The sequence below is a fragment of the Meiothermus sp. genome, from assembly GCF_025056915.1.
Classification (GTDB): domain Bacteria; phylum Deinococcota; class Deinococci; order Deinococcales; family Thermaceae; genus Meiothermus.
The window spans coordinates 56143-113012 of sequence record NZ_JANWVH010000001.1; the positions used below are offsets into that span (position 1 = coordinate 56143).

At 63.6% G+C, this 56870-nt stretch carries 49 protein-coding genes and 1 other RNA gene (2 of these 50 only partly in view); 29 read left to right on the forward strand and 21 right to left on the reverse strand.

Translation table 11 applies throughout. The features are described from left to right. From NZN28_RS00270 to NZN28_RS00285, 4 genes are all read left to right on the forward strand, one after another. A protein-coding gene (locus NZN28_RS00270) for a hypothetical protein (protein ID WP_295394404.1) crosses the window boundary here: on the forward strand, positions 1–391 show its 3' portion. Its footprint begins 41 nt before the window's first position; 391 of the gene's 432 nt are visible here — the last part of the coding sequence; its start codon lies off the left edge, out of view; it ends in the stop codon at positions 389–391. A gap of 132 nt (positions 392–523) precedes the next feature. Then, positions 524–910 carry a hypothetical protein gene (locus NZN28_RS00275; protein WP_295394405.1) on the forward strand — a complete coding sequence of 129 codons (387 nt, stop codon included), beginning with the start codon at positions 524–526 and terminating at the stop codon, positions 908–910. Between the two features lie 328 nt (positions 911–1238). Continuing rightward, complete coding sequence (locus NZN28_RS00280) at positions 1239–1688, forward strand: hypothetical protein (protein ID WP_295394406.1); 450 nt, start codon at positions 1239–1241, stop codon at positions 1686–1688. A 78-nt stretch (positions 1689–1766) separates the two neighbouring features. Further along, on the forward strand, positions 1767–2864 hold the full coding sequence (locus tag NZN28_RS00285; protein ID WP_295394407.1) for a glycosyltransferase: 1098 nt from the start codon (positions 1767–1769) through the stop codon (positions 2862–2864). A 453-nt stretch (positions 2865–3317) separates the two neighbouring features. Here NZN28_RS00285 and NZN28_RS00290 read toward each other — a convergent pair whose 3' ends face one another. Then, on the reverse strand, positions 3318–4268 hold the full coding sequence (locus tag NZN28_RS00290) for an aldo/keto reductase family protein (protein ID WP_295394561.1): 951 nt from the start codon (positions 4266–4268) through the stop codon (positions 3318–3320). Positions 4269–4357: 89 nt separating this feature from the next. Next, entirely contained in the window at positions 4358–4573 is a 216-nt protein-coding gene (locus tag NZN28_RS00295; RefSeq protein WP_295394409.1) for a CDGSH iron-sulfur domain-containing protein, read from the reverse strand. A 238-nt stretch (positions 4574–4811) separates the two neighbouring features. On the opposite strand from NZN28_RS00295, the gene NZN28_RS00300 reads away from it, so the two are divergent. From NZN28_RS00300 to NZN28_RS00325, 6 genes are all read left to right on the forward strand, one after another. Then, entirely contained in the window at positions 4812–5210 is a 399-nt protein-coding gene (locus NZN28_RS00300; protein ID WP_295394410.1) for a VOC family protein, read from the forward strand. Positions 5211–5261: 51 nt separating this feature from the next. Then, complete coding sequence (locus tag NZN28_RS00305) at positions 5262–7598, forward strand: penicillin acylase family protein (protein ID WP_295394411.1); 2337 nt, start codon at positions 5262–5264, stop codon at positions 7596–7598. 101 nt (positions 7599–7699) lie between these two features. Then, positions 7700–8314: a YIP1 family protein gene (locus NZN28_RS00310; protein WP_295394412.1), complete on the forward strand. Its 615-nt coding sequence runs from the start codon at positions 7700–7702 to the stop codon at positions 8312–8314. A 51-nt stretch (positions 8315–8365) separates the two neighbouring features. Then, complete coding sequence (locus NZN28_RS00315; protein WP_295394413.1) at positions 8366–9574, forward strand: HlyD family efflux transporter periplasmic adaptor subunit; 1209 nt, start codon at positions 8366–8368, stop codon at positions 9572–9574. Continuing rightward, on the forward strand, positions 9571–10266 hold the full coding sequence (locus tag NZN28_RS00320) for an ABC transporter ATP-binding protein (RefSeq protein WP_295394414.1): 696 nt from the start codon (positions 9571–9573) through the stop codon (positions 10264–10266). Before NZN28_RS00315 ends, NZN28_RS00320 begins: the two co-directional genes overlap by 4 nt. Beyond that, a complete protein-coding gene (locus NZN28_RS00325; protein WP_295394417.1) occupies positions 10263–11516 on the forward strand; it encodes an ABC transporter permease in 1254 nt (417 codons plus the stop codon). Before NZN28_RS00320 ends, NZN28_RS00325 begins: the two co-directional genes overlap by 4 nt. 309 nt (positions 11517–11825) lie before the next feature. Here NZN28_RS00325 and NZN28_RS00330 read toward each other — a convergent pair whose 3' ends face one another. Beyond that, positions 11826–12284: a hypothetical protein gene (locus tag NZN28_RS00330; RefSeq protein ID WP_295394420.1), complete on the reverse strand. Its 459-nt coding sequence runs from the start codon at positions 12282–12284 to the stop codon at positions 11826–11828. A gap of 277 nt (positions 12285–12561) precedes the next feature. On the opposite strand from NZN28_RS00330, the gene NZN28_RS00335 reads away from it, so the two are divergent. Next, on the forward strand, positions 12562–13593 hold the full coding sequence (locus NZN28_RS00335) for a pectin acetylesterase-family hydrolase (protein WP_295394423.1): 1032 nt from the start codon (positions 12562–12564) through the stop codon (positions 13591–13593). 257 nt (positions 13594–13850) lie between these two features. Here NZN28_RS00335 and NZN28_RS00340 read toward each other — a convergent pair whose 3' ends face one another. Both NZN28_RS00340 and NZN28_RS00345 read right to left on the reverse strand, forming a co-directional pair. Next, entirely contained in the window at positions 13851–14669 is an 819-nt protein-coding gene (locus tag NZN28_RS00340; protein ID WP_295394427.1) for a hypothetical protein, read from the reverse strand. Between the two features lie 173 nt (positions 14670–14842). Then, on the reverse strand, positions 14843–17140 hold the full coding sequence (locus tag NZN28_RS00345) for a GNAT family N-acetyltransferase (RefSeq protein ID WP_295394430.1): 2298 nt from the start codon (positions 17138–17140) through the stop codon (positions 14843–14845). A gap of 569 nt (positions 17141–17709) precedes the next feature. Here NZN28_RS00345 and NZN28_RS00350 point away from each other — a divergent pair. Then, positions 17710–18096 carry a winged helix-turn-helix domain-containing protein gene (locus tag NZN28_RS00350; protein WP_295394433.1) on the forward strand — a complete coding sequence of 129 codons (387 nt, stop codon included), beginning with the start codon at positions 17710–17712 and terminating at the stop codon, positions 18094–18096. A gap of 308 nt (positions 18097–18404) precedes the next feature. Here NZN28_RS00350 and ftsH read toward each other — a convergent pair whose 3' ends face one another. Further along, positions 18405–20270 carry an ATP-dependent zinc metalloprotease FtsH gene (ftsH, locus tag NZN28_RS00355; RefSeq protein WP_295394435.1) on the reverse strand — a complete coding sequence of 622 codons (1866 nt, stop codon included), beginning with the start codon at positions 20268–20270 and terminating at the stop codon, positions 18405–18407. A gap of 447 nt (positions 20271–20717) precedes the next feature. On the opposite strand from ftsH, the gene NZN28_RS00360 reads away from it, so the two are divergent. After that, complete coding sequence (locus NZN28_RS00360; protein ID WP_295394439.1) at positions 20718–22082, forward strand: tetratricopeptide repeat protein; 1365 nt, start codon at positions 20718–20720, stop codon at positions 22080–22082. Between the two features lie 188 nt (positions 22083–22270). Here the strand turns inward: NZN28_RS00360 and NZN28_RS00365 are convergent, their stop codons facing one another. Next, positions 22271–22990 carry a ThuA domain-containing protein gene (locus tag NZN28_RS00365; RefSeq protein WP_295394442.1) on the reverse strand — a complete coding sequence of 240 codons (720 nt, stop codon included), beginning with the start codon at positions 22988–22990 and terminating at the stop codon, positions 22271–22273. A 79-nt stretch (positions 22991–23069) separates the two neighbouring features. On the opposite strand from NZN28_RS00365, the gene mgsA reads away from it, so the two are divergent. The 4 genes from mgsA (at position 23070) to NZN28_RS00385 (ending at position 27257) form a co-directional block, all read left to right on the forward strand. Continuing rightward, positions 23070–23483, forward strand: a complete 414-nt coding sequence (gene mgsA, locus NZN28_RS00370) for a methylglyoxal synthase (protein WP_295394446.1) — start codon at positions 23070–23072, stop codon at positions 23481–23483. A gap of 51 nt (positions 23484–23534) precedes the next feature. Next, positions 23535–23759 (forward strand): hypothetical protein, encoded by a 225-nt coding sequence (locus tag NZN28_RS00375; RefSeq protein ID WP_295394449.1) that lies wholly within the window; start codon positions 23535–23537, stop codon positions 23757–23759. Between the two features lie 463 nt (positions 23760–24222). Beyond that, entirely contained in the window at positions 24223–25140 is a 918-nt protein-coding gene (locus NZN28_RS00380; RefSeq protein WP_295394451.1) for a hypothetical protein, read from the forward strand. A gap of 254 nt (positions 25141–25394) precedes the next feature. Then, positions 25395–27257: a hypothetical protein gene (locus NZN28_RS00385; protein WP_295394454.1), complete on the forward strand. Its 1863-nt coding sequence runs from the start codon at positions 25395–25397 to the stop codon at positions 27255–27257. Between the two features lie 297 nt (positions 27258–27554). Here NZN28_RS00385 and NZN28_RS00390 read toward each other — a convergent pair whose 3' ends face one another. Next, complete coding sequence (locus tag NZN28_RS00390; protein WP_295394457.1) at positions 27555–28217, reverse strand: hypothetical protein; 663 nt, start codon at positions 28215–28217, stop codon at positions 27555–27557. 186 nt (positions 28218–28403) lie between these two features. Next, on the reverse strand, positions 28404–29273 hold the full coding sequence (locus NZN28_RS00395; RefSeq protein ID WP_295394459.1) for an aminotransferase class IV: 870 nt from the start codon (positions 29271–29273) through the stop codon (positions 28404–28406). 642 nt (positions 29274–29915) lie between these two features. Between NZN28_RS00395 and NZN28_RS00400 the strand changes: the two genes are divergently transcribed. Continuing rightward, a complete protein-coding gene (locus NZN28_RS00400; protein ID WP_295394462.1) occupies positions 29916–32687 on the forward strand; it encodes an exodeoxyribonuclease V subunit beta in 2772 nt (923 codons plus the stop codon). Positions 32688–32924: 237 nt separating this feature from the next. On the opposite strand, the gene NZN28_RS00405 is transcribed toward NZN28_RS00400, so the two are convergent. Next, on the reverse strand, positions 32925–33698 hold the full coding sequence (locus NZN28_RS00405) for a hypothetical protein (protein WP_295394465.1): 774 nt from the start codon (positions 33696–33698) through the stop codon (positions 32925–32927). A gap of 57 nt (positions 33699–33755) precedes the next feature. Continuing rightward, complete coding sequence (locus tag NZN28_RS00410; protein ID WP_295394467.1) at positions 33756–34193, reverse strand: OsmC family protein; 438 nt, start codon at positions 34191–34193, stop codon at positions 33756–33758. A gap of 128 nt (positions 34194–34321) precedes the next feature. Between NZN28_RS00410 and NZN28_RS00415 the strand changes: the two genes are divergently transcribed. The 3 genes from NZN28_RS00415 (at position 34322) to NZN28_RS00425 (ending at position 36559) form a co-directional block, all read left to right on the forward strand. Beyond that, entirely contained in the window at positions 34322–34828 is a 507-nt protein-coding gene (locus NZN28_RS00415) for a hypothetical protein (protein WP_295394469.1), read from the forward strand. Between the two features lie 66 nt (positions 34829–34894). Beyond that, complete coding sequence (locus NZN28_RS00420; RefSeq protein WP_295394472.1) at positions 34895–35596, forward strand: SDR family oxidoreductase; 702 nt, start codon at positions 34895–34897, stop codon at positions 35594–35596. 363 nt (positions 35597–35959) lie between these two features. After that, positions 35960–36559 (forward strand): DedA family protein, encoded by a 600-nt coding sequence (locus NZN28_RS00425; protein WP_295394474.1) that lies wholly within the window; start codon positions 35960–35962, stop codon positions 36557–36559. A 1-nt stretch (position 36560) separates the two neighbouring features. On the opposite strand, the gene mce is transcribed toward NZN28_RS00425, so the two are convergent. The 6 genes from mce to ffs all read right to left on the reverse strand — a co-directional run bounded on the left by mce (position 36561) and on the right by ffs (position 43566). After that, on the reverse strand, positions 36561–36956 hold the full coding sequence (gene mce / locus NZN28_RS00430) for a methylmalonyl-CoA epimerase (RefSeq protein ID WP_295394476.1): 396 nt from the start codon (positions 36954–36956) through the stop codon (positions 36561–36563). Positions 36957–37011: 55 nt separating this feature from the next. After that, complete coding sequence (locus NZN28_RS00435) at positions 37012–38226, reverse strand: hypothetical protein (RefSeq protein ID WP_295394478.1); 1215 nt, start codon at positions 38224–38226, stop codon at positions 37012–37014. 4 nt (positions 38227–38230) lie between these two features. Continuing rightward, complete coding sequence (locus tag NZN28_RS00440; protein ID WP_295394482.1) at positions 38231–41179, reverse strand: LPS-assembly protein LptD; 2949 nt, start codon at positions 41177–41179, stop codon at positions 38231–38233. After that, positions 41176–42216, reverse strand: coding sequence for an LptF/LptG family permease (locus tag NZN28_RS00445; protein ID WP_295394485.1), 1041 nt, complete (start codon positions 42214–42216; stop codon positions 41176–41178). Before NZN28_RS00445 ends, NZN28_RS00440 begins: the two co-directional genes overlap by 4 nt. 66 nt (positions 42217–42282) lie before the next feature. Continuing rightward, positions 42283–43299 carry an LptF/LptG family permease gene (locus NZN28_RS00450; protein ID WP_295394488.1) on the reverse strand — a complete coding sequence of 339 codons (1017 nt, stop codon included), beginning with the start codon at positions 43297–43299 and terminating at the stop codon, positions 42283–42285. 173 nt (positions 43300–43472) lie between these two features. Further along, an RNA gene (ffs, locus tag NZN28_RS00455) (signal recognition particle sRNA small type) lies at positions 43473–43566 on the reverse strand. A 322-nt stretch (positions 43567–43888) separates the two neighbouring features. Here ffs and NZN28_RS00460 point away from each other — a divergent pair. The 4 genes from NZN28_RS00460 to NZN28_RS00475 all read left to right on the forward strand — a co-directional run bounded on the left by NZN28_RS00460 (position 43889) and on the right by NZN28_RS00475 (position 46800). Beyond that, on the forward strand, positions 43889–44806 hold the full coding sequence (locus tag NZN28_RS00460) for an ABC transporter ATP-binding protein (protein ID WP_295394490.1): 918 nt from the start codon (positions 43889–43891) through the stop codon (positions 44804–44806). Positions 44807–44920: 114 nt separating this feature from the next. Next, a complete protein-coding gene (locus NZN28_RS00465; RefSeq protein WP_295394493.1) occupies positions 44921–45691 on the forward strand; it encodes an ABC transporter permease in 771 nt (256 codons plus the stop codon). Positions 45692–45733: 42 nt separating this feature from the next. Continuing rightward, complete coding sequence (gene moaC / locus NZN28_RS00470) at positions 45734–46210, forward strand: cyclic pyranopterin monophosphate synthase MoaC (RefSeq protein ID WP_295394496.1); 477 nt, start codon at positions 45734–45736, stop codon at positions 46208–46210. Positions 46211–46263: 53 nt separating this feature from the next. Then, positions 46264–46800: a DNA-3-methyladenine glycosylase 2 family protein gene (locus NZN28_RS00475; RefSeq protein ID WP_295394564.1), complete on the forward strand. Its 537-nt coding sequence runs from the start codon at positions 46264–46266 to the stop codon at positions 46798–46800. A gap of 137 nt (positions 46801–46937) precedes the next feature. On the opposite strand, the gene NZN28_RS00480 is transcribed toward NZN28_RS00475, so the two are convergent. Then, entirely contained in the window at positions 46938–47210 is a 273-nt protein-coding gene (locus tag NZN28_RS00480) for a stage V sporulation protein S (protein ID WP_013014065.1), read from the reverse strand. A gap of 289 nt (positions 47211–47499) precedes the next feature. Between NZN28_RS00480 and NZN28_RS00485 the strand changes: the two genes are divergently transcribed. The 4 genes from NZN28_RS00485 (at position 47500) to NZN28_RS00500 (ending at position 54495) form a co-directional block, all read left to right on the forward strand. Next, complete coding sequence (locus tag NZN28_RS00485; protein WP_295394503.1) at positions 47500–51996, forward strand: glutamate synthase-related protein; 4497 nt, start codon at positions 47500–47502, stop codon at positions 51994–51996. 447 nt (positions 51997–52443) lie between these two features. Beyond that, entirely contained in the window at positions 52444–53001 is a 558-nt protein-coding gene (locus NZN28_RS00490; protein ID WP_295394566.1) for a protoglobin domain-containing protein, read from the forward strand. Positions 53002–53110: 109 nt separating this feature from the next. Continuing rightward, positions 53111–53662: a protoglobin domain-containing protein gene (locus tag NZN28_RS00495; protein ID WP_295394505.1), complete on the forward strand. Its 552-nt coding sequence runs from the start codon at positions 53111–53113 to the stop codon at positions 53660–53662. 53 nt (positions 53663–53715) lie between these two features. Next, entirely contained in the window at positions 53716–54495 is a 780-nt protein-coding gene (locus NZN28_RS00500) for an HAD family hydrolase (protein ID WP_295394507.1), read from the forward strand. A 227-nt stretch (positions 54496–54722) separates the two neighbouring features. On the opposite strand, the gene ruvA is transcribed toward NZN28_RS00500, so the two are convergent. The 3 genes in view from ruvA to NZN28_RS00515 are tightly spaced (at most 16 nt apart) and all read right to left on the reverse strand, a layout consistent with a single transcriptional unit that may run on beyond the window. Continuing rightward, positions 54723–55304: a Holliday junction branch migration protein RuvA gene (ruvA, locus tag NZN28_RS00505; protein ID WP_295394509.1), complete on the reverse strand. Its 582-nt coding sequence runs from the start codon at positions 55302–55304 to the stop codon at positions 54723–54725. Positions 55305–55313: 9 nt separating this feature from the next. Continuing rightward, the gene (locus NZN28_RS00510) at positions 55314–56084 is read right to left on the reverse strand and encodes an enoyl-CoA hydratase-related protein (RefSeq protein WP_295394511.1); all 771 of its coding nucleotides are present in this window, start codon (positions 56082–56084) and stop codon (positions 55314–55316) included. Between the two features lie 16 nt (positions 56085–56100). Continuing rightward, positions 56101–56870 carry the 3' portion of an enoyl-CoA hydratase-related protein gene (locus NZN28_RS00515; protein ID WP_295394512.1) on the reverse strand. The gene runs 1 nt beyond the window's last position, so only the last 770 of its 771 coding nucleotides appear in the window; the start codon is cut by the window's right edge — 2 of its three bases fall inside, at positions 56869–56870; the stop codon is at positions 56101–56103.

Sequence of the window (56870 nt, forward strand, 5' to 3'; positions counted from 1 at the left end):
AAACCTGCATCAACTCCTCAAAGATGCCTGGATAAAACTTGAACAGCAACCCCTGGAAGCAGCGGTTCTGGCGCGAAGGGTAGAACATCTGGCACGGCGCTACGGGAACAATCGGGCCTGGGCCCAGAGCCTTTTTATCTGGGGGGTGGGCAGCCTGTACGGCGGGGATGCCCAGGAAGCCATTGGACTTTTGTCGAGGGCGCTGGCCGTCTATCGTTTTTTGGACGACGAGCAGGGGCAGTGGTCGTGCTTGAAGGCCATTGCCCTGGCCTGGAGCAGTCTTGGCGATGCGGCTCAGGCCCTCGAGACCCATTGCCACGCCAATGCCTTCAAGCGCCGCGCCGAGTTTGCGGCTAAGGCAGGTTGGTTGCGCTGGTTTGCCCACAACTGAGATTTTTTCCAAATCCTGACACTTTTGATGCCCGAGTGTCAGCATAAGAAGTGGCGTATAGTTCGTCTGGCACGGGTTATTTTCGCTTGACCGTTGGCTTGCCTTGTTGCAAGCTGAAGTATGGCGAGTGCTGTGAAACGTGAAGTTTGGCAGGACGTAGAGGTGAATCTGGAGCTTTCGCTCGAGTTCGACCCCGAGGAGTTTTTGCGGCGCTACCCAGGGCTCTCGCTGGTTCTGGCAGAGCTGCTGATCGGGCCACCCCGGCGCTGGCGCGACCCGGCTGAGCTGCTGCCCTATGCCGGTTGCAAGAGCCTCGAGGCCCGGCTGCCCCGCCTGCGCTTCAGCCCCCTGGAAACCCGCCCGTTGGGTCAGGCCCTCGACCGCCTGTTTACAGCCCTGGAGTTTAGCATCGTCGGGCACAAGGTGATGGCGGTTCCACCCCCGAGCAAAGCCCTCGAGTTGCCCGAAGGGTGGCGGGCACAAACTGGGGTGTGGCTGTGCCACCAGCCGCTCCGATAGAGGGCCCGCCTCACCCGGCGGTGTCCCATTGGAAGCGTAATCTCCCGAAACGCGCTCGCGGTATCGGCCCCGTGTATCCACCCCAAATTCCAGACCCGAAGGCTTGTTTGGGCCCCTTGCAGTTATGCAAAAGGCCTGTATACCTGACTAATCTTGCTCTCAGTTCCTGAGGCTTGCCGCAGGACGAACAGCCCGGAAAGCATACCCAGTATGGGTATCCTGCTTTTTTTGCGGATATTAAAGGCGAATGCCTGCTGCAGCTGCTATACTCAATAGGTTGCTGTGGAAACGCTTTTATGGCGTTTCTTGCAGTAATAAGGAGTTTGAAGTGGGTCGCTCGTTTTTAGTTGAAAGTAAGGCCACCACCGAGCAGGTGGAAGCGCTGGTGGCTCAAGCCTGGCAACTCCTGGTCAACCCTGTGGAGGGCCTCGAGTACAAAAACACCGTTCGGGAACAAGGGCTGGAAATCGAAAAACAAGCCCGTAGCCTGGGCTCTGAAAGCATCTTCGCCATGTCGCAGCTGATCCTTGGAGTTAATGCCCTGGATCGCAACCAACCGGATGAGGCCCTTCAGCGCCTGACCACAGCCTTGACCCGCTTTCGCTGGCAGTCCGATGTAGCAAACCAATGGTATTGCCTGGCTGCCATTGCCCAGGCCTGGTATCTGCTGGACGATTACGAACAGATGCACGAAACCCTGGTCGGGGCCAAAAACCTGAGCCAACCCAGCACCCAGGACAAAATCCGCTGGCTGGATCGGGTCGGCATGATTTGCTGAAGGGAAGCGCCCCTGGCCATTCGTCAATAAACCAGAAATGCCCTAATCTGGAAAGGCGCAGCATCGGCTGCGCCTGATATGCCGCAACGAATACTGCTGGTTTACACCAAGGCAGGGGGGGGGCACTTTGCCCTGGCCCAGAACCTCTACAACCTGCTGACAGAACTCGAGCCTGAATCCGAGGTGCGCCTGTTCAACTTTTTTGATGTGGGGCCGCGCTGGATTGGCCAGGCCATTCAAGATGGCTACAATTTTGCCGTCAACAAGCAGCGCTGGCTTTTTACGGTGTTCCAGGCCTTTTACCAGACCCGCCCGGCCATTCAGTCCTTTGCCCGGGTGCTGGGGATGCGGCTGGCCCCGGCCATCAACGAATACCTGGAGTCGTTTCGTCCCGACAAAATTATCTACTGCTATCCGGTGAACCACGGGTTTCGCCGGCTGCCCTACGTGCGAAAGCACAAGCCCAAAACCCTCACAGTGGTGAGCGATATTTTCAGCCCGCACCTGTACTGGTTCATTGACACCAAAGACCAGTATGTGGTGGCCAGCCCCGAAGCCTACAGCATTGCCCGCCGCTACCGGGTGCCCCCTGAAAACCTGCACTACTTCCAGACCCTCATTGACCCTAAATACAACCAACCCCTAGACGCTGCCGAGGTAGCACGTTTACGTGAGGAATGGGGTCTCGCTCATCCTTACACGGTTCTGGTTACAGGGGGTGGAGCGGGTCTCAAGATTAGCTTCAAGCTGGTGCGCGAGCTGGTCAGAATTGAGGGCATCAACGTGGTGGTGGTGTGTGGCTACAACCAGAAGCTCTACCGCCAGCTCGAGGCCTTCAAGCAAAAGAACCACCTTTCCAACCTGATTCTGTTTGGCTTTACCAGGCAGATGTACGAACTGATCAACGTCTCCAATGTGGTGGTTTCCAAGGCCGGCCCCGCGACCATCGCCGAGGTGCTCTCGCAGCACAAAGATCTGATTGTGTGCGACTTCGTGTGGCCGCAGGAGTACGGCAACGTCGAGCTCATTCGACACGAGAAACTGGGATACTATATTCGCCAGCCCCGCAAAATTGCCGAGAAGATAAAGGAACTCAAGGCCCGCCCCTTCGAGCGCAAAACCCTTAACCTGCAAAACGACATCGTTCGGCTGGCCAAGTACATCCTTGCCTTGTGAAGCTGAGGCCCGGAGCCAAAGGCCAAAAGCAAAACATCGTCCGGCAAATACCACCAGGTTTCCGCACCAGCACGCCGCAAAGGGGTTTGTAAGCCTTCTTTGCACGCCAGTTTCAAGGATGCACAAGGTGAGCGTGGGGGGTCGGAGGTGGCTCTGTGACCCCTGCACCCCGCCTCACCGCTCCAGTTGGGTGCAGGCGTTTGCAGCAAAGGTGGAGAGGTGGCAGGCACGGAAGCTTGAGGAGAGACGCCGGATTCAAAAAATATCGCACTCTTCTAGAGACGGGGTCGCCCGCCAAAACTAGAATGCGTCCCCTACCAGACGCACGCGACGCACTCAGCGTGGCCGGGCCCGGCCCAGGGGGAGCTTGGGTTTCAGGTTTCCAGGCAGCCACAGTTCTTTAGAGAACTAGGCTTTCTGGAGGTCGAACGGCTCAGAATACTAAAGAGGGCTCTATTCTTTACCCAGAATCTTCTCGATGCGCTCGAGAGCTTCCTGCGGCAAATCGACTCCCGCCGCTCCCAGGCTTTCCTTGAGCTGTTCGGGCTTGGTGGCCCCGGTAATGGCACTGCTCACGCCTTTTTGCCGCAAGACCCAGGCCAGGGCCAGTTGGGTGCGGGAGAGGCCCAGCTCGGCGGCCACTTTCTTGAGCGCCTTGACCCTTTTCACGTTTTCATCGGTCAGGAACCGGCTGCCAAACTGCGGGTAGCGCTCGAAGCGGCTGTCTTTGGGGATGCCCTTGTCGTAGCGTCCGGTGAGCATGCCCATTGCCAGCGGGCTCCACACCACCATACCCAGCCCGAAGCGTTCGGTTTCGGGCAGGATTTCCTGTTCGACGCGCTCCCGGTAGAGCATGGAGTACTGCGGCTGCTCCACGGCTGGCGGGTGCAGTCCGTTGGTTCGGGCAAACTGCACCGCCTCCGCAATGCGGGCTGCCGGCCACTCCGAAGTGCCCCAGTAGAGCACCAGACCCCGGTCAATCAGGTTGCTCATGGTGGTTACGATCTCTTCCATGGGCACCTCGGGGTCGTAGCGGTGGCAGAAGTAGAGGTCGAGGTAGTCGGTGCCCATGCGCTTCAGGCTGCGCTCCAGGCTTTCCCGCACGTGCTTGCGCGAAAGGCCCCGCCCGTTGGCGTCGTCGCTGGTTGGCCAGAAGACCTTGCTGGAGAGAACCAGCTCGTGCCGGGGGAACTGTTCCAGCAAGGCCTTGCTCATCAGCTCTTCGGCCAGCCCTTTGGCGTACACATCGGCGTTGTCGAAAAAGTTGATGCCCCCCTCGTAGGCGATGCGGGTGATGTGTTTGATGCGCTCGAGGTCGCTTACGGCATCACCGTAGGTGACCCAGGCTCCGAGCGAGATTTCTGAGACCTTCAAGCCCCACTGACCAAGTTTGCGATAGCGCATGGGCATGCTAACCTCCGCCCGCTATCTTATGGCTTGTTGGGGGGCCCAGTGTGTTTTTGCTCTCTTTGGGCTTGAGCGAGCCAGATGGTCTAGGCGTCGGTCTTGAGTTCGATAACCGCGGCAGGAGCCACAAAACCGGCGGTCTTATGGCTTCCGTCACAAAAGGGCTTGTTGGCCGAGTGACCGCAGCGGCACAGCGAGACTTTGGGCTTTTCGATGAGAACCTCCTGCTCGCCCTGCCGAAGCACCAGCGTGCCGCCGGTTTCGATGCCGATGGAGCCATTTTCCCTGAACTCAATCTTCATAACCTGAATTGTAGCGCCCAGCCAGGTGTGGGAAAAGAGCACCTGCTGATACTCGCTTGTGGCGTTCAAGCCACACTGGAGGTGAGGGTGGGTGGTTGGAGGCAGGCCGTGCGACCGTGCGACTCCAGCACCGACCCCCAAACCCCTGCTCCCTGCAAGTGTGCAAGCAAACAAGCAAAGATGGTATGTGGCCCATCCGGGTTTGACCGCTGGCCCTGCCCCGCTCAGAATACGCTTGATGTACACGACCCGGCTGGTCTACGTTCACCTGACCGTGCGGCATCTGGAATCTGCCGTGACCTTTTACACCCGGTTTCTGGACTTGCAGCTAGCGGAGCGTTTTGGCCCGACCGCGCTGCTGGTTTCCTCTGAAAACCAGGCGCACTACGAGCTGGCCCTGACCGAAGGCGAGCCTGCCGGAAGCGTCCGGCTGGGTTTTGAGCTAGCCTCCGAGGCCGATTTCGAGGCAGCCAGAGCGTTTGTGAGGCTCGAGGAGGTGCCCTGGAAGCTGGAAGATCGGGGCATCGCGTACGTGCTGAGCCTGCACGACCCCGACGGCAATACGGTGGAGCTTTTTTTGGACCGGCGCCGGCGGGGAGGACGGGCCTTCTGGCGGGGAGAAAGCGAGCCGGTTTGAGCCGTGCTCCAGCGGCCCGGCCTTATACTGAGGCGCAAAGAGGGAGGAAGCATGCGCTGGCTGTGGTGGATGGGACGGCTGCTACTGGCTTTGGTGGGATTGGTGCTGCTTTTGGGGGTGGGCGGCTGGTTCTGGCTGCGCGGGGCAACCCTTCCGCAACACGCAGGACGGCTGGCCCTCAAAGGGCTTTCGGCCCCGGTGGAGCTGAACCGCACCGCCGAAGGGGTGCTCCACATCAAAGCCCAGACCGATGCCGATGCCTTTTTTGCGCTGGGGGTGGCCCATGCCCAGGATCGGCTGTGGCAGATGGAGTTCCAGCGACGGGTCGGGGCGGGGCGGCTTTCGGAGGTGCTCGGAAAAGCCACCCTTGCACAAGACCGCTTTTTGCGCACCTGGGGCTTCTACCGGGCAGCCGAGCAGGCCTACGGGGGTCTGGGTTCCGAGGCCAGGGCGGTGGTGGACGCCTACGTGGCGGGCATCAACGCCTACCTGACCACCAACCCACCCCTGCCCCTGGAGTTCCGCTTGCTGGGCTTTAGGCCCGAGCCCTGGAAGCCCGCCGATGTGCTGGTCTGGGCCAAGATGATGTCCTACGACCTCTCGGGCAACTGGCGCAGCGAGTTACAGCGGCTGCAATGGGCGGCCCAGGGCATGAGCCCGGAGCGCATGGCCCGGCTCAAGCCACCCTACCCTTCGGATGCCCCTACTGTGCTCCAGGCCGAAGACTTCCAGCAGCCCCCGCCCCCCCGGCCCGATGGGGAGTCGGCCCGCACGCTGCTGAGCCTGGCCCAGCACCTGCCCAGAGCACTTCACCTGCCCGCCGAGCCGATGGCCCGGGCCTCCAACAACTGGGTGATTGGGGGAGGCCGCACCGTGAGCGGCAAGCCCCTGCTGGCCAACGACCCCCACTTAGGCCTGGGCGCGCCCTCGGTCTGGTACCTGGTGCACATGGAGGCCCCCGGCTACAAGGCCATCGGCAGCAGCTTTCCCGGGCTGCCTGCGGTGGTGATTGGCCGCAACGAGCGCATCGGATGGGGGGTGACCACGGTGGGCGCCGATGTGCAGGATCTCTACATCATGGAAGAAGCTCCAGGCGGCTACCGCTACAAGGGCAGGGTGGAGCCCTGGCGCATCCGTACCGAGGTGATTAGGGTCAAGGGAGAACCTGACGTGACCCTGCGGGTGCGGGAGAGCCGCTATGGCCCGGTTATCAACGATGTGGTCAGCAACCCCGGGGCAAGGCCGCTCTCGCTGCGCTGGACCAGCCTGGACGCCACCGACCGCACAATTGAGGCCTTCCTGGGCATCGCCCGCGCCCAGAACTGGGCACAGTTCAAGGCTGCCCTGGCCCTCTACAATGCCCCCAGCCAGAACTTTGTCTATGCCGATGTGGACGGCAACATCGGCTATATGGCCCCGGCCCGCTTTCCCATTCGCAGGCCGGGCCATTCGGGCCTGATGCCCGTACCGGGCGATGGCAACTGGGACTGGCAGGGCTACCTGCCGCAAGACCAGTGGCCCCAGGTGTATAACCCCAAGGAAGGATTCATCGTCACCGCCAACAATAAGGTGACCCCGCCCAACTACCCCCACCCCATCTCCCTCGAGTGGGAGGAACCCTACCGGGCCGAGCGCATCCGGCAGCTGATTCTTTCGAAGGAAAAGCTCTCGCCAGAGGACATGGTGGCCATGCAGCAAGACCTCACCAGCCTGCTTTTTCGGGAGTTCAAACCGGTGCTCGAGGCCCTCAACCCCCTCTCGGAGAACGCTCGAGGGTGGAAGGCCCGCCTGCTGGCCTGGGACGGGGTGATGCGGGCCGAGCAGACCGAGCCCACGGTTTTTCAGGCCTGGTACACCGAGCTTACCCGCCTGCCCAGCAAGGAGGTGGGCCAGGAGTTCTGGGAACAGCCCCGCTACCTGCTCGAGGCCATGCGCCAGGGCGACCCGGCCTGCCGCACCAGCGATACCCAGACCTGCCTGGACTTTGCGGCGCTGGCGCTGGATCGGGCCCTCGACCGCCTGGGCAACCCCCCGCGTTGGGGTGAAATCCACCGGGCCACCTTTCCCCATGCCATTTTGACCAATGTCGCCCCCCTCAACCGCCTGGCCGACCGCGCGGTGCCCCACGGTGGCGACCGCTACACCCTGAACCGCGCCTCGTACGACCCCAGCAGCTTCAAGATGACCGTGGGCAGCAGCTACCGCCACATCCTGGATTTCGCCGACCTCGAGCGCTCCCTTTTCATTCACCCCATGGGCCAGTCGGGGGCTTTGCTCTCCGGCGACTACGACAGCCTCCTAAAGAAGTGGGCCACAGGTCAGTACCTACCCATGCGGATGGGCGAGACCCGCTTCAAAACCCGGCAGACCTTAGAGCCGCTGCGATAGGGCTTTGCCCCGAGGTGGCGGGGGTGAACCAGGCCCCACCCCCGCGCTCACAATGCGTCTGACACTTTTGACTCAAACTTTCCTGGAGTGAGGTAGGAGCCATGTGGGATGTTCTGTTCCAGACCCAACGCTTTTTTGAGGCCCTGGCCGAGCGCAAACCCGATCTGGCGGCTCCATTTTTCATTGTGATCGCCAGCACGACGGCCTCGTCGTTGGGGCAGGTTTTGCTGACACGCCTGTTGCCGAGTGGGGTGCCGGGGGGCTTGCCGGTGCAACTGGTCTTGGCGCTGGTAGGGGGAGTTATTTTTGGCATCCTTTTGTGGGGTCTTGGCGGCCTGCTGGTGCGCCTCCTGGCCGGGCCGGACAGCCGGGCCTGGGAAGTCTATGGCTGGGCCTGGGTACCGGCCTTGCTGGTGGGGCTGGTGCTGGTTCCGGTGGGAGCCCTGTTCCCTGTCACCGGAGACCTACCGCCCCTGCCGCCGACAACCGACCCGGATGCGCTGCGGGCCTGGCAGCGCGAGTACCAGCAGCTGGTGGGGGCCGCGCCCGCAACCCGGCTGCTGTACGGGCTGGGCCTGCTGGGCACCTTCTGGTCGTTCTGGATTATCTGGTCGGGGCTCAGGGTGCTCGCGCCCAGCCGGGCCCTTCAGGCCACCCTGGGGGTGGCGGGGGTTACGCTGGCCATTATGCTGTGGAGCATTCTGGCCCAGCCTTAGGGGTGGCCGGGCTTGATGGGGCATCGTACGGACTCGCTGGAGGCATGGCCGATGAAACGCTGGGTGTGGATTCTTCTGGTGGCCCTCTCGCTGGGCCTGACCCTTTTTGGATTGCTGCGCCCCAGGGCCGAGCAGGGTTTGTCGGTCACGGTGGTGCGGGCCGAGCGGGGCGAGTTTGTGCGGGAGGTACGGGCAACCGGCACGGTGGAGGCGCGGGTTTATGCCCTCACCTTCCCCAGGCCGGGCCGGGTGGCCGAGGTGCGGGTGAAGGAGGGGCAGCGGGTGCAGGCTGGCCAGGTGCTGGCCGTGCTCGAGACCACGGGCGAACAGGCCCAGCTGCGCTCGGCCCAGGCCGCGCTCCAGGCCTTGCAGACCCGCGCCCAGGCTGCCGAGGCCGACTACCAGAGCAACCGCACCCGCTTGCACAACCAGCTCCTCGAGGTCAGGCGCAACCTTGACCTGGCCAGGGAACTGCTGCAAGCGGGCGGGGCGGCTCGAAGCGAGGTGGAGCGCCTGATGCGGCAGGAGGCCGACCTGCTGGCCCAGCTCGCCAGCCTGGGCCAGGCCCGGGCCAGCACCCAGCGCGACCTGGCGGCCCAGCTGCAAGCCCGCCGGGCGGAGGTGGCTGCGCTCGAGCGCACCATCGCCCAGGCCAGCCTGCGGGCGCCCGTGGCGGGCACCGTCTCGAGCGTGGGCTATCTGGTGGGGGTCGAGAGCGCCGGGGCGGCCTCTTCGATTCGCCTGGTGGAAGCCGGGAGCCTGCGGGTCCAGGCCCGCCTGCCGGAGGCCGAGGTGTCCTGGGTGCGCCCCGGCCAGCCGGTTCGCCTCGAGCTCGACGCCGCGCCCGGCCAGCCCCTGCTGGGCAAGGTGGAACGCCTGGGGGTGCAGGCCGAGGTGGCCGGAACCGGGGGAAGTGCGGTGCTGCCGGTGTTCATTCGTTTTCTGGACGAGAAGGCCGAGGCGCTGGCCCGGCCCGGTCTGACCGTCACCGCCCGCATCACCACCCTGCGCCTCGCCAGCGCCCTCAAGGTGCCCCTCGAGGCCCTGGTGGAAGAAGGCGGCCAGGCCCAGGTCTGGCGGGTGGATGAAACCACCCGCACCGTGCGAAAGCAGCCTGTGAAGGTTCTGGCCCGCAACCTCACCCAGGCCGCGGTGGAGGGCCTGCCCGAGCCGAGCCTCCTGGTCTCGCTGCCGCCCGAGGCCCTCAGGGAAGGGGCCCGGGTCAGCTACCGCCCAGTAGCGCCGGAGGCCCGTCCATGACCCCGGTGGTGCAGATGGAGGGCGTGACCAAGGTCTACCGTTCGGGCTCGGGGAGCCGCACGGTGGAGGTGCACGCCCTGCGGGGCATTGACCTGAGCATCGAGGCTGGGGAGTACGTGGCGCTGATGGGGCCTTCGGGCTCGGGCAAGTCCACCCTGATGCACATCATTGGCCTGCTCGACTCGCCCACCGAGGGCCAGTACCGCCTGGGGGGCGAGCCGGTGCGGGGCCTGAGTGAGGCCGCGCTGGCCCGCATCCGCAACCGGCGGGTGGGCTTCGTGTTTCAGGCTTTTTTCCTGTTGCCGCGCCTCACCGCCTTGCACAACGTGGCCCTGCCCCTGGTCTACCGCGGGGTGCCGCCCGCCGAGCGGCTTAGGCGGGCCAAAGCAGCGCTCGAGGCGGTTGGCCTGGGCGACCGCCTCGACCACCTGCCCTCCGAGCTTTCGGGCGGGCAGAAGCAGCGGGTGGCCATCGCTCGAGCCCTGGTGCAGGAGCCCGACCTGCTCCTGGCCGACGAGCCAACCGGCAACCTAGACTCGAAATCGGCAGAGGAAATTCTGGAACTCTTCGATGTGCTGCACCGCCAGGGCAAGACCCTGGTGGTGGTCACGCACGAGCCCGAGGTGGGGGAGAGGGCCCAGCGCATCGTGCGCCTGCGCGACGGACGGCTGGCCGAGGGGGGTGGGGCATGAACCCGGCTCGAGACCCTCCGCGGGCCGACGCAACGGCCATGAACCCGCTGGAGAACTTCCGCATGGCCTTCGAGTCGCTGTGGGGCAACAAGCTCCGCAGTTTTCTGGCCCTGCTGGGCATTGTGATTGGGGTGTTTGCGGTAACGGCCATGATCTCGCTGGGCCAGATGGCCAGCGCCGGCATCACCCAGGACCTGGAAGCCATCGCGGGCCGCTCCATCTTTGTCCAGCCCAACTTCAACGAGGGCCAGGACTTCAGCACCGCCCCCATCCGCGAGGAAGACCTGCAAGCCCTGGAGGCCCTGCCGGTCACGGTGATTCCCCAGCTTTTCACCAGCATCCAGTACGAGAGCAAGCCCGGCCAGCGGCGCTCCATGCAGTTGCAAGGCACCCCAGGGGATCTGCCCCGGCTCGACCCCACCAACAAACTGGCCCGGGGGCGCTACTTCAGCGAAGCGGAAGCCCGCGGCGGCCTGGCGGTGGCGGTGCTCTCCGACCGGGCTGCCAAAGACCTGTTCCCAGGCCGCGAGGCGGTGGGGCAGGTGGCCCGCCTGTACTACCCCGGCGGGGCCCGCCTCGACCTCACGGTGGTGGGGGTGTTGGAGCCGCCCAGCGGCATTTTTGGTGGGTTTGGCTCGAGCGCAACGGTTTACGCGCCCATCCAGCTCATCTGGAACACCTCGCCCACCGCACGCCGGGGCGAGTACGCCTTTGTGGTGCTACCCCTCAAGAAAGGTGCCGATGCCCGGCAGGTCACCCGCCAGGTGCAGCGCATCTTCGAGAGCCGCTACGGCCAGGGCCGCTACCAGGTGCAATCCACCGAGAGCTTCCAGGGTACGCTGCAATCGGTCACCCTGATTCTGCAAGCCCTGCTGGGGGCCATTGCGGGCCTGTCGCTTCTGGTGGGGGGCATTGGCATCATGAACATCATGCTGGTCTCGGTGACCGAGCGCACCCGCGAAATCGGCCTGCGGAAAGCCCTGGGGGCCACCTCCGGGCAGATTCGCCAGCAGTTTCTGATCGAGGCGGTGGTGCTCACCCTGGTGGGGGGGGTGCTGGGCGTGGCGCTGGCAGCGGGCCTGCTCCTGCTGATTACGGCCACGGTGCCTTTTTTCAAGGTTTATATCCTGAGCCCCACAACAGTACTGCTGGCCCTGGCCGTGAGTGCGCTGGTGGGCTTGTTTTTCGGGGTCTGGCCGGCGGCCCGAGCAGCGGCCCTTGACCCAATCGAGGCGCTTCGCTACGAATGAAAAGCTGGCTGGAGTGCTGCGTCCGGCTCCGCTCAAGAACGAGAATGCGCCTGGGCCGGGGTACATCGAGTTTCCCGGCGGCGGTTCTGCGGGGCTTTCTGCAGGTCTGGTGGCCTATCGCGCCCTTCACACACGTACCCGCCCACGAAAACTAAAAGGGACAAAGAGACGTGCCTCACCGAGGTGAGGCACGCTTGTCTGCGTTCTGTCTGGGCCGAGACGCATGTGTTCGAGTTTCCCGGTGGCCACTGTTCTATTCAGAACCAGGCTTTCTCGAACTCGAGTGGCTCATATTTTGGCAAGAGCGCTCTAGCGGAAGTAGAGGCGCGGCCCGAACTCAATCCCGAGCACGAAATTGCTGCTCCCACCGGCAAACTGCAGGGCAGGTTGCAGCTCGAGGAAAAAGTTGAAGTCGCGGGTTACGGGAACCTCGAGTCCGACATTGCCATTGATGCCAAAGAGGGTACCTCCCGACGAAACCAGGCCGAGGCCCCCACCGAAGTAGAAGTCGGGGCTGCCGCTCGAGCGCAGGAAGTAGATTACGTCTGCCCCGATTCCAAAGGCGGTTCCCGTGCCGGTAAACAGGGAGAATCCGCCCCGCAGGGCCAGAGGGCCCAGGACATTTTCAGCACCCATGCGGGCCTGCACGCCCAGGCTAAACCCCGGAACCAGACTGATATTCCCCCCGGCCACCTCACCAAACAACCGGCCCTGGGCGAAGGCCCCGCTCAAGACAGCGACCAGCACCAACACAACGATTTTTCGCATGCTTCACCTCCTCGAGGCAGTATATCAGAGCCTTTTTGAAGGAGCCCTTTAATTTGGGTGAGTGTGGGCGCTTTTCTCGTGCCGCCGAACCCGGCTGACAGGCACTTACGCCCGGGCTTTTCCCACAACCGTTGAAACTCACCTTTTTTGAACCGGCACCTTTTACGACCGTCCTTTCAGGAGCGGCTGCTCAATGACAGGGAGTCAGAGAATCGAGCAGAAACAATGCTTGGGGGACAATCGCTTGGGGTAAACTTTGGGCATCAAAGGAGGCCACATGCAGCGTTGGTGGATTAGTTTTCTTTTCCTCTTGGGTTTTGTGCTGGGGCAGAATGCGACCCAGGCTCCCGCAGGCTGGCAGGAGATTCGTCCGGGAGGGGCTACGACCTGCTCCGATGGTTCCCCATGGCGTTTCTATGTTTCGAAGGGGGCTTCCGACAAGGTAATCGTCAACTTTCAGGGGGGCGGGGCCTGCTGGGATGCGGCAACCTGCAACCCCCAGGCACGTCTCTATGTCCCCCGTTTGCAGATTCAGGACTTGCAAGCCGGGCAGGGGGTGTTCAACCGCAACAACCCCGAGAACCCCTTCCGCGACTGGACCCATGTGTTCGTGCCCTACTGCACCGCCGACCTGCACTGGGGCAACAACACCGTCCGCTATGGCGATCTGACCATACAGCACAAAGGGGCAGTCAATGCCCGGCAGGCAGTGCTCTGGGTGTTCAACAACATTCCAAACCCACAAAACGTAATGGTCACGGGCTGTAGTGCGGGAGGGTATGGTTCCATTATGTGGGCGCCCTACTTTATGCGCCGCTATCCCAACGCCAGGGTGGTGCAGCTCGGGGACGCCGGTCTTGGCGTAGCCCCCGCGTCGTTTTTCCCGATTGCCTCGGCAGCCTGGGGCATCCAGGGGGCGCTGCCGGGCTGGATTGGGGGCCTCGAGCCCACCAAGCTGGGTTCCAACGACCTGTACCAGGCCTTCGCCAAAGCCTACCCCAACCGCAGCTTTGCCCAGTACAGCACCGTGCTGGATGAGGTGCAGGTGTTCTTCTACAGCCTGATAGTGGGCCAGCCGCGCCCCACCCCCGAAATTGCCCAGCAGTGGGCACAGGGGGCTCTGGCCAACCTTGCGGCCATCAAGCAGGCCGCCCCCAACTTCTATAGCTACCTGGCCCCCGGCACCCAGCACTGCATCATCGGGCGGCCCGAGTTTTACAGCACCAAGGTAGGGGACGTAACCTTTGCCGATTGGGTGCGCAAGCTGGTCTTGGACGGAAAACCTGGCGATGTGGCCCCACCCCGCTAGACCCTGGGCCTGAAGCAACAGAATCCAGGTTTTTTGGAGGAAGGGCCGTTGCTTGTCGCGCCCTTAACACACGTGCCCGTCTGGATCGGGGGCCACAGCTCTGGCCAGGACGAAGCTTTCTCGAAGTTGAATGGCGCATAACCTACGAAGAGCGCTCTATTGTGCTGTTCACAGATGTGGCCGCCCAACCCCGCGGCCCCGGTTTTGTTCAGAACCAGGCTTTCTCGAACTCAGATGGCTAAGATGTGAAGAGCGCTCTAGGGTGACTTCTCGCCCAATTCTTCCCAGCTCAGCCCGTCCCCAAGCGCTTCGGGGGCGGGCTTTTTTCTTGGGGCGAAGCTGGCAAACCAGTCGCGCAGGTTGGGCTCCAAACCGACCAGAAGTTTGTGCACGGTTTTTCTGGAAAGGGGCGCTGCGTGCAGCAGACCCTTGAGCAGTGCATCTCCGCTTTTCTCCACCTGCCGGGCGGCCTCGAGGGTGAACTGTCCCTGAAACCAGAGCTGGTCGGAAAGCCCCTTGGGCTTGCTTTCGTAACTGCCCAGGCTGGGCTCGCTGGGGGTCAGGTGGGCGAGTAGAACGCCCCACTGCCGGGTCTTTGGATACAGCTCGGGCAGGGCTTCGTAAAGCGCCAGCAGGTAGAGGTAGTTGGCCAGAAACTCGTCAACCCAGCGAACGCGGGTGCGCAGTTTCCAGGCTACCGCCACCGCGTGGGCGTACTCGTGCCCCAGATTCAGGTCCAGAAAATCGCTGGGCTGGCCGGGGGGCTTTCCGGCTTTCTTGATGGCCGGAACCAGGGCCTCGCGCAGCCGCCAGATAAAGCGCTCGGGGTAGCGGGCCGGCAAAAACAAATAAAGCCCCTCCTTCAGGCTGGTGCGCTGAAAGGGAAAGCCGTAGGGGTGTTGGACACGGGCCTTCCAGTCGGCCTCGTTCAGCACCATTAGCTGCACGGGCGGCACCTCGGCATGGCGTGTGAGGGCCTGCCGCAAGGCCAGCAAGTAGGTCTGCATGGCCCTGGCCCGAAGCACCGAGCCCTCGGAGGCTTGCAGCGGGATGTGGGGATGGGGGAGGGCCTGCACAAACTGATTGTATGCAGCTCGACGAAAAGAAAGGTTCAGGTCGCACCTTGTGGGTTGCCGGTTGTTCGAGGGCCAGTGGCACAGGCCCCGAAGCGGTTGAACCGATGGCAAGGCAAACCGGGGCACAGCGCCAGGGCCAGATGACCCAGGACATCAGGAGGCCCGATCACCCCTCAGGTTCGAGCCCGAACCTGAGCCTGGCAGATGGCGGTGCCTTGGGGTGTGGCCCTCAGATCCAGCTCCAGGCCCTCCACCTCGGGTAACTCCTCGAGCAGCCTCGAGACCCGCAGCAGAATGTCTTGCAAACTTTCCAGATGGGCCTTGCCTGCCAGGGGCGCCAGCATTTCCAGGGCTTCGCCGTCGGTGAGCGGGGTGATGCGGATGCCGAGCTGTTGCTCCCCGAGTGGCAGGCCCGTCAGGGCCAGGGTCAGCACCGGGCCAAAGAGGGGGTCGCTCCTGACCCGCAAGGCCAGGGCAATGCCATCGCCGGACCCCGAGGTCTTGAGGCCGAAGTATCCGAGCAGTTGCTGGGTCTGCTTTGCGCTCAAGAGACCTTTGGCACCGGCCACAAGCGCCCGCGCCTCGTCTTCTTGCACCCCGTGGTCGGGAATCTCTCCCGGCGGCTTCCTGCGCCACTGGGCGTAGGCGTAGGCCGCAGCCAGGGCCTTGCCCGCCGATTCGGGGAAGCGATACGAGGGCAAAAGCTCCTCGCCCAGCCGCACCCGGGGTCGCCCGGCGGTCATGAAACAGGTCAGAACGGGAATGTTCACCCCCTGTTGCCGGGCCTCGTGGAGCGCGGTTCGCAGCGCTTCGGCCACCTCGTCTAAGGCGGCGTAGCCCAGCGGAACGAACAGGACGATGACCGCGTTGAAGCCACCAAGAAGCAGCTCTCGGGCAGCTTTGAGGTAGTCCTGGGCGGCGGCCCTCGAGCCCAGGTCGCGCACCTCGGCGCTCAGCCCCTCGGCCTCGAGGGCATCCTTGGCCAGGTAAGCCGGGCCTGAAGCGTTGCTCAGCAGGGCCACCCGCGGGCCCTCCGGCAGGGGCTGGTAGGCCAGCATGGCGGCAATGTCGAACATTTCCTCGAGGTTCTCGGCCCGCACCACCCCGGTCTGTTTGAAGAGGGCTTCCACCACCGGGTCGCGCCCAGGCCGCACCGCCAGAATGGGCTTTTTTCGCCCCACCCGGCGGGCCAGGCGGGCAAAGCGCCGGGGGTTGCCAAACGACTCCACATACAGAAGAATCAGCCCGGTGTCGGGGTCTTCCTCCCAGTACTGAATCAGGTCGTTGGAGGAGATGTCCACCTTGGCCCCCAGCGAGACGAAGTTCGAAAACCCCAGCCCCATCTCGCGCGCATACTCCAGCACCGCCAGGCCCACCGCCCCGCTCTGGCTCGACATGGCGATGCGCCCCCGGGGGGGCAGCCGGGGGGCCAGACCGGCGCAGAGCTGAACGTCCGGGCTGGTGCTCATCAGGGCCAAGGAGCCCGGCCCCAGCAGGCGCATCCCGTAGTGACGGCAGGTCTGCACCAGGGCTTTGACCTGGGGAGGCTCCATGTCGGTGGTCACCACCATCAAGGCCCGCACCCCCCGCTGCCCGCAGGCCTCGGCGGCCTCGAGCACCTTGTCCCGGGGGGTGGTCAGCACGGCCAGGTCAATCGGCCCAGGCACCGCTTTTATGGAGGTGTAGGCCAGCATCGAGCCCACCACCGGCACATCGCCTGCCGCCGGGGTGGCGGCGGTGTTCACCGGATAGACCGGGCCTTGAAAGCGGTTCAGCACCAGGTGCTCCAGCACCTGGTAGCCCACGCTCCCGGGGTCGCGGGAGGCCCCCACCACTGCCACCCCCTTGGGGCGCAAGACCGGCAGGAGCGAGGCCACCGTGGCCACCCGCTCGCGCAGCTCGAAGCGGGCCAGCATCTCCGGGTTGGGTTCGATGTCAAAACTGACCTCAACCTCGCCCGATTCGTTGTGGGCCTCGACCTTGAAGCCGCTGGCCTTGAACACGTCCAGCATTTGCTTGTTCTCGGCCAGGGTGAAGGCATGAAACCGCCGGATGCCCCGCTGCACCCCGATCAGGGCCAGCCGCTCGAGCAGCAGCGAACCCAGGCCCCGCCCCTGAAACCAGTCGTCCACCAGAAAGGCCACCTCCGCCGAGGTGGAGCCCGGCCCTTCCTGCACGTACTCGCCGGTGGCAATGATGCGCTCGGGGTCGCCCGAGAGCACCACCAGGGTCACTTTGTCCTCGTCTGGGGGCTTGCGAAGGAGCAGGTCGGCAGCGGCCTCGGGCCGCACTTCGGAGAAGAACCGGAAGGTGCGGGCCTGGGGCGAAAGACGCTCCAGAAATTCCACAAATAGGGGCCGGTCTTCGGGCCGGGCCGGTCTCAGGGTGGCGGTGCGGCCATCCTTGAGCAGGATGGGGCCGGACTCGAGGGCGTACTGAGGGGTTGGGGGGGGAATGTAGCGCTGGGGCATAAAACCGTCCTGTATATCAGAATAGCCGCATTTGTTCGGGAAGACTGTCCTGCGGCCCAAATGGACGGTTCGCCTGGCGCAGGGCCCACAAAAACCCAAAGACGCTTCGTGGCTGGGCCTGTCATCGGCTTCCAGCCAGCGGCTGACCGACCCGCACAGACGCCGGTTGAGTCAAAGCGGCGTCCCTGGGAAACGGCCCTCCGACCAGGAATCGAGGGCGAGGATGACCTTGCTGCTTGGCGTTGACGAGTGAGCCATAAGGGCTTCTTCGCTGCCGGAACCCTACCTGGATTGAATCTCCGGACTCTGGCTTTGCCCAGCAGGGCCGAACAGTGATACCCAGGTCAGGCGTTTGAGCAACTTTCAAAGGGTACACGGCAAGGTGGCAGGGGGTGGGCAGTGGCTCTCCACCTCCATCCTCACCCCTGCTTCGCGCCGCACCGCTCCTCCATCTGCAAAGCCACCAGGCAAAGATGGTACGAACCAGGAACCCCTGTAAAGCAAAAGCACCGTGCGCCCCGCGGAAAGCTCCTTTGATGGGCCATGAAGCGAGGCTGTACCCTGGATATATGCGACTGAAGGTGAAGTTTTGGCTCGAGTCCGACGCGGGCAACTTTTTGTTGGGGCCGGGCACCTTGCATTTACTGGTGGCGGTGGCCAGGCAGGGTAGCCTCAAAGCAGGGGCCAGGGCCGCGGGGCTGAGCTACCGAGGGGCCTGGAACAGGCTCAAAAAAGCCGAGGAAGGGCTGGGCTTCCCACTGCTCCAACGCTTCTCTGGGGGTGAAGGGGGAGGGGGCAGCACCCTCACCGCCGAAGCCGAGGAACTCGTGGAGCGATACCAGCGCTTTGTGCAGGGAGCCGAAGAGGTTCTCGAGGCCCGCTTTGCCGAGGCTTTCGCCGGCTGGCCGAGCGCACGCTTGAATAAGCAAGATGTTAGTAAAAAAAGAGACATCTAGCCATATTTGTTGGAACAGTCTGCACGTAAAGCGGCATTTTGTGAAAAGCGTTGACAAAAAATACGCCATATGTTACCTTACATATGCCAGACGCTTCATGTACCGCTCCCCGGTTGCCCGACCGGGGGGCCCTCCTCTTTATTGCGCTCTTCACAGACGTGGCCGCCCGGATGGGCGGCCACTGTTCTGTTCAGAACCCGACCTTCTCGAACTCGAATGGCTCATCATATGTGAAGAGCGCTCTAGGGCGTACAAATACCAATCCCAGGCCGGGGCGCCTGGGATGAAAAAAAAACAGCCTCGAGGGTTCAGACTTCCGGATTGAAAGCGGTTGGGGCTACGGCTTCGGGTTGCTTGGCCTGGGCGATGATTTCCCGCACCCGTTCGCCCTGTACAATCTCCGACTCCAGCAGCTCCTCGGCCAGGCGGTGCATGGCCTCGGCGTTGCTTGACAACACCTGCTTGGCCTTTTCGTAGGCCCGATCCAGGATGGCCTGGATATCGGCATCAATCAGGCGGCTGGTCTCCTCGGAGTGGTCTTGCTTTTTGGCGATTTCCTCGCCCAGGAAGATGGGGCCCTGGTTGGAGCCCCAGGCCACGTTTCTGAAGTGGTCGCCCATGCCCCAGTCGAGCACCATCTGCTTGGCCAGGCTGGTGGCCTGCTTGAAGTCGTTGGCGGCCCCGGTGGTCACGGTGCCCACGAATAGCTCCTCGGCGGCCCGGCCTGCCAGGGTCATGGCCAGGGTGTCCTCGAGGTGCTCCTTGCTCATCAGGATGCGCTCCTCGGGCTTGCTCCAGCGCACCCCCAGGGCCATCCCCCGGGGCACAATCGAGACCTTCTCGGTCTTGTCGGCATACGGCAGCACCTCGCCGGCAATGGCGTGGCCGGCCTCGTGGTAGGCCACGGCCCGCTTTTCCTGCTCGCTCAACTTCAAGGTGCCCCGCTCCAGCCCCAGCATGATTTTGTCGAGCGCGGTCTGGAAGTGGGCGTTGGTAATCTCGCTGGCGTTCTCGCGGGCGGCCTGCAAGGCGGCCTCGTTGACCAGGTTCTTGAGGTCGGCGCCGCTAAACTGCGGGGTCAGCCGGGCCAGGTTGTTCACGTCCACATCGGGGGCAAACTTCTTGCCCCGCATGTGCACCTGCAAGATTTCCTTGCGCTCTTCCAGGGTGGGCAGGCCGATCACCACCTGGCGGTCGAAGCGCCCCGGGCGCAACAGGGCCGGGTCCAGAATGTCCGGGCGGTTGGTAGCAGCCAGCACGATTACGCTGGTGTCTTTCTCGAAGCCGTCCATCTCGGAGAGAATCTGGTTCAAAGTCTGCTCCCGCTCGTCGTGGCCGCCGCCGATGCCGGCCCCGCGTTTGCGCCCGATGGAGTCCAGTTCGTCAATGAAGATGATGGCCGGGGCGTTGCGGCGGGCCTCCTCGAAAAGGGTGCGCACCCGGCTGGCCCCCACCCCCACGAACATCTCCATAAACTCCGAAGCCGAGACCGAGAAGAAGGGCACCCCGGCCTCGCCCGCCACCGCGCGGGTCAGGAGGGTTTTGCCGGTGCCCGGCGGCCCCACCAGCAGCACGCCTTTGGGTATCTCGGCCCCGATGGCGATGTACTTCTGCGGGTTTTTGAGGAAGTCCACCACCTCCATCAGCTCGCGCTTGGCCTCGGTGTGGCCGGCCACGTCCTTGAAGGTGGTGTTGACCCGCTTCTCCTTGCCATACAGCCGGGCCCGGCTCTGCCCGAACTGCATGACCTGACCGGCCCCGCCCTGTGAGCGCATGAAGAAGAACCACCAGAAGCCAATCAGGAGCAGAATGGGCAGGAGCGTGTACAGCAACTGAGGCCAGATGCTCGGGGGGCGGTTGGTAATTTCGACCCCATTCTGACGCAGCAGGTTGGTGAACTGGGGGTCGCTGAAGCCCGCAGGGAGGGCGATGACCGTAAAACGGTCGGTGGTTTCGGTTGCATTGCCCACCTCTATGCGCTCCGGGGCCTTGAAGAAGCCGTTGATGCGGCCTTCTTGCAAAATCACCCGTGCTACCTTGCCCTGCTCCACATAAGCGATGAAATCGCTGTAGGACACAGTGGCGCGGGTGTTGCTGCTGCCAAATAAGGTAAAGAGCCAGTAGGCCAGAATGACGACGATGACCAAGCTCCAGGGGTTGATACGAGTAGGCAAACCATGACCTCCGTTGGGTGCCCGTCGGGCGGGCGATGCTCGCTTCACCGACTCCGCGGCGAACTGACGCACCGTACCTGAGTATATGGTACTCAATCCTGGACTGAGGAATGGGTTCTGGGGTGTAAAACCGCTTGGGGCGAGGTTTATGCGCTGCCTGATTCCGAACAACAACCTGGGTGCCCACCAGTCAAATCACGTGGTTATCTGCTTAATCCGTCTTCGCTGGAACGCTTCGCAAACTTCAGAAACGCAGCCGGGGTTGGGGGTAGGTGGGGGAGGTCTCTTTGCGGGAGAGGTGACCACGACGGTTGGTAGGCTATTCACCTAATCCAATCCGGTCTGGTGCAAGGAGGGATAGGGCTGGATTGGCCACAAACAACCAAAGCCCGCTGTTCATCCCTGGACATTCATTGCTTTCAGCTTTCCGCCTTAGAATAGGTTGGAATGCAGGCGGTTCTCGAGGCCCTCCACCAAGGTGACTACGACACGGCGTTTGAGGCGCTGGTGCGCACGCTGGCGCTGGCCCAGGGGCAGGATGCTGCCGAGGCGGCCTTGCTGTTGGCCGAAGCTTACTCGTTGTACGGGGAAGGGGGTATCGAGGGGGCCAACCGAGCCCTGGAGGAGGGTGTGGGCAGCGTGCCTGCCCTCGAGGCCCACCCCCGTTACCGGGCCATCCTGGGGGAGATGCGGGCTTTGGAGGGCGCCTCGGAGGAGGATGTGCGGCAAATCCTGCCCCAGACCGACGACCCCCGCGCCCTTTATCACCGGGCCCAGGCCCTGATGTACCTGGGCCTGCCCGAAGAGGCCCTGGAAATTCTGAACCGGCCCCTCGAGCTGCCCGCTTTTTTGGCCTGGCGGGCCCACACCCTGCGCGGCAAGGCCCTGGAACGCCTGGGAGAAGCCGCCGAAGCCGCAACCGCCTACAAGGAGGCCGCGCGGTTGGCGGTGGGGCTGGAACGCTACTGGAACCTGATTGATGCAGCGGCGATGTTCGTGGAGGCCGGAATGGGCCACGAAGCCCTACAGACCCTTCAGGAGGCCGCGCCCGATACCCCCGAGCTCGAGGACCCCGAGGACGCGGCCACCCGGTATTACCTCGAGGCCCGCAGCCAGCTTTTGCTGGGCAACCCCAGCCTGGCCCTGGATGCCATCCAGCGGGCTTTGGCAAGGGAGCGGGAGGGGGCCGAGCCGGCCCACGGCACCCCCCTGGTTCAAGGACAGGCCCTCATGCAACTGGGGCACCCCCGCGAGGCCATCGAGGCTTTCCGTGAGGCTGTGCGACGGGCCGAAGACCCCGACAAAAGCTACGCCCTGCACGAGCTGGCGGTGGCCTACCTGGAAGCGGGCGAGCTGGCCGAGGCCGAGGCTACCTTGCGCGAGGTCATGCGCGACCCCGAGTATGGCTATCAGGGGGAAGCCTATGGCGACCTGGCCGAGATTTTCTACCGCCTGGGCCGCTACGAAGAAGCCTCTCGGGCCGCCCGCCAGGCCATCCGGCTGGGCAGCCTGAGCGCTGGTTATCTGATTCTGGGCAACCTGGCCTACGACCTGCTGCACCTGGAGGAGGCCCTCGAGCACTACACCAAAGCCAGCGAAGAAGCCCCCGAAGGGAGCCGCGACTGGGTTACGGCGCAGCAGATGGTGGTGGATACCCTGGCCCAGCTGGGTTTTCGTCGCCCGGACGAGATTGTTTCGCGGAGCGAGGCCGTGTTGCCCTACCTGCACCCGGCGGACGAATGGCACCAGACCCTTAGCAGTTACCTCGAGCGGGCCCGCACGCTGATGGGTGGGAGTCGAACCCTAAACTGAAGCGACCCGCTCGGTATTCTGCCAGTAGGTCGCGCTAATCGGCAAACACCTGAGGAACCTTCCACGCGCGCTGGCGGGCCTCGAAGGCCAAGGGGTGGATGTCGGCCAGCGCCACGACCTCGGCGCCATTGGCCACATAGCCCTTGTAGTGCACTGCGCAATGCCGCCCGCCCCGATAATACCGACCTTCATAAGGGCTCCAGGGGGGCCTGATGGGGGGCCTGGGTTACGTCCAGGCTAACCCGCTGCCGGGCCCAGATGCAGGCGTTGGCCAGGATGCGCAGGATCTGGGGGTGGTGGTAGGTGGGAAAGGTTTCGTGGCCGGGGCGGAAGTAGAAGATGCGTCCGTGGCCCCGCGTCCAGGTACAGGCACTGCGGAAGACCTCGCCCCCTTGAAACCAGGAGATCATCAGCAGCTCATCGGGCTCGGGGATGTCGAAGCGCTCACCGTACATCTCTTCCTGGGCAAGCTCCACATACTCCGGCAGGCCTTGCAGGATGGGATGGTCGGGGCGCAGGTTCCAAAGCCGTTCGCGCTCTCCGGCCTCGCGCCACTTGAGGCTGCAAAAAGTGCCCATCAGGCGCTTGAATATCTTGGCGTAGTGGCCCGAGTGCAGCACGATCAGGCCCATGCCCGACAGCACCCGCAACTGCACCCGCTCGACCACGGCCTCGCTCACCTGTTCGTGGGCCAGATGCCCCCACCACATCAGCACCTCGGTATCCTCGAGAACCGCTTCGCTCAGCCCATGTTCGGGCTCCTCGAGGGTGGCCGTGCGCACCTTGAAGTCGCCCAGGCCCTGCAATCCCTGCGCCAGGGCGACGTGAATGCCCTCTGGGTAGATGCGGCGAACGGCTTCGTTGCGGCGCTCGTGCAGGTACTCGTTCCAGATGGTGACTTTGGTCATAGGGCTTTGGGTTCCCGACTACTTCCAGGGTCACTATATCGCAATGGTTCTGGAAGGGTAGGGCCATACAATAATGCCCATGAAGGTACTGGCCCTCATCGCCCACGATGGCAAGAAAACCGACATGGTGTCTTTCGCCAAAGACCACAAAGACCTGCTCTCGAGCTTTCCCCTGGTCGCTACCGGTACAACCGGACGACTGTTGCAAGAAAAAGCCGGTCTGAGTGTGACCCGGATGCTTTCGGGGCCGCTGGGTGGCGACCAGCAGATTGGGGCCATGATTGCGGAGGACAAGGTGCTGGCGGTCATTTTTTTGCGCGACCCCCTTCAAGCCCAGCCCCACGAACCCGATGTGCAGGCCCTGATGCGGGTCTGTGATGTTCACAACGTTCCCCTTGCAACCAACCTGGCCGCCGCCGAGGCCGTGCTGGCCTGGTTGCAAAGCGAGCTATCGGCCAACGAGCGGCACACAGAGCCACAAGACTTGCGATAGTGGCAAAAACCCGAATGTTAGAAAAGTTGAGTGCTATATTAGCAAGTAGGTATGACACCGGTTGAGTGGATTCAAAAAATGGTGGAGGCCAACCGCGAAGCCTTGCAGCAGATGCCCTTTCCACCGGGTCTGGCAGAGTATGTGGACGAGCTGGTCAAGTCGGGTCAGACGGAGCAGATCATCGCCCTGATGAAGATGGGCTTCCTGATCGGCATCCAGCAAGGTGCACGAAGCGAGGAGATTCCGGCTCCGCCTGTCCACCGCATCCAGGCCTAACAGAACAACGGACAAAGCGGCGGGCTGTGCGAGTAGCCATCCAGGACAGTTGTAAAAAACTGCCTGACGTCCGGTCGTGCAAGGTTTCGTGGCAAAAGACCACCATGACCGGGCCGGATGCCCAAACTCGAGCGACTTACTCCAATCGGCGAAGCGAACGGCCCGTTCGCGGTTGAGTCGTCCCTCAACCTCCCGTATTCCCTGCTCCTTGGCCAACTGGAAAGCCGGCCTTGCTGGCTCCACAGACCAGGCGAGACAGGCTCGACCTCTACGAAAAGCAGTGGGGTATAGTTGAATACACCGGCTTGTTGGGGTTGTTTGGCTATCGGGTCTGGCGCTTGTGTGGCCAGAAGGTTGCGCACCAAACAGGCATGGGGTTCTGCGCCTGGCCGGTTGGACACCACCCTGCACTGAGATGCTGGTGAGACGCAGGGGGCCAATACTCAGGCCCAGGAGGCCAGCAATGAAGCATTTCAAACAGGCGTTGTGGGCTGCGTGGGTGGTTTGTGGAATGGCGGCGGGGCAGGTCGAGCTGAGGCCCAATCAGCAATATCAAGGCGGTGCCCAGGTTATCTCCTCTACGCTCGGAATTCGTTTTACCCTGCCCAAAGGCTGGTTAGGTGCCTTCAGAGAAGAGGGTGGGCAGGCTGTGCTGGTGCTGGGTTCCAACAGTGTGGAGGGCGTTGGCCTGGTGATTTTTATAAAAGACCAGACCCCCGCCCAGGTGGTGGCCGCCCTGAACGAAGCGCAAGACCTGGGGGCCGGAGTGGTGCTGGAACTGGTGGGCTCGGTCAGGACGCAAGGCTCGAGGGTGACGGCCCGCTACCTCAACAGCCAGTATGTGGGGCGGGCGCTGGCTTTGCTGGGCTCGAGAAACCACGTGGTCTATTTCTACGCCGGCCCCCAAAAGAACGAGGCCCTCTACGGGCAACTGTTGGAGGGGCTTGCAGGCTCCACCAAGTTTCAGGCTCCCGTGGCGGCACGGCCCCAGCCCGCACCTCCGGCCCCTACCGGAGTGACGCGACAGTGGACGCAGCTCTTGGCCGGCAAGATGCTCAAGTATTTCTCCAGCTACAACTCGGGCGGTGGGGGCGGGGGTATTTCCGAACAGCGCACCCTGCACCTGTGCTCCGACGGTAGCTTCGCCTACCTCGACGAAAGCCTCACCACCATCAACGTACCCGGCGCGTCGGCCTCGAGCGGGGGCAATGGTCGGGTTCTGGGACGCTGGCGCATCGAGTCGGCCACCCCAAACAGCGCGGTATTGCTGCTCAATGTGGACGGGGGTGGGGTCGAGCGATTGCGGGTCGAATACGAGGGCGATAAGACTTTTCTCAACGGACAGCGCTGGTTTCGTGTCGAGAGCGATGTCTGCCGCTGAAAGGCTCTGCTTTTCGCACATACCCCACCCAGAGGTGGAAAATCTGGCTTCAGAGCTGCTGGGTGGCTTGCCGTCGGCCAGGGTGGGGCCTGCTCGTTATCTCCGGACGTTATGCCATCGTTTCGCAGCCGAGTGGGTTCAGGAGGAGTGGTAACGATTTGAAGGATTAATTCCCGATGGTTGCGGCTCCTTCCTCTTCACGCCGCGGTTATGAGCGCTTGCATAAAGTGTTACAAAAGCGATGTGACCGCCGCATGAGACCCCCCAAGACCGCCCCTGCCGAAATCCTGGATCGCTTCACGCAGGAAGTGCTGTATGGCGATGTGATTGGCAGCGCCAGTGACTGTGGAGCGGTGCGCCTGGGGATAGATGTAGAGGCCAAAATCTCGGTGGAGGACGGGGTTTTGCGCTTTGCCCCCCTGGACACGCCCGGTTGGGGCCGCCAAGGAATCGCCTATGGCCCCTTTGCCCGCAGGGCCGGACTGGCCTTTGGGGTTCTGATGCTGAATGGGCACAACAACTCCCAAACCGTACCCCCCGGCGCCCTGCCGCCACCCCTGGTCGGCGGCCAGGCGGGTGAAACCCTCCGGATTCCCTTCAAGGCGCATTTTTTCCCCCAGACCCTGCGGGAAAATCTGGCGGTGGGCTGGTTTGACCAGCCGGTGCCAACCAACCCCCTCGAGTCCGGGCAGGCCCTGGTGATGCAGGGGCACCCCTGCCAGAATGGCCGGCTGTGTGCAGCGAAGGTGCGGGGTTTGCAGCACCTGCTCCTGGGCGTGCAAAACAACCCGATTTACCTGCTTTCGGTGCTGCGCGAGAAGGGGGTGGCTTTTTATGCGGGCTCGCTCGAGGGCAGCCGCCACCTGCCCGCCCTGCCCAGACTGCGGCCCCTGACCATAGACCCTTACAGCCTGACGGCAGGGGATTTGTACGCAGGGGTTCACCAGTCCATCCTGGGGGAGCGGGGGCACCGGGTTGACACCCGCGTCTATGGGGTGCGGGTCTTGCACATTCCGGCCTGGCACGCGCACGGCACGGCCTTGCTGGCCGACCCCCAGCCCCAACTGGGGCGCAAAGCGGCTCATGGCGGGGTATGGCAGTTGCACGGCCCCGGCCTGATGTTGCGTCCACAAGAAGCCGGTGGGCTGTTTCATGTGCGCCTGACCGCGCCCGCCAGCCTGATCTGGCGTTACCGCGACCCAGGGCATTTCCTGGCTCTGGAACTGAAAAATCAGGAAGTCCGCCTGCGCTTGCAGTATGGCCTTCAGCAGTATGTGCTGGCCGCAGAACCCTACCGCGGGGAGGCCCAGCAACCCCACTGGGTGCAGGTTCTGGACGATGGAAAAGCCCTCATCGTTACCCTGGATGGACGGCCCCTCTTTTCCGAACACCCCATCTATGAGCATCGCCTGGCCGACGAAGTCGGCGTAGGGCTGGTCGGGCAGGCTGCCGACCTCGAGGTGCATCCGCGTGAAGTGGTGTTGCCGCCCGAGCTGGACCTGGGTCAGCCCTGGCAGGCCAGGGGTCAGACAACGGTGTTTGCCCCCTACCTGAACCGTGCTGCGGAAGATCTGCTGATTTCCTGGGAACCCACCCTGGGACGTGGAAATCTAATGCCGGCGGAGGGGGGGGTTTGCATCGAAGCCGCTGGGGGAGAGCACTCCCTGTATACCATGCCCTGGGACAGCCCCAATCTGGCCGACCTGGAGGTCGAAATTCTTCCTCCTGGCCAGGCCAGAGGGCAAAACCAGCAAAGCCGGGCCGGGGTCTGTTTCTGGCAGGATGCCCGGCATCATCTGCTGGTAACCCTGTGCCTCGACGATAACGAAAGCTCGGTGACCGCTGTCCTGCGCTTTGCCGGCTACGAAGACCCCTTCGACCGGGTCTTTAGTCGAGTTCCCGATCTGCTTTACCACGGCGTACCGGTGCGTTTGCGGGTGGTTTGCGATGGAAGCCGGTTTCAAGCCTACCTCGACGACGAACCCGTCCTGTACCGGGCTCTAAACGACATCTACCCCGGTGCCGACCGCCTGCACATCCGGCGGGTGGGGCTTGCCCTGAGCGGTTACGGGAAAGATACCGGGAGCATTTTTCGCGCCTGGATTGCCCGAAAATAGAGCGCTCTTTCCATATCAGGCGCCAATTGAGCTCGAGGAAGCTTTGTCCTGAACAAAACCTTGTTGGCCTGGAAACTCGAAACCCAAGCACCCGTGGGCCAGGCCCGGCCCTGGCGCATTCTCGCTTTCGTAGGCGGCTGCATCTGTGCCGAGCGCGATGGCTTGGCCTGCCCTCGAGTTTCGCCGGGGTATGGCCTGCCCGCAGGGCCCCTCGATTGAACAACCTGTTCCTGGGCTTTCCACCCAAACGGACGGTTTTTCTGGACCAGGCGCCACCGACGGGGAACCCTCCATCAATCAGAACCTGAACGAGAGCGAGAAGCTAAACGGCGTGGCCAGGCGGGGGACGGCCACATACTCGTCGGGGGGCAGCAGGAAGAGCGAAATCTCCGGTGCGAACACAAACCGCCCTACCGGGATGCTGACCCCAATGCCAAAGCCAGGGTTCAGCCGCAAACCGCTGCACCGCAGGGGGGCGTTGCCCTGGCTCTGGCACTGCACATAGCTGTACACGCGGGGCCCCAGATAGCCCCGACCGGTTTCCAGGGGGATGGGCCAGAAATACCCTGCATCGAGGCCCACCCCGCCGCCACTCACGACTTCGGTGGTGTAGTTCATGCCGTCGTAGCGATAGGAGGTATAGGTTTCCCAGGCCACGCTAAAGGCGGCAGCCAGGCCCTCCTGAAGGTAGGAAGCCCGCGCAAAAGCCGAAGCACTCCCTCGAGGCGCCACAATCAGGTCGGCGCCCCAGGGCCCCTGGGTGTACTGGAACCCAAAACCCTCGGGGCCGCTGCGCAGGCCCAGGGCCGCTGCGCCCTCGGCGGCCTGAACCCGCGCGGCCAGAGGGGTGGATACAAACGGCACGAAACCGCTGCCGTAGCCAATCGCCCCCGGCGGGGCTACGTTGGAGGGGGCGCAGGCACAAAGCAGGAGGAGTGCCGCGGGAATGAGGTTTTTCATACCCTTCCATCCTACCTGACCCGTGCGGTGCCAAATGCTCAAGTGGTCAGATCGCGCCTCCCGACCAGCCTTTCGCGTTGGGGCGTGATGTACCCTACCAACATGGGCGGCTGTACCGGATCTGCGTGGAAGGGCACTGGATGCCCACAGGCGCTTGTCTGATGCCGCCAAATCCAAGAAGCATCCTCAAGGATGTTGTCCCAGACGCTGTTGATACGCCAAATCCTGCTGGTTCAGGTAGGCGTCCAGGTGCTTCTGGAATGCCTCCATCAGCGCTTTGGCATAGGGCCCCACCCGACCGCTGCCCACCGGCCTGTCCTCGATTTGGGTGATGGGCATGACCTGCCGGGTGGCCCCGGTCAGGAGCACCTCGTCGGCGGAAAAAAGCTCCTCTAGGCTCAGGTTTCGTTCCTCAATGGGCAGCAGGGGCCTGGCGACCTGCAGCAGGTGCTTGCGGGTGATGCCCGGCAGGACGCCCTCCCGGGCGGTGAGGAGCACCCCGTTTTTGATGATGCAGAGGCTGCTGCGGCCCCCTTCCGAGACCTGCTGCCCGTCGTGGTAGACCACCTCGGTGGCCCCCTCGGCCCGAACCCGCTTGGCGAGGCGCACCGCTACCAGGTAGTCGGTGGTTTTGGCCTCGGGCAGCTCGCGTTGGTTCTGGTGCAGGATGACCTTGCCTCCGCGCTCGTACAGGTGGGCGGGGGGCGGCGTGACCGCGATGGGGGTGATGACCAGGTTGGGCTTGCCGGGGGTAAAGGCATCCTCCGAGTAGCCGCCGGTCAGGAGCATCTGGATGCCGCCCTGCTCGAGGTCGTTCACCCAGATTAGCTCGTGGATAAACTCGACCAGGGCCTTGCGGCCATAAGGAACCTCGAGTTCCAGAAGCCGGGCAGAGCGCTCAAAGCGCTCGAGGTGGTCTTCCAGAAAAACCGGAATTCCCCGCAAAATTCGGAAAAACTCAAACACCCCGTAGCCCCGCCGCAGGCCCAGGTCGGAAATGTGCAGGCTGGCGTGGTCGTGTTCGAGAATGGTTCCGTTGATGAGGGCGTACTTCATTTACTGCCATCCTACAAAAAAGTTTGATTTATTGTTCAGTAATAGGAGCTATATGCCGACTCTCGCCGCCAAAACAAAACGAGCTTCCAAGGTCACGAGCAGGGTAAAGAGAGATTCTACGTCGCTCTTTGGCAAGTTGCCGACCATGTCACCTACCGAAGCTCAACTCTCTGCACGAGCAACCGTAAAGAAGTACTCGAAGATTATTCATGCCCTTGCCAAGCTCTAACAAAACCTATTGGTACCGGCATTGCGGTTATAGTTATCCCACCGTCGCATACGCAAGGATGTTGCACCAACAGGTGTTGGAGGAAGCGGGCGGCGTTCACGGCATCAAGGATGCGGGCCTGCTGGAAAGTGCCCTTCGCACACGATGCGTTCTGTTGGAAAGTGCGACTTGCACCCATTTTTTAGCGGCGGCGCTCGAGTTCTTCGTAAAAAACCAGACCTTTACCGAGGGGAACAAGCGATGGTTTGCGGTCAAGGCAGATACCAAAGGAAGGGCCACTACTTGCAATATAGTAGAAGTCGGTAGCGGTGATGATAATGCCCATGCTGGAGGCAGGGTATATTGAAGTGCCTGGCTTATATGTAGGCCATGGTTCATGGTTTTCAAATACGGTTGACGAAGGCCCATAACCCATGAAAGTTCGCGTCGCCTCCGCCGGAACCGGCAAGACCGCCAGCCTGGTCTTGCGCTACCTGGAGCTGATTGCCTCTGGTACGCCGCTGCGCCGCATTGCGGGGGTGACCTTTACCCGCAAGGCCGCCGACGAACTGCGGGTGCGGGTGGGGCAGGCCCTCGAGGCGGTGTTGAGCCAGGGGCAGTACCTGGACTTTGTGCCCCCCGCGGGAAGCCAGGCGGCTTTCCGGGAGGCGGCCCTCGAGGTTGCCGGTGCGACCCTCAGCACCATTCACGGCTTCATGGCCCAGTGCCTGCGGCTGGCCGCCTCGGCCCTGCACCTCGACCCCGACTTCGCCATGCTGGGCGACTGGGAGGCTTTGGCCTGGTTCGAGGAGGAGTGGAACACCCTGCGCTACCTGGCCGCCGACCCCGCGCACCTTTTGCATGGGCGGGTCTCGGACGGCCTGACCGAGCCCCTGCTTCACCTGTTTGCCCGGCGCTCCCTGGCCGAGGCCTTCGAGCCGGGTGAGGGAGAGGCCAACCAGGCTTTTCTAACGGTCTATCAGGCCGTCTACGCAGCCTACGAGGCCCGGCTGGGGGCCCGGCTGCTCTCGCCCTCGGAGCTGGAGCGCAAGGCCTTAGAACTCACCCGCCGCCCTGAGGCCCTGGGGCGGGTGCTGGAGCGGGTAGAGGTGCTATTAGTGGACGAGTTCCAGGACGTGAACCCGCTGCAAGGGGCCTTTTTCGAGGCCCTCGAGCAGGCCGGACTGGCCCTGGAGATTGTGGGCGACCCCAAGCAGTCCATCTACGCCTTCCGCGATGCCGAAATTGAGGTTTTTCGTCGGGCTTTGCGGGCGGGGGAGCGGTTGCCCCCGCTTGACCGCACCTACCGGCACAGCCAGACCCTGGTGCGCTTCCTGAACCGCCTGACCGAACACCTGGCCGCGCAGGGGCAGGGCTTCGGCCCGGAGGAGGCCCCGCCGGTGGAGGCAACCCGGCCCGAGCGGGGGCGGCTGGAGATTCACTGGCTCGAGGGCCAGCCGAACCTCGACGAGCTGCGCCGGCAGGAAGCCTGGGTACTGGCCCGGCGGCTACAGGATTTGTCGGCCCAGACCCGCTATGCCGATATGGCGGTGCTGGTGCGCTCCTATCAGAGCGTGCGCTTTCTGGAAGAGGCCTTTGCGGCGGCCCGGATTCCCTATGTGCTCCTGCAAGGGCGCGGCTACTACGAGCGGCAGGAGGTGCGCGACCTCTACCACGCCCTGCGGGCCGCCCTCGACCCGCGGGGGCTTTCGCTGGCGGTTTTTTTGCGCAGCCCCTTCGGCCAGCACACCGAAAGGGGGGTGCTGGAGCCCTTGACGCTCGCGGAGATTGAGGAGGTGCTGCGCTCCAGCGAGCCCCTGCAAGCCCTGGAACGCCGCTGGCCCAGCCTGCACGAGCGCCTCCGCCTGATTCAGGCCGGGCTGCGCACCAAAGCCCCCCTCGAGGCCCTTAAGTACCTGATTCGCGAACCCTTGATGGCGGGCCGGGCCTACCACGACTTTCTGGAGCCCAGGGCCCGGGAGAACGTGGACGCTTTGCTCTTCTACTTTGCCCCGCGCCCGCCGCAGAGCCTCGAGGGCCTGCTGGAGCGGCTGGAGCTTCTCTCCCGCCAGGCCGACGCCGGCGACGTGCCGCAGTCGGGCGAGGGGGTGCAAATCCTGACCGTCCACCGGGCCAAGGGGCTGGAGTGGCCCCTGGTGGCGGTGTTCGACTTAGGGCGCCGGAACACCCACCAGGAAAGGCCGCTCTACCTGGGCTTGCGCTCGGACGATGGCCCCCGCCTGACCCAGCAGGTGGCCCTGCCGGGCACCCCGCTCTTTGAGGCCTTCAAAGAGCGGGCGAAGGCCCTCGAGGAGGAGGAGAGCTACCGTCTTCTGTACGTGGCGGCCTCGAGGGCCCGCGATACCCTGCTCCTGACCGGCAGCGTGAGCAAGGGCAGGCCCGAGGGCTGGGCCCGGGTGCTGGAGGCGCTTGGGCTGGGGCCTCACAGCAAGCCCTACGACCGGCCCGATTTCCTGCTCAAAACCTGGGGCCCCTTCCCCACGCCGCCCGCCCCCGCGCATAGCCCCTCTGAGCAGCCCCTCTCCTCGCCCTGGGTGAGTGCCCGGTTCGACCTCGAGCCCTTTCCACCGCTTTTCTCGCCCTCGGCCTACAAGCGCCTCGAGGCCGAACCCCTCCCGCTCCCCGACCCCGAGGAGGGCGAGGCCCTGCCGGGTCGGGCCCGGGCCATCGGGACGCTGGTCCACTACGCCATCGGGCAGAACTGGCAGCCCGACAACCCCGCGCACCTGGCCAACCTCGAGGCCCAGGAGGTAATGTTCCCCTACGGCCCCGACGAGCGGGCTGGCATCATGGAGGAGGTCAGGGCACTCCTGAATAGCTACCAGGGGCTTCTAGGCCCGGCACTCCCCTGGCCCCGCGACGAAGACTACCCCGAGTTTGCCGTGGCCCTGCCCATCGGCTCTACCGTCTGGCAGGGGGTGATAGACCGGCTCTACCGGGTGGGCGGGCAGTGGTACCTGGAAGACTACAAGACCGACCAGGAGATGCAGCCCGAGCAGTATTACTTTCAGCTGGGGGTCTATCTGGCCACCCTTCGCCGGGCCTGGCAGGTCGAACCCGAGGTGCGGCTGGTGTATCTGCGCCATGGCCAGGTAGTTCGGCTGGAGAAAGCGCTCCTGGAGGCCGCGCTCAGCGAAATCACACCTTCTGAACAGCCAATGATGTCCGCCAGGCCCGAGGTTTGACCTGGCGCATCGGGTGCACTTCCGGCGGACGCCTTCGGCAAGCCCGTGGCAGTTTGTGGGCGCAAAGTCTTAGACCGTCGTTGCCCGAACACTTTGCAAACGTCAGCCGCCATGAGGCAAGGAAGCGGAGGTTAGGGAGGCGGGGCGGGTGCTAGCGCCGACTACCCATTCACCCTGTGCCTCCTTGAAAGGGGCTCGTACGCCAGAGGCTTTGCTCAGTCCAACGGACGGCGGGTCCTACCAGTTGCAAACCGGCCTGGGCGGCAGGCTCCGGCTGTAGCTGACCGTCACCCGGCAGGCCAGGTCGGTGTAGATGGCCCGGATGGCCTCGCCTTCCAGGTCCAGAAGCCAGCGCCGGATGGCCTGAGGGGTGTTGGCCAGCAGCCACTTTCTGGCCTCGTCGGCCTGACCGGTTATGAGCCCGCGCCCGTAGTAGCCCAGCGCCGCGCTGCGGGCGTTGACCTCGTCCTTTTGCAGGAGGGCATCCCGGAGGGCGGCTCGGTAATACGACAGGGTGCGGAAGCCCAGGGTGGGGAAGCGGGCGGTGGCATCCACATAGCGCACCCCGTCCCAGGTCAGAATATAGGTCAGGCGCGGATACACTTCCCGGGGCAACCCGCCAAAGTCGGCAAATACATCGGTGCCCACAATAATTTCGGGCCGCCGGTCGCCATCGGCGTCGCGCACCTCCAGCACCCCGGCGGTGCGGCCCCGGTAGATGAGCAGGTTGCGAAAGCCCTGCTCCTGAGTGAAGAAATATGCGGTGGTGTTTGGCCCCGAGACCTCGTTGATCCAGAGTTCGGCTGGCGGTTTTCCGGTCAGCTCGAGCTGTCTGACCTCGAAACGCCCCCCCCGGATTTCAACCTGCGTTCGATCCGAGCGAATAATTCGCAGCAGCCCCGGCTCCTGCCGGAGGGTGTACACGCCCCAGGGGATGGGTGTATGAGAAGCAGTTTGGGCCAGAGCCAGACCGGACAAAACCAGTACAGAAGCTAAAATCGGCCTTCTCATGAAGCAACCCTACCAGAGCCTTGCATGAGAGTGCCTGGGGGTTTGCTCTAGGAAAATTTACTGTTGCTGCTGAAGTTGCTGTTCGCCCGACCAGGGTTCGACCACCACCCGGGTTTCGATGTGGGCGTTCAGGGTGGCCGAGACCGAGCAGTACTTGGTGTGGGAAAGCTCCACGGCGCGCTCGAGGGCCTCACGGGTCACATTGGGCCCGGCCCCGTAGTGCGTGACCACGATGTGGGTGTAGCGCTTGGGGTGCTCCTCGGCTCGTTCGCCCACAGCCTCCACGCGGTAACTTGCCAGAGGCTGACGCTTTTTCTCCATGATGTCCACCACGTCATAGGCCGTGCAGCCTGCCAGGGCTGCCAGCAAGAGCTCCATCGGGCGCATGCCGGTGGAGGGTTGGTCGCCATCCACCATCACCCGGTCGCCTTGCTCGTTGATGCCCACAAACCGGTGTCCGCTCAAACGGTGCAGTACCACTTTCTTCGTCGCCATAAACCTCCCGAAACACCTTTTTCCCGGCCAGGGGCTTTTGCCTCGAACCGACCCTCCCCAGGATAATGCATGACCCAGGGCAAAATGACCCCATACGCTCACCTTTTCTGCGGTACCATCGGCCCAGAATGAGCCGGAGCTTGCGCCTGTTTTCCATCGGCCCCCGCATTCAAAAACAGGGGGCGCGCCTGGTGGTGACCACCGCGCTCCGGCTGCGCATCCTGAGCCTGGGTGCCTTCTGCCGGCAGGTGGTGGTCGAGCCCCGCAAGGGCTGGCTGATGATCCACGACCGGCAGTTCTGGTTTGTGGAGCGCACCCGTCTGATTCCTTTCGAGCAGGTGGAGGTGGTGATCTACGGCTTTGAAGATTGGACCTTTGGGGGCTGGTTTTTCCGGGCCAGAAATACCCAGGAGCTATTCCGGGTGGGCCTTCGGCTGCGCTCGGGCCGCGAACTCGACCTGTTCAGGTTTTACGGCGAGGGCCCTTTTGTGAACGAGAGCTATCTGCCCGACTGGTGGTTTTGGGATGAGTTTGCCACCGATGCAACTGGCACCCAGGAACAAGAATCGCGCCTGCTGGTCGAGCTTCTGAGCAAGATGATTGGGGTTCGGGTGGATCGTCCGCGCTGGGGATGACGGCTCAGATATTGAATGTGAGCGCACAGACAGGCACGGTGGCGCCTCAAGGGCCATAATCGGGCCATGCAAGCACTTCAGGACAAGGTTTATATCCTCACCGGTGGGGGGGGTGCCATTGCCGGTGCCATTGCGCAGTCCTTCACCAAAGCGGGTGCCCGGCTGGCCCTGGCCGATGCCTACGAAACCACCATTGCCCAGCGAGCCCAGGAACTGGGGGGGCGGGCCTTTGTGGCCAACCTGACCCACTACCCCGATGCCGAGATGCTGGTGCGGCAGGTCAAGGCCCAGATGGGGCGGGTGGACGGTCTGATTCACACGGTGGGGGGCTTTGCTTATGCCCCCGTCAAGGACACCGACCCCAGTCTGTATGACCGGATGTTCGACCTCAACATGCGCACCCTGTTCTACATGACTCGAGCCATACTTCCGGAGCTTTTGGGTCAGAAAGACGGCTTTATCGCAGGCATTTCGGCGGCGGCTGCCTGGAATGGGGCTGGGCCTGGCGTAGCCCTCTACGCGGCCGCCAAGGCTGCGGTGGCCACCTACCTGCGCTCGCTGGATGCCGAGCTGGCCGGTACGGCAGTGCGGGTGGCGATTGTGTATCCGATGGGCGCAGTCGATACCCCCGCCAACCGCAAGGAGATGCCCGAGGCCGACCCCATGGCCTGGGTAGACCCCGTCGAGATTGGCGAAAGCCTGGTTTATGCGGCCAGCCGCAGCCCCAGGGGTCGGGTGCTGGAGCTGCAAATTTTCCCGCCCCGCTAGGGGTTCTTGCAGCATTGCCCTCTCTGCACCCCTTCCAGCCATGCGGCCACGGGGTATACCAACTTGGGTCTTACAAGCAACTTTCAACAGAATGGGCGTGGGGGGTGGGTCTCCAATGCCTGCTTCCCGCTTCGACGCACCGCTTCAATGGTTTGTTCGGGCCAGGCCGGTACAACACCCGGCATGGCGGGCCCTCGAGCCCATGCGGCTTGCACTGTACCTGACCCTTCTGGGCCAGAGCCTGAAGCCATCGGTTCCGGTGGGCCTTGAGAAGGGGTTGCGCCGCCGTTAGCTGGGCGTAACCCAGGGTTAAAGGTCGGAATAGCTTGCCGGAGGGGTGTCCTTTGGATTAGGGTGGGGTTTATGGATGTTGCGGCCTACGTGCAGGCAGTGGGGTATCTGGGCATTTTCGCCACGGTATTTGTGGAGACGGGGCTCCTGGTAGGGTTTTTCCTGCCGGGGGACTCGCTTTTGATTGCGGTGGGTTTGCTGGCGGCGGCCAACAAAATGCAGTTGTCCATTGCCCTGCTGGCGCTCTTTTTGGGCTCGGTGCTGGGCAACAACCTGGGCTACTGGCTGGGGCGCAAGGTCGGGCCGGCCTTGCTGACCCGGGCCAGGGTCAAGCCTGAAGATTTGGAACGCACCCGACGCTTTATGGCCCGGTTTGGCCCGCTCTCGATTCTGATTGGCCCTTATGTGCCGGTGTTCAGGGCGGTGGTGCCCTTTACCTGTGGAACGGTGAAGATGCCCTGGTGGCGTTTTTTTGTGCTGAGCTTGCTGGGAAGCCTGCTCTGGACGCAGGGGCTGACCCTGCTGGCCTACTATGTGGGCTCCAAAATTCCGCACCTCGAGCGCTACATATACCTGATTTTGCTGGCCGGGGTGGGTTTTGCGGTGGCGCTGGCGGCCTGGCGGGCCTACCGCTCGGGGAACCTGCGCTGGCCCAGCCGCAAAGCCGGGTAGGCTACTCGTGGGCTTCCACCAGTTCGACCAGTACCCCCCCTGACCACTTGGGGTGAATGAAGGCCACCCGGTGCCCCCCAAAACCGGGGCGAGGGGCGGCATCAATGAGGGGCGTGCCCTGGGCCGCCAATTGTTGTAACTCGGCGGTGAGGTTGGGGGTGGCCAGGGCGATGTGGTGCAGGCCTGGCCCGCGTTTTTCGATGAAGCGGGCGATGGCCGAGTCGGGGCGGGTGGCCTTGAGGAGTTCGAGCCGGCTGGGCCCGCTCCTGAGCATCCAGACCTCGACCCCCTGGCTTTCTACGGTGCCCTGGGCCTCGAGGGCATAACCCAGCACCCGATAGGGCCGGGCGGCTTGCTCCAGGTCTTCAACGGCGATGCCGATATGGTGGATGTTCATATCCCCAAACTACCCCAATCCGTATTGGCAGGACAGGGATATTCGTAAGGCTCGACTACTCCACCGGGATAAAAGCCAGCCCGGCGATGCGCTCCTGGAAGCTGCCCAGCGAGGAAGTGCGAACCCCCGCGCTGGTCAGGGCGCTGGCGATGTTGACGGTCAAATCAATCACCGAGAGGGTGGGAGTGTCCTGGTCGGCGATGTACAAGAACTGGTCAATGCCGACCGTGGCCGTGCTGTAGCGGCGGCTGCGGGAAAGCCCGCTCTCGTTTTCGCGGGGCAATTGAAAGCCCCCTTCAAAACGGGCCAGCCCGGTACCCAGCACGAAGACCGGCGGGGCGCCCCTGGCAAACTGCCGCGCTGCGAGGTTGGCGTCGCGCACGAGCCCCACCTCGCTGGTGGCGCCCAGGTTCCAGGCAACCAGGGTGGTGTCGGTGGTGGTGGGGTCGTTGTCGTCGAAGAGGCCCAGGGCCTGGCCGTTCACAAAAATCAGGTCGGTGGGGCTTGACCCACTCAGGCTCAGGGGCCGCTCGATAAAGGGGTTGACAAAATCGTACTGCCCGAACTGGCCGGGTGTGAGGTAGAGCAGCTGGTCGTTTGGGCCCAGGGTCAGCCGAACGGGTGCGGTCAGGCGCACCAGGTTGGGGTTGCTGAAGTCCAGCGGGTCGGGCAGGGCGGTGGCGGTGAAGGGAATAAGCCAGGCCCGGTAGGCCTCGATGGGGGGTGTGGGTACGGCGGGGGCGGGGGGGCAGACCAAGAGCAGGTTGCTCTGTCCCTGGCGCAGGTAGCCCCTCGAGCAGTCCACCGGCAGGGCCTGGTCCAAGCCGTCGAGCTGGGGGGTTCCCACGTCATCCACGCTGAGGTTGCTGGCGTTGAAGCGGCGCAGGCGGCTGGGGGTCAGCACCCAGAGCTGGTCGTTGGCCCCCTGCTGCAGGCTGCGGCGGTAGAGCAGGCCCACGATGGGCCCGTCCAGGTCCCAGCTACCTACCCGGCGGGCTAGGTCGAAGTTGCCGGGCTGGAGGGTGCTGCTCTGGAAGAAGCGAATCTGGTAGGTGTTGTTGCTGGGGTTGTTGACCCCGGCGGCCAGCAGGGCGCGGGTGGGTTCCTCGCTGCTGCCGGTGCAGCTTGCGAGCAAGGGCAAACCCAGGAGCAGCACGGTCAGGTACACCCTGTGTAGCCTGCTTGAGTAGGCCTGGGGCGCAGAAGCCTTCCTCCGGCGGAGCGCAGCGGGCGCTTTTTGAACCGAGAGCCACAGAAACGGGTTGCCCATATTTTTACCTTCCTCCAGGGCTGGGCAGCCGGATGCCGCCCGGCAGGACGATGTTGTTCTGGTTGAAGAGGAACTCGGCGGCATCGCCCCCCAGGGCAAAGGAAAACTTGAACTCCTGTTTGAGGGTATCCAGGCTGGCCCGGAAAGCCCAGCAGCAACGATCCACGACAAGGTCGAGGCGCGGGCGCAGGATGGTGCCCTCGAGGTTGGGCAGAAAAAATTCCCTGGGGTTGACCCCGCCGCTTTCAGGGGCGTTCCACACCATGCGTAAAAACAGGCGGGTTTTCTCGAGGCCCATGAAGCTAAAGGTGGGGCCAAACTCGCGCAGGGTCACGCGGAAGCGTCCGCTGTTGTCCGAAAGGCGCTCGAGGGCCACAAATCCCTGGAGCGAAAGGCCCGGGGGGTCTTCGGCCCGCAGGGGGGCGGGGACAATTTCCAGCTCGCCGCTGAAGCGTACGAAGCGCAGGAAAGCCTGGGTGTCGTCCTCGAGGGTGAGGGGGTTTTCGCTTTCGGGGAAGTGAAACTCCGCCGAGACCTCGTTGATGAACACCTCGGGTTCGCGCACCGCGGCCCGCACCGCCAGGCGGGGGTTTCGCAAGAGGCCCTCGCGGTAGCTCCACAACAGGTCGGCCTGGAAGAGGTCGGCGCTGTACTGGTAGCCCAGCCGGAAGCGGCTCTCGCTGCCGGGGCTGAAGCCGACGGCGTTGGTGAACACAAAGGTATGCAGGCCCAGGGTGAGCTGGGCCAGGCCGTCCAGAAAGGCCGGGGTGGCCGTGGGCGTGGGGTTGAGGGTGGAGGGCAGCGGTGTGTACAGGTGGGTGAAGCTCTGGCGCAGGCGGAAGCTGTTGGGGGCCTCCTGCAAGACCAGGTTGAGTTCGGTGCGGATGGCCTGCCCGTTGTTCAGGTCACGGCTGTGGCTGAGCGAGGTGGTGTTGCCGGGGGGGTTGTAGCTCGCGGCAAGCTCCAGAGGGTCGTAGCGGGCAATGAGGGGAATCTGGTCGGGGGGCCGGGTCTCTTTTTCCTGCACGTCCCAGTAGCGGTAGCCGGTGCGCAGGGAAAAGTTGAAGGGGGTGGGGTTGAAGGCCGCGCTCAGGGTGAGGAGCCGGTCCAGGCCCAGCTCGAGCTGCCGCTCGTAGGACAGGTTCAGGCTGAAGGGGGCGGGGGAGAGGCCCAGGCTGGAACGCAAGAGGCCCCAGCGGCCCTGCTCGAGGTCGCGGCTCAGGCTGGTAGTGAAGTTGACCCAGGGGAAGGGGCGCGAGGCCAGGGTTAGCTCGGCGGGGGGGTCGAAGATGCGGCGCTCGAGGTCGCGGCTGGCCCGTGCGGTGAGGGAGAAAAGGGGGTCGGGGTTGAAGCTGAACGAACCCTCCAGCCGGCTGGTGCGCTGGGGGCGCTCATAGTCGAACTGGAAGGGGGTCTCGCCTTCCACCACATTGCGGCTCACGCTCAGGTTCACGCCGAAAGGCCCCAGGGTCTGGCCCACGCTGGCCCGGGTATCCCAGCGAATCAGGCGTTCGAACTCGGTGGGGTTGCCCTGGGGGTCGAAGTTCTGGGTGCTGTAGTAGCGCCCGATAAAGGTGTTCTCGACGCTAAAACTAAAGCCTGGCCAGGGTGGCGTGGCAGGACGGTAGCTGCTGCGGTGCTCCACCCAGAGCCGCCCTGCGCCAATGTAAGGCCCGAGCCGCCGGGCGCTGCGGTTGAGGGGGTTGCTGGGGGCCTCGTAGTAGCCCAACAACACCCGCCCGTTGAGCCGCAGCTCGCCCTCGAGGCCCCTGGGAAAGCTAATCTCGGCCTCGGGCAGGCGTTTGGGGGTGGTGCGTTCGTTGGGCAGGGCCAGGGGGTTGTGATCGAGGTAGCCGTCCAGGGTGATGCGGTAGAGGGGCTCGCCCTGCCGGGTGGCCCCCTCGATCAGAAAGGTGGTGTAGTCGGGCTGGCCCCCCGCCCCCTGCAAAAAGCGCGGCTCGACCTGTGCGCTATCGTCCCGCACGACCTGCCCCTCCAGGCGAAACGCGGGCTCTTCCAGCTTGTAGCTGAAACGGTACTTGAAAATGCCGTCCTTGCGCGGGTCGCTGTCGGGCAGCACCAGCCCGGCAGGGGGGGGCAGGTACAAAAACTGATAGCGCTCCTGCGCCGCCCCGATGCCGTAGTGGTCGAAACCAAAGCCAAAGCCCCGCCGCTCGAAGTAGCGCAGCAGGGTAAAGCCCAGGCCAAAATCGGAAACGTAGGGCAGGTCGGCGCTTACAAACACCCCGTCGCTCTCGCTCTGGCCGAACTCGAGCTTAGGCCGCCGCTCGTTCAGGAACAACAGCAGCACCGGCAGGTAGAGGATGCGCTCGCCCCGCCGCAGCACCCACACCCCCCGGGCGATGATCCGGTCGCCCGGATAGAGCAGCACTTCCTGGGCCTGGAAGGCATAATCGGCCACCTCCTGCTCACAGCGCTGGCAGGGGGTCAGGTAGCCTTCTTGCAGCAGGATCTGCCCGGCGGCCCGCTGGCAGATAGGCCCCTCCAGATAAAACTCGCCCGACTCGATTCTGACCTGAATGGCCTCGAAGCTTTCGTCGTCGGTGAAGAGCTCGAGTTCCTGGGCCTCGATGAGCTGGCCCTGCTTGTCCCGGTAGCGCACCCCGCCCAGGAGCAAAAGGCGCTTTCGGGTGCGGTTGAACACCACCCGGGGGGCTTCGATGCTCTCGCCGTCCCGATCCATCTTGACCGGGTTGCCCACCAGAATGACCAGCTCCTCGCCGGCCTCGTTGCGGAGTTCCAGGCGCTCGGCCTCGAGGATTTTCAGGCGTTTGCCTGCGGAGGGGGCCTCGCCCTCCTGGGCCTGTGCGTAAGGGCCCAGCCAGATAATCAGCAGGGCCAGCAACAGCCAGAGGCGGGACTGGTAGGGCCAAGGACTTCGGCCCTGTGGCAGCGAAACCCTAAGTCCCTGTTTCAGAGCATCCGGGCTCATCGTTTCCCCAGTCGCAAAAGCGCCAGACCGGCCAGCGCATAGAGCAGGTTGGGCCCCCAGGCCGCCAGGAGGGGGTGCAGCACCCCCTGTTCGCCCATGATGCGGCCCACGCTCCAGGTGGCGTAGTAGATGAAGGTGAGCACCACCACCCCCAGCATGCCCAGGCTGCGGCTGCCGCCCAGCAGGAAGAAAGCCAGTCCCACCGCAAACAGGGCGAACGAGAACACCGCGGCGGGTTCGGCCCATTTGCGCTGCAGGGCGGTGAGTTCGGCGTGGTAGGGGAGCCCCTGGGCCTGGTACTGGGCAATGCGCTGGCGCAGTTCGGCCACCGTCAGGCTGAAGAGGCCGCCGGGGGGCTCGAGGGAAAGCTCCACCAGCGGCACCGTGGCCCGTTCGAAGCGCGCGACCGTGCGGGGCCGAGCGCCCCCATAAGTCACCCGCAGCCCCTCCGAGAGAATCAGTGCCCCCTGCTCAAAACGCCCCTTTTCAGCCAGCAAAATTTCCTCGGCTGTAATCACCCGCACCTGGCCGATGCCGCTATCGCTCACCTCGCCCACGTAGACAATGCGGCCATAGGCATCCACCAGCCGGGTGCCGGGCTGGAGCAAAGCCCTGGGTTTTTGCAGCACCGCCTGCCGCAAAACATTCTGCCCCTGCTGCAAGCTGCGCGGCACCAGGCTGTCGGCGGCCAGCAAACACACCGCAAACAGGAAACTGCCCAGCAGCAGGAGCGGAAACAGCACCCGCAGCTTGGAGACCCCCCCGGCCAGCATGGCCTTGAGCTCGGACTCCTCGCCCATGCGCGAGAGCACCAGCAAAAGCGCAAACAAGAAGGCCAGCGGCATCCCCCGGACCAGCGCCTCGGGCACCCGGTAGGCCAGGTACTGGCTGACCACCCAGGGGTCGGCCCCCCGGGCCAGAAGCGGCGCCAGCACCTCGTACAAGGCCCCCCCCAGCAAGGCCAGTACCACCACCGCCAGCGACCCCAGCACATAAGCGCCAACCTCCTGGGTCAGGTAGCGGTCAAGGGTGTTCACGGCTGCCTCCAGCTTGGGGCAGGGGCCAGGCGGGGCTTTTGGCCCCCAGCCATACCGCACGATTCCTCATCGGGCCAGCCTCCAGGTGCCGAGAAGGGCCAGCCCCCCATAAACCAGGTTGGGCAGCCAGGCCCCATACGCGCCCAAGAGGTCGAAACGGGCGAACTGGGCCGAGAGGGTAAAAAGCGTCCAGTAGCCAAAAATAAGCCCCACCACCGCAATAAAGGCCCAGGCTGCCTCGCGCAACGAAAGGCCAATCACAACCGCCAGCCAGGCCAGCACCACCGTGCCGGCGGCGTTGGCATAGCGCCGGGCCAAGGGGAATTGGGCCGAGGGGTCGGCTTGGGCAGCGGCGTGCAGGTCGGGCATCGGCATGGCCTCATAGGAGAGGGCCTTGGGCTGTACCCCCACGGGGAAGGGGAGGGGGTGTTCGGCCTCTTGGAAGATTTTGCCGTTGGGGTCGACCCGGTAGGCGTTTTGCAGCCGCCAGGCGCCGCTGACCCAGACCCCTCGCTCGGCGCTCCAGATTGAACCCCCTGGCTCCACCACCCGGACGCCCTCCAGCCTCGAGCCCACCCCCCCTTCCGGCGGCGGATAGATGCGCTGGGCATAGTACACGCCCAGCCCCTGGGGGGTGTAGGTGCGCTCGGTCAGGACGCCCGAGGGCTCGGAACCGTAGTAAATTTTGTACTGCAAGGCCTCAAAGCGTTCCTGGGCAATGGGCTTGAGCCAGCCTTCGTTGTAGAGCACCACCGCCCCCACCAGCAGCGAAAGCCCCACTACCGGCGCAATGAAGCTGCGGGGCGGCACCCCCGCCGCAAAGGCGGCCTTGAGTTCGGACTGGCGAATCCAGCGGGCCAGGGCCACCAAGAGCGCAAACACCAGCCCCAGCGGCAGCGCGATGCCCAGGGTGTAGGGCACCCGGTAGGCCACCATTTGGGCTATTTCGGCCACGGGGGTTTTGGCCCGCAGGAAGGCCCCCGAAAGCGAGGAGAGCAGATCGAAGGTGATCAGCCCCACGAATAGCAGCACGCCCAGCAGATACAGAGACAACGTTTCGCGTAATAAATAACGCTGCAACATCCCAGAGCGAAGTATAAGGGGCGGCCAGGTGAGAAGCGGCCAATTTGACCCTCTATAGCGATAATCTCGAGAGGTTCAAGGGGTTTGGGATTTGTTTTTGCCCGGCAGTGGTTGATCGAGAACCCGCGCGTGAGGCTTTTTTCACGCTTCGTTCATGCACAAAAAAAGCGCCCCCGGCTCCCTGACGGCACCCGCTCCGTGGCGCTTAGGGCTGCTGCCTTCCGGCCCTGACCCGGTTCACGCTGGTGCGCCGCGTCAGACCGAGGACGCGACCTCGAGGATAACATACGAACGCCCAAAGGCAAGGTGGGGTGGACAAGCTCTCGATGGGGCGCTCTGGTTCGCACCGTCGAAAATACCTGTCGCGTGCGGCAAGTTCCAGAAGAGCTCATACGTCGAGTCCAGCCTCGCTGATTTGGTACTCTGGCCGTCGGCACTGTAGATGATTGACCATAGACCTGGCTATCCGCTATGAGCCCACTTCTTGGCCAACCCAACCACGCAGCCATCCCTTCCACCTCGTTACGCCGTTCACGCATCTGCCGCACGTGAACCAGGCCCGGCGCGTTACCTGCGTATAATCACACCCATGAGTGAAGCGGTGGCAACCAGCGCCCCCGGTGCGGCCCTCGAGGCCCAGCAACTGGGCAAGAAGTACGGGCGCAAACCCGTGCTGGAGAACATCACCTTTGCCGTGCAGCCGGGCGAGGTCTATGCCCTGGCCGGGCCCAATGGCTCCGGCAAGACCACCCTGATTCGCCTGCTGACGGGTCTGGCTTTCCCCACCTCAGGGGTGGTGCGGATGCTAGGGCAGGACATCTACAACGGCGGCTACCTGGCCCGGCGGGCCCTGGGGGCGGTGGTGGAGGCCCCGGCGGCTTTCTACCCCCACCTGACCGGGCGGCAGAACCTCGAGATGATCGCTTTTCTGACGGGTATGTCCAATGTGGATGCCCGCATCCGCGAGGTACTGGCCAGGCTCGAGCTGCTCTCGGTGGCCGACCAGCCGGTGCGAACCTACTCGCTCGGCCAGCGTCAGCGCCTGGGGCTGGCCTCGGCCATCCTGCACGAGCCGCAAATCCTCATCCTGGACGAGCCCACCAGCGGTCTCGACCCCCAAGGCATCAGCAAGGTTCACGAAATTCTGGCTGAGCTGGCCTGGAAAGGGGTGGCGGTGCTCCTGTCCACCCACCACCTGCGCGAGGTCTCGGCCTATTCCGACAAGGTGGGCATCCTGGGCGGGGGGCGGCTTTTGGAAGAGGTCAAGCTGGGGGCCAAGGGCGAAACCTACCGCCTGCGGGTGGACGATCCGCCTCGAGCCGCGGCCTTCCTCAAGACCGTGCCGGGGGTGCAGAACGTGAGCCTGCGCGATGTAAACGTAATTTTTGAGGGCTCGCCCAATGTGGCCCTGGCCGCGCTGGTGCGCGAGAACTTCCAGGTGCAGTTCCTCGAGCCCGACTACTTCGACCTCTACGACTACTACCGCGAAAGGGTGAAACATGCGTAGCCAGAAAGCAGGGGTCTGGGCGCAGGGTGCAGGGCTCGGGGAGGAACCGAAGGGCTTGCTCTTTACTGCCGAGGTATTTCCCCGAAACCAACACCTCGATGAAAGGAGTGCACCATGCTGCGGGTACTGATCTGGGAATTTGGCAAGCTGGTGCGGCTGCGCTCGGTGCAGATTGGGCTGCTGGCGGCTTTGGTGCTCCCTGTTTTGTGGGCCTTTGCGCCAGGGCTCAGGGCGCAGTATGGCCTCGAGCTGGTCTCGGGCTGGCAGGTGCCGGCGCTGTCGCTCCTGACCGGGATGGACTTCCTGTTTCCCTTCCTGACCGCCATGGCGGCGGCGGAGGTGCTGGGCTCGGAAGTCTCGATGGGCACCCTCAAGTCGGTGCTTTTGCGCCCCAGTCCGCGCAGTCGCTTGCTGGGGGCCAAAATCATCGTGGTGCTGGCCTACCCCTTCATCTTGCTGCTGGTGAGCCTGGTGGGTTCGTTGCTGGCTGGCCTGCCTTTTGGCCTGGGCAGCTTCTTCGGGGGCACCGGCCTGGGTGAGGGTAGCTTTGCGGGTGTGGGCCAGCTCACGCCCTCCGGTGCCCTGGCCGAGCTGGTGCGGGCCCATGCCCTGGCTGCGGTGGTGCTCTGGCCCCTCTCGGCCCTGGCCATGCTCTACGCGGTGGTCTTCCTCAGCACCACCTCGGCGGCGCTGGCGGCGGTCTCGACCCTGCTCCTGATGCGCCTTCTGATCGCCTTCCCGGCCATCCAGCCCTTCCTGCTGACCAGCTACCTGGACCTGTACATCCGCCCCGCCGCGGTGGCTCTGGGCCTGCCTTTGCTCATCATCTACACGGTGGGCTTCGCCTTTCTGGCCCTGCTCATCTTCGAGCGCAAGGACATCTGAGGCAGGCTTTCCGCTTTCGCCTTTGGGCCTTAGGCTTTAGCTATGAGCAAACTCACCCATTTCCAGGAGGGCAGGCCGCGCATGGTGGATGTAAGCGAGAAAAGCCCCACCCTGCGGACCGCAACCGCCGAGGCCACCGTGCGGTTGCAACCGGAGGCGGTGGAGGCGCTTCGGGAAGGCGGGGTGGGGAAGGGCGACCCCCTGAGCGTGGCCCAGCTTGCGGGCATTCTGGCGGCCAAAAAAACCGGGGAGCTGATTCCCCTGTGCCATCTGCTGCCCATCACCAGCGCCGAGGTCGAGCTTCGTTTTGTGCCGGAAGAAGCCCGGGTGCACATCACCGCCACGGTCAAGACCAAAGCCGAGACCGGGGTGGAGATGGAAGCCCTCACGGCCTGCGCGGTCGCGGCCCTGACCGTTTACGACATGCTCAAGGCGGCCAGCAAGGGCCTGGAAATTACCGACCTGCGCCTCTTGCACAAGGCCGGGGGCAAGTCGGGTGAGTGGAAGCGGAGCCGCTAGACTCAAATATGCCCGCGCCTCCCAAGCTCCAGGTCAGGTTTGCCGATGAAGCCATGCAGAAGCTGGCGGCGAAGCACGGCCCCGCGCCCTTTGCGCCGCATCCTTTTCCACGGCGTGCGCCGTATGTGGTGCTGCTCAGCTCCATTGTGAGCCAGCAGCTTTCCGGCAAGGCTGCCGACACCATCTGGCAGCGCCTCTCGAGCCGCTTTGCGCTCGAGCCCGAGGTGCTCTGGCAGGCCCGCACCGAGGATTTGCGGGCAGTGGGGTTGTCGAATGCCAAGGCCCGCTACGTGCAGGATTTGTCGCGCTTTGCCCTGGAAGGGGGCCTCCTGGGCATTGAACACCAGCCCGACCCGGAAGTCATCCGTCGCCTGACCCAGGTCAGGGGCATTGGGGTCTGGACGGTGCAGATGTTTTTGATGTTTGGCCTGGGCCGCCCCGATGTCTGGCCGGTGCTTGATCTGGGCATTCGCAAAGGGGCCCTACAACTGTACGGCATTAGCGAGCGAGAGGCTCTCGAAGAACTCGGGGAGCGTTTCCGGCCCTACCGCTCGCACGCGGCCTGGTATTTGTGGCGGGTACTGGAGTGAAACCAACTTAATCGCGCTCTTCACAGACGTGGCCGCCCACGAAAACGAGAATGCGTCAAAAAAGACGCAACCTCCGGCCTCCGGCATAAACGGCCACTAGCAATCTGGCCAGACCGCTCTTGGTTGGAGCAAACTGCTCAGGGTTGCAGGGGTTGGCTGCGCACCGTGAAACGCAGGGCAGTGCGTTCCTCGCTCTCGAGCTCGAGCTTTACAAAAGCGGGTTTCACAATCAGGTCGAGGTTATCGGGGGCAATATAACCCCTGGCAATTGCAATCGCCTTGACCGCTTGATTGACTGCCTCGGGGCCAATGGCCTGTACCTCGACCTCGCTCTGGGAGCGCAGCAAAGCTGCAATAGCACCCGCAACGGAGTTGGGACGTGACTTGCCGGATACACGCAGCGTTTCCACAGTACCTCCCCAGGCCCAACGCTCCCTCAATGCATTAATTGCATTGTAGGTGCAATAGGGATGCAATGTCAAGAAAATGCGTTCATGGTGGGTTTTTTACCGGCTTTCGCCGTGGTTGGGCAGCCGAGGCTGGGTAAATCGTCCCAAACCATCAAATGCAGGATTTCTACACCGCCTGCTTCGTATTGACGCAAGGCAGGGGGATTCGTATACTGCTTCAAATCTTCGCAAACTTATGCGGAGGTTCTTCCCCCACATCCTGTTTGCCTAGCTCTGGAGGTCTGGTCAGATGAAATTTAGTGAGGCTTATCCTGGTATACCAAATGGACGCGATGCTTGTGGGATTATTGCCATCGCCGAAAAAAGCGCACGCCCCAGCCATGCCAACGTGCAGCGTACCATCGAAAGCCTCTATAAGATGGCCCACCGTGCCGGTTTGATTCGGGGGGAAGGGGATGGCACAGGCATCCAGACCGACCTCCCGCGCGAGCTATGGGCCGGTTACCTCTATGAAGCGGGGCTGGATAGCAACCTGGCCCAGAACCCCCGCTTTTTTGTGGGACACCTGTTTGTTCCCAAGAGCGAAGCCACGCGGGTGCAAGAGCTTTTCGATTTGTTCCGGGTAGAGGGCTCCAGGCGGGGCATCAAGCTGTTGCTGGAGCGCAAGGGAGAGACCAACAGCAGCGTGCTGGGGCCGGTGGGCAAGCGCACCGAGCCGCTTTTTTACCAGGTGGCCGGGCTCTCTACCGATGGCGATGGCCCCTTGTGGGAGCTGGGGCTGCTGCTGGAAGAGCGCTTCCCGGTGCATGTGGTCTCGCTTTCCACGGCCACCGTGGTGTACAAGGTGCGCGGCTCCGCCGAGATTCTCAAGCGCTACTTCCCGGAGCTCTCGCGGGCGGAGTACAAATCCACCCTCACCCTGGGCCACAACCGCTACTCCACCAACACCATGTCCACCTTCGAGGCGGTGCAGCCCTTTGGCCTGCTGGGCCACAACGGCGAGATTAACACCATCGAGCGGCTGCGGCGCGAAGGGCGTTTTTTGAATATCCCTCTCACCGGTGGTTCCGATTCGCAAGACCTCAACCGCATCCTCGAGGGCCTGCTTTACCGCTTTGGCCTCTCCTTGCCGGAGGCCATGGATGTGGTCTTTCCCCCCATTTTGGGTGAGATTAAGAACTACTCCCCGGCCTTGCAAGACCTGTACATGAGCCTGCGCCAGCGCTTTGGCCCGCTGGCCCAGGGGCCCGCTGCGCTGGTCACACGCCACCGTGAGGAGGCGGTTTTTGGCACCGATGCCATGGGGCTGCGGCCCTTGTGGTTCGTTGAGACCGAATCGGAGTACGTTTTCAGCTCGGAGCGGGGGGTTTTTACGGTGGAGGAGTTCGTTTCCGAGCCCCGCCCCTTTGCCCCGGGGGAAAAGATGTACCTGCGCCTGACCTCCGATGGGGCGCGGCTTTTTCCCTTCGACCGCCACCAGCGTCAGGTGCTGGAGCGCATCCTGACCAAAACCCACAGCCTCGAGGGCTACCGCACCCATCTGGCCGGGCCGCGCTACGGCTCGGTTCCCCCGCTGGCCGGGGGCAGCGAGGCCCAGGTGGAAGACAAGCCCGCGCCGCCCTCGCTGAACCTCGAGCGGGCCTACGGCTGGGACCGCTGGGACGCCGGTTACATTGAGGCCCTGGCCGAAAACGGCAACGAGCCCATCGGCTCGCTCGGCTACGACGGCCCCATCGCGGCGCTGAACCCCGAGAAGCCCAACCTCTCGGAGTTCTTCAAGGAAACGGTGGCGGTAGTGACCAACCCGGCCATTGACCGCGAGCGCGAGATTGAACACTTCTCCACCCGCAGCATCCTGGGGCGTCGGCCCCTGCCCGACGGACGGGGGGCGGGCCACGTAGAAGAAATGGTCGTACCGGTGCTTCTGGAAGAGACCGCGCCCACCGTTGGGGCCATTGCACAAGGCCAGGGCACCCTGACCTATGAAGAGGCCCTGCGCCGGTTTGAGCACGTGGTGCTGCCCTTGCAGTTTTCGGTGGAGGAGGGGATTGCTGCCGGGCTCAGGCGACTCCAGGAAAGCGCGGTGGAGGCCGTCCAGAGCGGGGCTGAACTCCTGGTGCTTTCCGACCGGGGGGCTTTTGAGGGCGGGGTCTGGCTGGATGTGTACCTGGCCCTGGCGGCGATTGGCCGTTCGCTCGAGGAGGCCCGCGATGGGGAGGGCATCTCCCTGCGCCGTCGCACCTCAATCCTGGTGCACTCGGGCGGGGTGCGCAACCTGCACGATGTGGCGGTCTGCCTCGGCCTGGGGGCCGATGCGGTCGCCCCCTGGCTCATGCAACAGAAGGCCCAGGCCGCCAAGGGTGTGCTGGGTTTGCAAAACCTGCTCGAGGGCCTCAAGAAGGGCCTGGAAAAGGTCATCTCCACCATGGGCATCCACGAGGTGCGCGGCTACGGGCGCATCTTCAGCGCCATCGGCCTCAAGCCCGATCTGGCCCAGGAGTTCGGCATCCGCAACTTCCTGGGCTCCGATAAGGCCGGCTACGGCCTGCTGGAGCTCGAGCGCACCCTCTTGGAGCGGCTCAACCTGCTCAATGCCGAAAAGGTTCTGCCGGCCAAGGACTTCCGCTTCAATCCCCGCATCTTCAAGGCGGCCATGGAGGTTTCCTCGGGCCAGTCGCCCTACGAGCACTTCCAGGAGAAAGTGCGGGGGCTCGAGCAAGAATCGCCGGTTGCAGCCCGACAACTGTTGGGCATCAAGTCGGTAAACAAGTCCCCGGTCAGCCCGGAGGAAGTGGACCTGAGCGTGGGGGGACACTCCCTGCCTTTTGTGATTACCGCCATGAGCTTTGGCTCCCAGGGCGAGGCCAGCTTTAGGGCCTATATCGAGGCGGCCAAAAAGCTCAACATGGTCTGCATCAACGGGGAAGGCGGCGAAATCCCCGATATGCTGGGCAAATACACCCACTGGCGCGGGCAGCAAGTGGCCTCGGGCCGCTTTGGGGCCCATGCCTACATGCTCAACTCGGCGGGCTTTATCGAGATTAAAATCGGCCAGGGGGCCAAGCCCGGCGAGGGGGGTCACCTGCCGGGCAAAAAGGTCACGGCCAAGGTGGCCGCAGCCCGCAACGCGGTGCCCGGTGTGGATCTGATTTCACCCTCCAACAACCACGACCTCTACTCCATCGAAGACCTGGCCCAATTGATTGAAGAGCTCAAAACCATCAACCCCAAGGCCAAGGTCTCGGTCAAGGTGCCGGTCATTCCGGGCATCGGCACCATCGCCGTGGGTATCGCCAAGGCCGGGGCCGACGTGATCGCCCTCTCGGGCTTCGAAGGTGGCACCGGGGCCGCCCGCTGGCACGCCCTCAAATACGCCGGGCTGCCGGTGGAAATCGGGGTACGCCGCGCACATCGGGCGTTGGTGCGGGCGGGGCTGCGCGACAAGGTCGAACTCTGGGCCGACGGCGGTCTCAAAACCGCCTACGACACCTTGCGGATGGTGCTTTTGGGGGCCGACCGGGTAGGTATGGCCACCATGGCCATGGTGGCGATTGGCTGCACCATCTGCCGCCAGTGCCAGATGGACACCTGCCATGTGGGCATCGCCACCCAGATTGAAACCGTGGAGCAGGCCCAGGCCCATGGTCTGAAGCGGTTTGTGCCCCAGGAGCAAGACCGGGCCGTTGAGCAGCTGGTTCATTTCTTCGGCGCTAAGGGCGACGAACTGCGGCGCATGGTCGCAGCCCTCGGCGCAGCAAGCCTGCGGGAACTGGTGGGCCGCAGCGACCTGTTGACGCAGGAAAGCCACCACGAGGAACTCGACCTTAGCTACTTCTTCGAGCCGGTGACGGCCCCTGAGTGGCTGGGTGAGCGCTCGGCCCACGTGCTGCGCAAGCCCCTGAACCAGCTGACCCGCTCGATTACCGAGGTGGTCACCGGCGCTTACGCCGAGGGCGGTCGGGCGCTTCTGTTCCAGGAAGGGCCGGTCGGCTCAACCGACCGCGCCCTGGGCACCCACCTGGCCGGCGAGATTGCCCGGCGTCGCCTGTATGGCAAGGGCTGGGATGCCAAAGTGGAGCTTCGCTTCGATGCAGGGAGCGTGGCAGGCAACGGCATTGCGGCCTTCAACGTAGAGGGGCTGGACATTGTGGTTGAAGGGGGCGCTCAGGACGGCATTGCCAAGAATGCCTACGGGGGCAAGGTGGCCATCCTCAAGGGCCGTAACCCCTTTGGCCAGTACGTGGACGGCTCGGTAGGGAAGTCTTTCGCCTATGGCGCCATCGGCGGCTTGCTGATTGTGGAAGGGCAGGCCGACAGCCGTTTCTGCATCCGCCTTTCGGGGGCCGATGTGGTGCTGGCCGGCGAGCCAGACCGGCCCGTGCAGGACGAACTCGGCAACATTGCGGCCCGCGCTCAAGCCAAGGGTTTTGCCTTCGAATACATGACCCGCGGACGGGCAGTGGTGCTCGGCGACCCGGGCCCGTGGATCTGCTCCGGGATGACCGGGGGGCGGGTTTACCTGCGCTTCTGGCCGGAAATGGGCCTCAACGAGGAAGCCATGCACCGGCGGCTGGCTAAAGGGGCCAAGGTCACCATCCAGAAACTAGACGAGCGCGGGATTGCCGACGTGCGCGAACTGATGAGCGCCTATCTCGACGCTTTGCGCGACGCCGAGCGCGAAGACAAGGCCGAGCGTTTGATGAAGCTGCTGGCCGACCCTGCGACCCATTTCCGCATGGTGTTGCCCACCAACCAGCAAGTGGTGCAGGAGGTCAGCACCGAGTAGTACCGAGTATTAGGGGTACAAGGTTCTCGAAGGTGGGGGGTGGGTCTCTACCACCCGTCCCCCTACGCCCTAACCTTTGCTTTGACGAACCGCTCTCTTCCGCGTGGTTGGGGAGGGTATCGGACAAGACCCCCAATCGGCTCGTTGCGTGAAGGGCCAGCCCAGCCACCCCACCGGGCCCCCCTACCCCTCCGAGGTAGGGGAGGGACAGAGCGAGTCCGGGCTAGGGTAGACTCATTTCGCTCACCGTGCGGGTGTGGTTGTACGGGCTTTTATGCGGCGCAGCAGTCATTGGCATTCAAAGTGTTCAAGCAAGGTTGGTATGACCTGGTGCAACCGAAACCAAGCTGACTTGTTGGAGTGTGTCCAAAAACGCATTCTGTATTGGGATTCAATCTTTGTTCGGTAGCTTTCCGACGATTTTATGTCAAGGTACAATTGTCCCAAATGGAAGCCGGGGCTCTACTGACCAAGCTGATGGAGCGTACCGGACTGCAAGAGCGGCATATCCAGATGCTTCGGAGGCTGGAGCCCCTCATGGCCCCAATGGCTACAGAAATTGCCCTGGCCTTCTACGATTACCTGGGCCGGGATGACGAGATGCGGGCCATCCTCTGGGACTCTCCTGGCAGGGTCGAGCGGCTCTATCAAAGCTTTGCCGACTGGTACCGGGGGCTTTTTTGTGGTTTATACGACGACGAGTATGCCGAGAAGCGGGCTCGCATTGGCCTGGTGCACGCCGCCATCGGGGTCAAGCCCAGTTTCATCGTGCCCGCATTTGGCATCGTGCAGGAGTTATCCCTCGAGCACCTGCGCAACACCCTGCGTTCCCCCGAAATCTTCAGTGCGGTGGAAGCCTTCGAGAAGATCATGGCCATCGAGGCGGCCATAATGCAGGATAGCTATATGCAGGCCATGGAGTACGGGTATCGCCTGGGGGTGGCTGCCGACCAGGAGAAAGCCCTGGTGGCGGGGGCCAGGGCTATGCTGGGAAAAGCCAACTGAACGGGTGGGTCAGGGATTCAGGGTCGCGGGCAAGATAAGCCATGCAGTGGCTTTCTACAACGGGCCATCGGCTATGAGACACTGGTATCCCTGAAGTACAATCCCTGGGATGAAGGCTGAAGAGCTGCTGCAAACCCTGGTGCGTCGCACGGGGTTGACGTCGCAGCACATCCACACCCTGAAAAGCCTCGAGCCTATTGCCGGCCCCCTGGCCCCCGAGGTAGCCCTGGCCTTTTACGATTACCTGGGCCGCGACCCCGAGATGCACGAGATACTGTGGAGCGTGCCGGGTCGGGTCGAGCGGCTGTATCGTTCCTTTGCGGTCTGGTATCGGGAGCTTTTTTCCGGTCTGTACGATGAGGCCTATGCCCGACGCCGAATTCAGATTGGGCTGGTGCATGCGCGGGTTGGTGTTCGACCTGGACACTTCATTCCAGCGGTGGGCATCGTGCAGGAGCTGACCCTCGAGCACCTTCGCAACGCGCTGCGCGGCGCGGATATTCTGGCGGCCATTACAGCCTTTGAAAAAATCATGGCCATCGAGATTGCCCTCATGCAAGAGAGCTATTTCAGTGCGCTGTGGGAAGGGCTCAAGCTGACCGAAAACGAGCAGCTAGCCCTGATGGAAGGGGCGCGGGTGCTGCTGGAGAAAGCCCGTTGAGCTTGAAAAGGACCCTTGCTCGGCAAGGAGTGGCGGCCTTGTAAGATTAGGGCGTGATTCAGGCCGTTTTGTTCGACCTCGACGAGACCCTCATCCTCGATCATCCCGTCTCCTTGCACGCCCTGCAAAGCTGCGCCTTTTATGCGGCCTCCTGGTACAGCCTGGATATTTCACGCCTGATTCAGAGGGCCGAGGCCACGGCGGTGCGCCTGTGGAAGTCGTCTCCGGTTTACGACTACACCCAGCGCATCGGCCACAGCGCAGGGGAGGGGCTCTGGGCTCGCTACGAGGTACAGACCCATCCTGCGCTGAAAACCCTGCACGACTGGGCCCCGGACTTTCGCATAGCGGTCTGGCGCGAGTCTTTGGAAGAACAGGGAATCCACGACGATGCGCTATGCGAAGCGCTGGCCCACCGCTATCTGGGCGAGCGGCGGTTGTACCCGCGCTATCCCGAGATTGATTCCCTCCTCAAGGCGCTCTCGAGGTACAAACTCGGCATTGTGACCAATGGCGTGCCCGACTTGCAGCGGGAGAAGCTCGAGGGCTTTGGCCTGCAAGATCGCTTTCAAGCCATCGTGGTCTCGGGCGAACTCGACATCGGCAAACCCCAGCGCGGCATCTTCGAGCACATCTGCAAGGAACTCGATGTGGAGCCTTCGGATTGTGTAATGGTGGGCGACAACCCCGAGCGGGATGTGGCCGGGGCGGCGGGCGTGGGGATGAAATCGGTCTGGGTCGAGCGCGGCTTCAAGCCCAAAGACCCCCGCTACAAAGCCGACCTCGAGGTCGCCAACCTGCTGGAGATGCTGCCCTGGCTGGCGACGTTGTGACCTGCGTTGAAGCCCATCGGCATTCTATCTGCCACCGCACGGAAATTCTGCAAAGTGAACCGTGTGGCTGTTTTTGCCGGCTGTGTATTTCTCAGCGAAATCGAAGCGTGGGTGGACGATGAACAAACTGCACTCTGCCCATCCTGTGGTGCGGGGGCCACGCTGGGTCCTGCTTCGGGGATTGAATGGAGCAGGGACTTCCTGAGCCAGATGCGGGAGCGCTATTTCTAACGCAGCGCCTTCAGGGCCAGTTTGATGAGTTCCTGGGTGCTGGCCTCGGGGTTTTTCTGGGCAATCTCGGTCACCACGCTCCTGACCTGGCTTTCGCGGAAACCCAGCGTGACCAGGGCCAGTTCGGCCTCCTGGGTGTGGGTGGTGCGGACGAGGGCCCCCCCTTCGCCCATCAGGTGGGCCGGCACCTTGCCCCGTAGCTCCAGGGCAATCCGCTCGGCCAGCTTCTTGCCGACCCCCTGGGCCGCGGTGAGCAAGCGCAAATCGCCCTCGGCCAGGGCGCGGGCTAGCAGGGCCGGGGTTTGCGAGGAAAGCAGATTGAGCGCCACCTTGGGCCCGACCCCCGAAACCGAGAGCAATAGCTCAAATAGTTCCAGACTGCGTTCGTCGGCAAAGCCAAAAAGCGAAAGGTCATCCTCACGAACGATGAGCTTGGTATGCAGGGTGGCCTCCTGCCCTTCGCTGAGCTGGGCCAGCGTAGAGGCTGGGCAACCGGCCTCCAGACCCACCCCCCCTACCAGCAAAACTGCGCTGCTCTGGCTTTTTTTGAGTACCGTTCCCTTCAGGTAGCGAACCACGCCGATAGTCTACTTTCCCTGGAAACGGGCGGGACGTTTTTCGTAGAAGGCCTGCACGCCTTCCCGGTGATCCTCGGTGCGGCCCGCCACCTCTTGCAGCAAAGCCTCGTACTCGAGCATCTCTTCCAGGGTGGCGCTGGCGCTCTTCCGCAGGGCCCGCTTGATCAGGCCGTAGGTCTTGGTGGGCCCCTGGGCCAGCTCCTGGGCCAGCTTGGAGACCTCCTCCGAGAAGGTCTCGCTGGCCACCACCCGGTTCACCAGGCCCAGGGCCAGGGCTTCCTCGGCCTTCAGGCGGGGTGAGAGCAGCGAAAGCTCGAGGGCTTTGGCGTAACCCAGCAGGCGGGGCAGGTGGTAGTTCATGCCTGCATCGGGGATCAGCCCAATCTTGCTGAAGCCGGTGGTCAGAACGGCATCGGCGGCGGCCACCCGCAGGTCGCAGGCCAGCGCCAGCGAAAGCCCGGCCCCCGCGGCGGCCCCGTGGATGGCCGCCAGCACAGGTTTTTCCAGATTGGCCAGGCCCTCCACCACCGAGCGGTAGTTGCGCAGATGGGCCTTGTAGGAAATTTGCTGGCCCTCGAACTCGCGCAAGTCCTGGCCGGAGCAAAAGCCACGGCCCGCGCCCCGCAGCACCACCACGCGCACCTCGGGCAGGGGGGCTTCCTTGGCCAGCACCCTGCTTAGCTCCTTGAGCATCTCGGTGGTCAGGGCGTTGATGGCCTCGGGTCGGTTCAGGGTGAGGGTCAGAATGCCTTCTTGAAGTTCCGTAAGCAAGACGCTCATACTGCCTCCGTGCGGGTTATCTGCCTTTCCACAGGGGTTTTCGCTTCTCCACAAAGGCCGTGGTGCCCTCGTGCTTGTCCTCGCTGCCAAAGGCAATCAGGAAGTTGCTGCGCTCGAGGCCCAGTCCGTGCTCCAGGCTCATATCCTGGGCCCGGCTGATGGCATCCTTGGCCAGTCGGGCGGCCAGGGGGGCGCGGCTGGCGATGTTCTGGGCGAGCTCGAGGGCCTCCTCGAGGTAAAGCTCCACCGGCACCACCCGGTTCACCAGCCCATGCTGCAAGGCTTCCCAGGCCGAGAGCACCCGTCCGGCCAGAATCACCTCCATGGCCAGGTATTTGCCCACCTGCCGGGTGAGGCGCTGGGTGCCCCCGCCGCCGGGGATGATGCCCAGGTTAATCTCGGGCTGGGCGAAGCGGGCGGTATCGGAGGCCACAATCAGGTCGCAGAGCATGGCCAGCTCGCACCCCCCACCGTAGGCGAACCCCGAAACGGCGGCAACCAGGGGCTTGCGAACTTTTCGCAGGACCTCGTACTGGTCGGCCCGCAGCCCCCGCAGCAGGTCGCTCAGGCTGGTCTGCTGAAACTCGACAATGTCGGCCCCGGCGGCAAAGGCCCGCTCGTTGCCGGTGATGACCATAGCGCCGATGGCCTCGTCCTGCTCGAAGGCCCCCACGGCCTGGGCCAGCTCGCGCAGGGTTGCGGTGTTGAGGGCGTTGAGTTGTTTGGGCCGGTTGAGCTTCACCAACCCCACCCGCCCGTGGGTTTCGACCAGAATGTTCTCGTACA

Coding starts and splice junctions, on each gene's coding strand:
- NZN28_RS00285 (WP_295394407.1), top strand. CDS start 1,767: ATGCCGCAACGAATACTGCTGGTTTACACCAAGGCAGGGGGGGGGCAC.
- NZN28_RS00290 (WP_295394561.1), bottom strand. CDS start 4,268: ATGCGCTATCGCAAACTTGGTCAGTGGGGCTTGAAGGTCTCAGAAATC.
- NZN28_RS00295 (WP_295394409.1), bottom strand. CDS start 4,573: ATGAAGATTGAGTTCAGGGAAAATGGCTCCATCGGCATCGAAACCGGC.
- NZN28_RS00300 (WP_295394410.1), top strand. CDS start 4,812: ATGTACACGACCCGGCTGGTCTACGTTCACCTGACCGTGCGGCATCTG.
- NZN28_RS00305 (WP_295394411.1), top strand. CDS start 5,262: ATGCGCTGGCTGTGGTGGATGGGACGGCTGCTACTGGCTTTGGTGGGA.
- NZN28_RS00310 (WP_295394412.1), top strand. CDS start 7,700: ATGTGGGATGTTCTGTTCCAGACCCAACGCTTTTTTGAGGCCCTGGCC.
- NZN28_RS00315 (WP_295394413.1), top strand. CDS start 8,366: ATGAAACGCTGGGTGTGGATTCTTCTGGTGGCCCTCTCGCTGGGCCTG.
- NZN28_RS00320 (WP_295394414.1), top strand. CDS start 9,571: ATGACCCCGGTGGTGCAGATGGAGGGCGTGACCAAGGTCTACCGTTCG.
- NZN28_RS00325 (WP_295394417.1), top strand. CDS start 10,263: ATGAACCCGGCTCGAGACCCTCCGCGGGCCGACGCAACGGCCATGAAC.
- NZN28_RS00330 (WP_295394420.1), bottom strand. CDS start 12,284: ATGCGAAAAATCGTTGTGTTGGTGCTGGTCGCTGTCTTGAGCGGGGCC.
- NZN28_RS00335 (WP_295394423.1), top strand. CDS start 12,562: ATGCAGCGTTGGTGGATTAGTTTTCTTTTCCTCTTGGGTTTTGTGCTG.
- NZN28_RS00345 (WP_295394430.1), bottom strand. CDS start 17,140: ATGCCCCAGCGCTACATTCCCCCCCCAACCCCTCAGTACGCCCTCGAG.
- NZN28_RS00350 (WP_295394433.1), top strand. CDS start 17,710: ATGCGACTGAAGGTGAAGTTTTGGCTCGAGTCCGACGCGGGCAACTTT.
- NZN28_RS00360 (WP_295394439.1), top strand. CDS start 20,718: ATGCAGGCGGTTCTCGAGGCCCTCCACCAAGGTGACTACGACACGGCG.
- NZN28_RS00365 (WP_295394442.1), bottom strand. CDS start 22,990: ATGACCAAAGTCACCATCTGGAACGAGTACCTGCACGAGCGCCGCAAC.
- mgsA (WP_295394446.1), top strand. CDS start 23,070: ATGAAGGTACTGGCCCTCATCGCCCACGATGGCAAGAAAACCGACATG.
- NZN28_RS00375 (WP_295394449.1), top strand. CDS start 23,535: ATGACACCGGTTGAGTGGATTCAAAAAATGGTGGAGGCCAACCGCGAA.
- NZN28_RS00380 (WP_295394451.1), top strand. CDS start 24,223: ATGAAGCATTTCAAACAGGCGTTGTGGGCTGCGTGGGTGGTTTGTGGA.
- NZN28_RS00385 (WP_295394454.1), top strand. CDS start 25,395: ATGAGACCCCCCAAGACCGCCCCTGCCGAAATCCTGGATCGCTTCACG.
- NZN28_RS00390 (WP_295394457.1), bottom strand. CDS start 28,217: ATGAAAAACCTCATTCCCGCGGCACTCCTCCTGCTTTGTGCCTGCGCC.
- NZN28_RS00395 (WP_295394459.1), bottom strand. CDS start 29,273: ATGAAGTACGCCCTCATCAACGGAACCATTCTCGAACACGACCACGCC.
- NZN28_RS00400 (WP_295394462.1), top strand. CDS start 29,916: ATGAAAGTTCGCGTCGCCTCCGCCGGAACCGGCAAGACCGCCAGCCTG.
- NZN28_RS00405 (WP_295394465.1), bottom strand. CDS start 33,698: ATGAGAAGGCCGATTTTAGCTTCTGTACTGGTTTTGTCCGGTCTGGCT.
- NZN28_RS00410 (WP_295394467.1), bottom strand. CDS start 34,193: ATGGCGACGAAGAAAGTGGTACTGCACCGTTTGAGCGGACACCGGTTT.
- NZN28_RS00415 (WP_295394469.1), top strand. CDS start 34,322: ATGAGCCGGAGCTTGCGCCTGTTTTCCATCGGCCCCCGCATTCAAAAA.
- NZN28_RS00420 (WP_295394472.1), top strand. CDS start 34,895: ATGCAAGCACTTCAGGACAAGGTTTATATCCTCACCGGTGGGGGGGGT.
- NZN28_RS00425 (WP_295394474.1), top strand. CDS start 35,960: ATGGATGTTGCGGCCTACGTGCAGGCAGTGGGGTATCTGGGCATTTTC.
- mce (WP_295394476.1), bottom strand. CDS start 36,956: ATGAACATCCACCATATCGGCATCGCCGTTGAAGACCTGGAGCAAGCC.
- NZN28_RS00435 (WP_295394478.1), bottom strand. CDS start 38,226: ATGGGCAACCCGTTTCTGTGGCTCTCGGTTCAAAAAGCGCCCGCTGCG.
- NZN28_RS00440 (WP_295394482.1), bottom strand. CDS start 41,179: ATGAGCCCGGATGCTCTGAAACAGGGACTTAGGGTTTCGCTGCCACAG.
- NZN28_RS00450 (WP_295394488.1), bottom strand. CDS start 43,299: ATGTTGCAGCGTTATTTATTACGCGAAACGTTGTCTCTGTATCTGCTG.
- NZN28_RS00460 (WP_295394490.1), top strand. CDS start 43,889: ATGAGTGAAGCGGTGGCAACCAGCGCCCCCGGTGCGGCCCTCGAGGCC.
- NZN28_RS00465 (WP_295394493.1), top strand. CDS start 44,921: ATGCTGCGGGTACTGATCTGGGAATTTGGCAAGCTGGTGCGGCTGCGC.
- moaC (WP_295394496.1), top strand. CDS start 45,734: ATGAGCAAACTCACCCATTTCCAGGAGGGCAGGCCGCGCATGGTGGAT.
- NZN28_RS00475 (WP_295394564.1), top strand. CDS start 46,264: ATGCAGAAGCTGGCGGCGAAGCACGGCCCCGCGCCCTTTGCGCCGCAT.
- NZN28_RS00485 (WP_295394503.1), top strand. CDS start 47,500: ATGAAATTTAGTGAGGCTTATCCTGGTATACCAAATGGACGCGATGCT.
- NZN28_RS00490 (WP_295394566.1), top strand. CDS start 52,444: ATGGAAGCCGGGGCTCTACTGACCAAGCTGATGGAGCGTACCGGACTG.
- NZN28_RS00495 (WP_295394505.1), top strand. CDS start 53,111: ATGAAGGCTGAAGAGCTGCTGCAAACCCTGGTGCGTCGCACGGGGTTG.
- NZN28_RS00510 (WP_295394511.1), bottom strand. CDS start 56,084: ATGAGCGTCTTGCTTACGGAACTTCAAGAAGGCATTCTGACCCTCACC.